The organism is Mangrovimicrobium sediminis (genome assembly GCF_004745945.1).
Classification (GTDB): Bacteria; Pseudomonadota; Gammaproteobacteria; order Pseudomonadales; family Halieaceae; genus Mangrovimicrobium; species Mangrovimicrobium sediminis.
In genome coordinates this window covers 1-45,556 of sequence record NZ_SRLE01000015.1, presented here as the reverse complement: position 1 = coordinate 45,556, position 45,556 = coordinate 1, and the positions used below count along the sequence as shown (strand labels likewise).

Below are 45,556 nucleotides of genomic sequence, written 5' to 3'. Positions count from 1 at the left end.
CGCGAAGAGGCGTTCACCCTGGAACTGCCGACCCGAACATCAGCGCCGGACTTCCCCATCTTTCCCCACCATGAAAAAATACTCATCCCAATAACACTACAACCGAGCGACACAGGTCGCCCTCGGGGGGGAAACCTTGAACCTGCCAAACACCGCAGTCGCCGAGTGGCGCAATTTCTGGCTCTTACCCGTAGCGGCAGGACTCGGCTACGCCACCGCCGTCATGTATGTATATACGATGGGCGCGTTCATCGAACCGATCCAGAAGGAGTTCGGCTGGTCGCGCGCGCAGATCTCTTCCGGAATCACCATCGCGGCCTTCATCAGCGCCATCTTCTGCGTGCCTGTGGGCATTCTGGTGGACCGGATAGGTCCGCGGCGTATCGGCCTCATCGGCGTGGTGCTGATGTGCGGCTGTGTCGCGCTGCTGGGCACGGCTACAGGCGATAAAGCCAACTGGCTGGTGCTGTGGTGCCTGCTCGCCGTGTCCACCCTGTGGGTGCAGGCGACGGTGTGGACCAGCGCCGTCAACAGCCGTTTCGAGCGTTCGCGGGGGTTGGCGCTGGCCATCACCTTGTCGGGCGCCTCCCTGAGCGCGGCGATATTCCCGGTACTCGCCACCTGGCTGATCGAAACACTCGGCTGGCGCCACGCCTTCATGGCTCTCGGCGGTGCCTGGTTGTGCCTGGTGTTACCCGTAATGCTGATCGGCTTTCGCGGTGCCCGCGATACCACTCCAACCGCACAGGCATCTGACTCCGTACCGCCCGTCGCGCTCTCCGGCCTGAGCCTGCAGCAGGGCCTGCGTTCCTCTGCACTGTACAAATTGATTATGGCCGGCGGATTCTTCTCTTTCACTGCCATCGGCATCGTTGTTCACTTCGTGCAGATTCTCAAGGATGCCGGCGCCGAACCGCTGGCTGCGGCAGGGGTCGCCTCCCTGGTTGGTATCTTCTCGATTATCGGGCGCATCGGTACCGGTTTTCTGCTTGATCGCTTCCACGGCTACATGGTGGGCGGTGTCGCTTTCCTCATCCCGATTCTCGCCTGCGCCCTGTTGCTGTTCGATGGCGGCAACCCGGTCAGCCAGGCTATCGCGGCGGCGATCTTCGGGCTTACCCTGGGCTCGGAGGTGGATGTCATCGCCTACCTGGCCGCGAAGTATTTCGGCCTGAAGAACTTCGGCGCGCTGTACGGCGCGATGGTGATGGCGCTGTCGCTCGGTGTGGCCTTTGGCCCACTGGGTGCGGGACTGACCTACGATATGTTCGACAGTTATGCGCCGTTCCTCGAACTCACCGCCGTGCTGATGGGGTTGAGTGCCGTGGCCCTGTTCAGCCTGCGCAGTACGCCCGATGCAGAGCACTATCATGAGCAGCACTGAGCGGGAGAAACTCTTGTTCACGGCGTGATCTTTTCGTGAAGTCTCCTGCCTAGACTGGCCTCGTCCAGTTAACAGCAAGGAGTAAGCATGAATATCAAGAACGTAGCCGGAAGCGCTCTGTGCGCACTGCTTCTCGGTGGTGGCGGCATCGCTGCCGCCCAGGCACCCGGGCAGGGTGTCGTGTATGAGGGCGTCAGTGCCCCTGGGGTAAACCTGGGTGAGACACGCGCTGGCGTTACCGCGAGCTATGGGGCCCCGAACTACTGCCAGAGTGTGGAAGTGTCCGGAGATCTGGCCTCCTGTGCCTACCCGGTGGAGGGGGGCGGCCAGGTGAGTGTGCGCTATCGCGGCGCCGACGGTGGAAACGCCTCGGCCAGCGACGGCGATGTCGCCCATAGTATCCGCTGGTACAGCGGCGTGCAGTGGATCACCAGCCAGGGTGTGGATGCCCAGCTTGCACTGGACTCGCCGCAGGACGTCATCGCGGCCTACCCCGATGCGCAGGTGACCAACAACGCGCTTACCGGGGACGTCTATCGGATTGCAGATGCCGCCCAGGGAATCGATATTGTGCGGGCCTTCGATGTCTACAGCGGTCGTACCACGGTGCACATGACAATCTTCTCTCCTGTTGTCGATGTGCCAGTCACCCTTGTCATTCCGGACATTGAACTCAGCGCCAGCGGCAGTGGTTATCGTGGTCGGGTAGTCGATGGGGCTGTCCAGGTACAGGATGCACTGGGACAGTCGGTAGCGGGTGCCTCGGTGCAGGCCTCCTGGAACTTCCCCGACGGCACCACACGTGAGGTCCTGGCTGTCACGCAGGATGATGGAGCAGCGCAATTCCAGCTGGACGGTGGGCTACGCCGTGGCCTGTACACGCTGGAAGTGTCGAGTGTTGAGCTCGATGGTGCTGCCCTGGATGCGAGTGCCAGCGAGTTGCTCGCTACCATCCGGGTCCGCTAGGCGCGTCGAATCCCGCAACTGACGTCAACCTGGTCCATAATGGGTGCTGCTGTCCCCCGGGAGCACCCATGAAGGTCCACTATCGCATCGCCCGTCTGTTTTTATTGCTGCTGCTGGCGTCCCCCGCGTCGTTGGCGGAATCCCCGCGCTGGGTGCTGATCGGCGATTCGATCATCGTCAGTTCCAAGCCGGAGAAGGACGTGCGCCAGAGCATGGCCTACTTCCTCGAGCGCTACCATGGCGTGAGCGTGAGTCTGCTCGCTGCAGGGGGGCAGACCATGGTGACAGGTGCCGCGCCCCTGCTGGGCGGCGCCGTCAACTACCTGCACGGTCCCTCGCAACAGGTCAGTGTGTTGGTCATCGCCCTGGGTACCAACGATTGGTGGCTCGATGCCGGTGTCGGCGTGCCGCCGGACGATTTCACCCAGGCCTATGCTGCGTTTTTGCAACAGGTCCCGCCGGAGATCGCAGTCTATTGTGTGACGCCGATCACCCGGCACGACGAGGCTGCCCGCAATGCCCAGGGCCTCGACCTCGACGCCTACCGCGATCTCGTGAGTGAGACCTGCAGCGCGGCAGGGGCGACTGTCCTGGCGGGCGAACTGGTCTTCGACACGGTTGGGGAGCCGGATTTTGTCGAGGATGGTGTACACCTCACGCCAGCGGGCACCTGGAAATACACGCAGTGGCTGTGGCGCCAGATCACGTACCTCGCGCCCTGATTATTGCCAGTGCCCGGATCTGGCAGCAGTGAGCGCGCTCACAGAATCGGCACAAATCTGCTTATTTCTACAGCAATTGGCTGAGGCCTGGCGCGAATACGGGTAAGCTCCTGTGGTGGGTTTCTCAAGGCAACGCGCGCAATGGAACAGCATCTGGACCAGTTCAGCGAGCTGAACTTCGAGCAGGGCTTCGAAGACAAGATTCGCTACCTGCACCGCATGATCCGCCAGCAGCATCCCAGTGTGTCGCGCCTGGCGATTGCCCTGCACGAACCCGATACCGATGTCCTCACCACTTTTGTGTACAGCGCCGAGCAACCGAGCCCGCTGAAGCATTACCAGGCGCGGCTGGCGGATTGTCCCTCGCTACTGGAGATAGTGCGCAGCAACCGACCGCGCGTGGTCAACGACATGGACCTGTTCGCCCAGGGGCAGAACGAGCACACGCAGTTGATGCAGGCCAGTGCCTATCGCGCGTCCTATACCTTGCCGCTGTTTGCCGAGGGGTGCTTCCTGGGCTTTATCTTCTTCAACTCGGAGGAGAAAGACGCCTTCCAGGAGTACATGCTGCGCGAACTGGATATGGCGGGTCACCTCATCGCCTTCATGCTTTACAGCGCGCGCAGCAAGATCGAGATACTGCTTGCCACCGTTCGCTCGGCACGCTCCATCACCTGTCACCGCGATGCCGAAACCGGGTTGCACCTGGAGCGCATGGCCCACTACTCGAAGCTGATCGCGCGCCAGCTCGCCGATGAGTACGAGTTCAGTGACGACTACATCGAACATATTTTCCTGTTCTCCCCCTTGCACGATATCGGCAAGCTGACGGTTCCCGATCGCATCCTGCTCAAGCCGGGCAAGCTGGACGAGGCGGAGTTCGAGCAGATGAAACAGCATGCGCAGAAGGGGCGGGAAATCCTCGACCGCCTGCTGGAAAACTATGGCCTGAACGGTATCGAGTACGTCGAGTTGCTGCGCAATATCGCCATGTATCACCACGAGGCAGTGGATGGCAGTGGCTACCCGGGAAACCTGGTCCACGAACAGATTCCCATCGAGGCGCGTATCGTCACCGTCGCCGACGTCTTCGACGCCCTCACCAGCGCCCGTCCCTACAAGCCCGCCTGGAGCAACGCCGAGGCCTTCGCCAAACTGCGCGAAATGTCCGGCAGCAAGCTCGACCCACGCTGCGTCCAGGCCCTGCTGGACAATACTCACGAGGTCGAACGCATACAGCAACGTTTCACCGAAAACAGCTTCGGCTAGCCATCCCAAAAGTGGGGTCAGATACGACTTTAATTGATGCCCAGGCCTCTGTCGGGCAATCGAGGTCGTAGCCGCATTATATAAAGTCGTATCTGACCCCACTTTTTGAGTCTCAGACCCATCATTTAAAGTCGTATCTGACCCCACTTTTTGGGGGGTTGGGGTGTGGGATGGCAATGGTGGGTTGAGATGTGGATACTAGGCGCCAGCGGACCGGGTCTCCCGGCCAAACTTGCCCGCAAACAGGAGAAATACAATGACATCGCGATTCCATGCGGCTGCTGCCGCTCTCGTCATCACCGGCTGCAGCCTGGGTAGTGCACTTGCCAGCGCAGATATCGCCGAGGTGGTGACCGGGGAGGGCGACCTCATGAGCTTTGAATACGCTGGCGACAAGTTGCGCATCAATCCGCCGGATGCGGACGGCAGCTACATGCTGATCCGCGACGCGCACATGTACGTGGTCACCGACAACGAAGGCGAATCCATGGTGTTCGACATGAACAGCGCCTTCAACATGTTTGGCGGCATGGCGGCCAGCGCAACTCCGTCGGAGGTGGAAGGGCGTATGGTCTCGCTCAAACCCACCGGCAAGACCGAAACCCTGGGCGGTATGTCCGGCGAGGTCTACCTTTTGACGTACATCGACGACGACGGCCGCGAGCGCAGCTCCGAGATGGTCCTGTCCAAGGATCCGCGCGCGCTGGGCTTTCGCGATGCGATCAGCGCCATGGCGCGCAACATCGTCAAGTCCATCGACCAGGAGAAATTCAAGCAGCAACTGGATGCCGGCAACGACATGCAGCGTGAACTGGAAAAACTGGACATGGGCGTGCTGCGCTACGGCGAGGACATGAAGGTGCGCAGCATCACCGAGACCGACGTCGCCGACGCGCGCTTCGTCCTGCCCGCGGAACCCACCGACCTCGGCGCCGCGCTCGGCAATATGTTCGGTGGCGGCCAATCAGGCGGCGGGCAGTCCGGCCAGTCAGGCGGTATCCTGGGCGGCCTGTTCGGTGGCGGCCAGGCAGAGCGTCAGGATGCCGAGGCGGAGCAGCCGGCCGGGGAGGAAGCCGACGCCCAGGGCGAAGAGGCTGGCGACAATGCCCTGGACAACGCCTTCAAGAAGATTTTCGGCAACTGAAGGCTCTCTCTCAGGTGAGGGCGTGCCCTATCGCCCACACCGCCGCATACCCTGCGCTATAGGCCAGTAGCAGCCGCGGCGTGTAGCGCAGGAAACTGGTGAAGTTAAGCGGGCCGATCTTGCTCATGGCGATGACGCCCGCCGCGGAACCGATAATCAGCAGCGAACCGCCGACGCCGGTGGCGTAGGTCAGGCACATCCAGTCGGCGGTATCCATCTCCACCCCGGACTGCAGAATCGCGGCGGTCAGCGGCACGTTGTCCACCAGCGCCGAGAGCAGTCCCACCACATAATTGGCGCCGGCTACCGGCAGCACCGTGTACAAACGGGGCAGCTGGTCCAGCACCGCCAGTTGCTTGAGCATACCCACCAGCAGCAGCACGCCGAGGAAAAACAGCAGGGTATCGAACTCGATCTCGCGTATGTATTCGAGCACGTCCTGGCGCGCCGGCTTGTTGCGGTTGAGATAGCGATGGGTGAGGAACATCACCGACAGCCCGAACAGGAAGGTGAGCACCGGCGGGATGGCAAAGAACATGCTGAACAGCAAGGTGGTGATGATGGTAGCCACGAATAGCGCCGCGATCACCTTGTCGGCGCCGGCGATCGGCCGGCGAAAATGCGGAATTTCGATCTCCGCGTTGCTGCCGGTGAGCAGCGTCGCCAACAGCAACAACAGGCCGCACAAGGCGGCGGGAATAAGCATGAACAGGTCGGCGATGGTGACCTTGCCGGCGAGGAAGATCATCAGTGTGGTGACATCGCCGGTGATCAGGGAGACACCGCCGGAGTTCACCGCGAACACGATCAGCGCGGAAAACTTCACCATGGCGCGCGGCTTCAGCTTCAGCGAGGAGAGCAGCGAGAGCATGATCAGCGAGGCGGTGATGTTGTCCGCCAGCGAAGAAAATGCGAGCGCCAGCAGGGCCATCATCAGCATCAACTTGCGCTGGCCGAGCCGCGCGGGCAGGGCGCGGTAGACCAACTGGGTGATCAGCCCCTGGTGGTTGAGGTAGGCGACAAAGGTCATCGCCGCCATCAGGAACAGCCACAGGGTGGCGATCTCCAGCAGGTTCTCGTTGAGGTGTTCCTGCACCAGCGCCGCGTCCTGGCCTGGCTGCGGCACGATGAAAGCGAGCAGCCAGACCAGGGTGCCCAGGAACAGGGTGGACTTGGCCTTGTTGATGTGGACCACGTCCTCGGCGACGATGAGGACGAAGGCGAGGACGATGATGCCGATGCTGAACCAGTACATGATGTGCGGACCTCCGGGGCGCCGGGCCTTCCCCGGGGCCGCGGCGGTGATGCAGTTCAGCCCGCGGTAGTGTCGGGAAACGCGGGCTCTTCCTCGACCAGCAGGACGACGGTGGCGTCGCGATCCATGAAGCACTGCTCGTCCGCGACCACCCGGTCGCGGATCGCAGGGTCGGCCATGTCCGCCTGCATGCGCGCGTAGTCCCGGGGGCTGGCGAAGGTGATCTCGGTGATCACGTCGTAGTCGAGTGCGCTGGCGAAGGCCTCGCCGCTGGCGCGGCGGTGGGTCTGGTCACGGCGGACGTAGTTGCGTCGGTAGCCTTTGAGGTAGGGGAACAATTGTAAGGCCAAAGGCGCATGGTGCGCCTCGTAATAATGCCGGAATTCCTCCGGACTGAGGTCGGCGCGGCGTCGGAAGAAGGCCAGCATCTTCACCTGGGGAAACGCCTCGCGGCGGGGAGGTCCCCGCCGCAGGTGCTGGCGCCGTCGATGATTATGCGCGCGGACCTCAGAAGCGCAGCGTCGCCTGCAGCACGATCTCCCGCGGCCGGTTGAAGAAGCCGACCTGCTGTTCGGGGTTACTGCTGCCGGACCAGCCGTTGGAATTGAGCATGTAGTACTCGTCGGTCAGGTTGCGGCCGATCACGGCGAACTCGTAGTGGCCGTGCTGCGGCCCGACGCGCAGCCCTGCGTTGAGCAGCCAGAAGTCGTCCTGGTGGCCGGCCGGGGCGTTGTCCGTGGCGGTCTCGAATTCATCGCTGTACGAGGCGTTGACCGAGACCGTGGTATCCCAGCCGCTGATCAGCGCCGGGCTGTAGTCGGCGCCGATGCTGTAGGTCCAGTCCGGCGCGCGCAGCAGCGCCTCGCCGGCGAGGTCCTGCTGGCCGCCGACGCAGCCCTGGGCCTCGGTCTGGCCGGGGTAGCACTGGGCGTTGGGGAAGCTGGAATACTCGGCCTTGTTGTAGCCGAAGTTGCCGCGCAGGGTGAGGTCGTCCAGCAGCAGCCACTCGAAGGAGCCCTGCACGCCCTCGATATCCGCCGAGGCCGCGTTGTTGATGGTGAAGCTGATGGTCTCCGAGTTATAGGACACCACCTGCAGGTCCTTGTAGTCGTAGCTGTAGGCGACCAGGTCCAGGCGCAGGCGGCGCTCCAGCAGCGAGGCCTTGTAGCCCACTTCGAACCCCTCGGCCTCTTCCGGTTCGAACTGCAGGTTCTCCGGTGTGGCGTTGATCGAGGGCAGGAAGGGGTTGGAAATACCGCCCGCCTTGTAGCCGGTCTTGTAGGCGGCATACAGGGTCTGGTCGTCATCCAGGTACCAGCTGAGGGTCGCCTCGGGCGAGACGTTGCTGTCGTCGTAGCTGGATTTCAGCACCTCGCCGCGCGGGTACAGGCCATAGGCCGGGTTGGCCACCAGGTTGACGATGCTGGCGTCCTTCTGGTCGTCGCTCCAGCGCGCGCCCACCGCCAGTTCCAGCGCGTCGCTGATGTCCCAGGTGAGCTGGCCGAAGGCGGAGGTGTAGTCGCCGTCGTTGTTGGCGTCCATCATCACCGCGGCGTAGGACTGTGACTCCACGTCGAAGGCGTGGAACAGGTCCGCGGAATTGAAGAACTCGCGGTCGAAGGTCTCGTAGTACACGCCGAGCATGAAGTTGATCGGCCCATCGAAGCTGCTGCTCAGGCGCAGCTCCTGGGTGAGCAGGTCGTATTCTTCCTTGCTCGCCGCCCAGATCGCGGCGTAGGGGCTCCAGTCGGAAACGCTCATCTGCTGCACGGTCTGGTCGTAGTAACCGGTGGTGGAGGTCAGGGTCAGGGCGTCGAACTGCAGGTTCAGGGTCAGCGCGGCGAAGTCGAACTGCGAGTCGAAGTAGGGGATGCCGCCGTTGCTGTAGGGGATGTTCACCGTGAATTCGGGGGCCACCGCCCCGTGCACGGTGCGCCGGTTTTTCTTGCAGTCCCCGCCCGGGATGGGCACTACGCCGGCGATGACCGGGGCGGTGGTCGAGCCGACGCAGAAGGGCTCGGAGCTGGCGTTGCCCGCGTTGCGCTCCTGTTGGTTGTGCAGGTAGGTGAAGCGGGCGTCGAAGCTGTCCGCCGGGGTCCACAGCAGGCCCAGGCGCAGGGCCGTGATGTCCTCCTCGGGCAGGGTGTCGCCGTGGGCGGCGCCGGGGTCGGTCACACCGGGTACCAGGAAGTCCGCGACGGGCTCAGCTTCGTTGTCGATCCAGCCGTCCATTTCGCTGGCGCGCACCGCCAGCCGGCCCTTCAGGCTGCCGGCGATCGGCCCGGAGATCGCGCCCTCGATAAATGTCTGGTCCGCCTCGAATTCGTAGCCGGCGGTAACATAGCCCTCGTACTCCTCGGTGGGCCGCGCGGAGCTCAGTGAGATCACGCCTGCCGGCGAGTTCTTGCCGAAGAACAACGCCTGCGGACCCTGCAGGACCTGGATCTGCTCCAGGTCGAATAATGAGGCGGAGATAACCTGGCCGCGGCTGATCGGCACACCGTCGACCTCGATGGCGACGCTCTGGTCCAGGCCGGCGTCGTTGGAGGCCGAACTCACACCGCGCACGGTAATCACCGCGCCGGTACCGGAGCCGCCCTGGGACAGCGACACCTGCGGTGCTATCTCGCCGAGTTTGGTCAGGTTGTCGGCGAGGTTGTCGCGCAGTGCCTGCTGACCGAGCACGGATACGGCCACCGGCACGCGCTGCAGGGATTCCTCGCGCTTGCGCGCGGTGACCACGACTTCCTCGAGTTGTCCGGCGCCCTGGGCGAAGCTGGCCGGAGAGGCGACGGCACAGGCCAGGGCGAGGGCGGAAACGGGCAGGGCGCAGGACGCCACTGCCGCTGCTTGCGGTCGTTTCATCTTATTATCCTCGTATTATTTTATGAACAACGCTGTTGAACGTTATCTGGCACGAGGAAGCCTAGTCCGCAGTTCTCAACCTTGCAAATCGTGTGGGGAAAGCGTGGCGCCGGGGCGATGTCAGGTGTAGTCGCGCAACTCGGTGATGCGCTCGAAGCTCGCGTCGCTCCCTTCCAGGGGAATGCCGAAGCTGTTGGTGGTCATGGCCATGACCGTGTAGCAGCCGACCAGGAAGACGATCTCCATCAGCTGCACGTCGTTGTAGTGGGCGGCGAGTTCCGCCCAGGTGGCTTCGCCGAGGTGGTGGCTGGCGATCAGCTCGTCCGCGGCGCGCATCAGCAGCAGATCGCGCTCCGACAGTCCGGCGCCGTCGCCGCGGATGGCGGCAATTTCCGCATCACTCATCTGCGCGTTGTGCGCAATCATCTCGTGGTGCTGCGCCTCGTAGACCTCATCGGAGAAGGCCAGTGTGCGCAGTACCAGCACCTCGCGGTCACGCGGGGTGAGTTCCGTCTGCCGGATCATCTTGTCGATGTAGGGCAGGAACACGCGGTAGGCGGCCGGGTGGTTGACGATGACCCGGGAAAAATTCAGGTGCGTCCACTCCCCCACGAGTTCGCGCTGCTCGTCGCTGAAGTCGGCGGGGTCAAGCGGGGGAATACGGATATCGGCTTTCGGCATAGGGTGCACCCGGGTTGCGGTCGGTGGTCGGTGCGCCAGTTCCCGGCGCACGGCTGGAAGACTGGAGTATAGGAATGCACGGGCAGGGGAACTCTACCAGAGGCGTCCTTCTATCTGCAGCGCTTGCCGGGGGCTCAGGTGCTGCCGATAGCGGTGCCGCCATAGCGGCTTTTCCACCAGCGGATAGTCAGCGGCACGGAAGTGTTGAGCAGGAAGGTTGCCAGCATCAGAGTGTAGAACGCCTGTGCCGACATGATGCTGTACTGCACATAGGCGATATCCATCACCAGGAAAGCCAGTTCGGCGCGGCCGAGCATGCCGAAGCCGATCATCAGGCTGGCCGGCCAGTCGAAACCGCCGGTGTAGCGCGCGGCGAGCGCCGCGGAGGCGATCTGCCCGACAAACAGTCCGGCGAACAACAGCAGGGCATAGGGCAGTACCTGCAGCGCCAGTTCGGCATCGAAGATCAGCTCGGTGCCCAGGCTGACGAAGAACACCGGCCCGATCCAGGTGAAGGCGACGTTGTCGACGATCTGCTTGGCGCGCTCGTGGAAATCCACCTGCCGGTGCGAGTGGAAGCTGAAGTACTCCCGGTTGATGATCAGCCCCGCCATGTAGGCGCCCACCGCCGGGTGAAAGCCGAACTCGTGGCCGAGCAGGCCCATGGCCACGGCGATCAACAGCAGCGCCAGTACCGTATATTCGCCCTCACCCATGGCCAGGATCCGGCGCAGGTTGAGGTGGCCGAGCAGCGGGATGCGCTTGGCGAAACCCTCGGAAGCCGGGAACAACCAGGCGCCGAAGAAGGTGACGATGATGAAAAACAGCGCCGCCTTGCCGGCGATGACGGCAATACTGGCAAGGGTGATGCTGGCCTCGCCCGTGGCCACCGGGATAAGAATGGCGACGAGGGCGAGGGAGCCGATATCGTCGAGCACCGCGGAGGTCATGATGCCGGTCGCCGCGGGCGTGCGGCTGAGCCCCTCGCTCTTCAGCGAGACCATGGTCAGCGATACCGCGGTGGCAGTCATCGCCAGTCCGCACAGCAGCGCCATGTTGTGATCGTCCCAGGCCCAGCGCGCCAGCCCGTAGGCGACGGCGAAGGGCACCACGGCACCGAACAGGGCGATGCCCCAACTGCGCTTGAGGCTGCGCAGGAAGTTGCGGTTGTCCTCTTCGAAGCCCAGCGCGAACATGATGACGATAATGCCGAGTTCGGCGAAGTCGACGATGAACACCGGCATGGCCTCGGGCAGCAGCCCGAGGTTGACCATGGCCGCGCCGCAGAACAGGTACCACAGTACCGGAGTGAGGCGGGTGCGGTGGGCCATGAACGACGCGATAAACACGTTGACCCAAATGATGGCGAGGATGCTCAGGTCGTGCATGGCCCTGCCTGGCGAGTAGGAGAGAGACCCAAGCTTGGCCAAAAACCGTTCGCTGCGGGATGATCTTTATCAAGCCCCGGTGTAATTGGCCCACTGGCCACCACGCTTGCATCGTAATGCAACAAGAGTGTTGAATAAGGCTTCACAATAAGCCACGGATAAAGGCCCATGACCACGCTGACCGAACCCGTGCCCGTGCCCGGGCACATCCCGCCGGAGGCCGTTTACGATTTCGACCTGCGCTTCGATCCCGGCCTGCTGGCCAACCCGCATGAGCGCGTGCGCGAACTGCTGCGCGAGGCGCCACCGGTATTCTGGACACCGCGCAACGGTGGCCGCTGGGTGGCGATAGGCCACCGCGAGATTTTCGATGCCTCGCGCGACCCGGAACATTTTTCCAGCAGCCCCATGCCGAAGGCGGAGATGGAGGCGCTGATGGCCTCGCTGCCCGCGGACATGCCGCGCATCCCGCAGGCGGTGCCGATCCTGATGGACCCCCCGGAACACACGCGCTATCGCGCGCCGCTGCAGGGCTCGTTTTCGCCGAAAGCGGTGCAGGCGCGCAAGGAGTCGATCCGCGAGTTGGCCAACGAGTTGATCGACGCGGTGGTCGCGGACGGTCACTGCGACTTCATCCCCGCCGTGGCCGAGCCGCTGCCGGTGCGGATCTTCCTGCGCATGATGGGGCTGCCGGAGGCGCGCCTGCCGGAGTTTCGCGATCTGGTACACGAGTTCCTCGCCGCTACCCTGAGTTCCGACATCGAGGCTGCGCTGATGGGCCGCAAGGTCGCCGACGCCATGCTCGACGTCATCCAGGCGCGTCGCGAGGACCCGCAGGACGACCTCATCAGCCTGCTCTGGGCGACCGAGATCGACGGCCGGCCAATGACCCTGGAATTGATGGAAGACTACGCCGTGCTGTTGTTCATCGCCGGTCTGGACACGGTCATCAACGGCATGGGCTTCGGCGTGCGCCACCTCGCTGCCAACCCCGAGTTGCAGGCGCAACTGCGCGCGGACCCCAGCCTGATACCGGATGCCACTGAGGAACTGCTGCGCCGCTACACGTTTACCATCCCGGTGCGGCGGGTGGCGCAGGCGGTCGAGCTCGGCGGCTGGCAGATGCTCCCGGGCGACTGGCTCGCGCTGTACCTGCCGGGGGCGGATCTCGACCCGCGGGAGTATGAGAGCCCCGAGGAATTCACCCTGAAGCGCCAGGGCAAGGCGCATATCGCCTTCGGCGCCGGGGTGCATCGCTGCCTGGGGTCGCATTTGGCGCGCGTTGAACTGCAGGTGTTGTACACGCAGATGCTCGAGCGCCTGCCGCCGTTCCGGCTCGACCCGCAGCGTCCGGCGAAGTTTCACTCGGGGAATATCATTGCCCTGGATTCGCTGCCGCTGCGTTGGGATTGAGTGGGTGCAGATAGGGGTCAGAGCCGTGGCTCTGACCCCGTGTACCCAGGTGGTTTGGGTGTAGCGCGCAGTGAGGGGTCAGAGTCTAGACTCTGACCCCGTATACCCCTGAACCCGTCCACCCCTGAGTCCGTTCTTCCAGGCACAAAAAAAAGGGGGCGCGATGACCCCCACCAGAGGAAGCGACACATCCCGGCATCTTATACTTTGCAATACAAAGTAGGCGCCCCGGGCGCACCCGTCAAGCCCGGCAGGGCAGGTTGGCCTGACGCCCGCCGGGATCTGCGCTACATTAGCCAGCTGTTGTAAAAAAATGATAAGGATAATAAGTGCGAGTGTTTCCAGGTTGGTGGCAGGTGCTTGCCGCCATGCTCCTGCAGGCGGCGAGTTCCGCCTCCGTATTTACCGCCTACAGCGTGATCGCGGTTCCCCTGCAACTCACCTTCCAGCCGAGCCAGACGCTGCTGATGATGGGCATCACCGTGGCGGCGCTGGCCTCGGGCATCCTCGGTCCGCCCCTGGGCGCGGCGATCGACCGCTTCTCCATGAAGTTGCTGATGCTCGCCGGCACCGTGCTGCTCGGCGGCGGCTTTGTGCTGCTTTCGCTGGCCGGTTCCATGACCCAGGTGATCCTGGTCTATCTCGGGCCACTGGCTGTTGGCTGCGTGGTCTGTGGCCCGCTGGCCGGCTCGGCGTTGCTGGCGCGCTGGTTCAGTCGCCGGCGCGGCCTGGCCATGAGCCTGGCCGCCAGTGGTGGCGCGCTGGGCGGATTGATCGTCCCGCCGCTGTTGCAGTACCTCATCGAGGCCTTCGAGTGGCGTACAGCACTGCAGATCTACGGCTGCGGCCTGTTCGTGCTCACCGCACCGCTGGTGCTGTTGCTGGTGGTCAACCAGCCGGCGGACCGCGGCCTGCATCCGGACGGCGAGGAGCCGCCACCGGCTCCCGCGCGTCCGGTCACCGCGGTCACCGGCAGTTCCACCCTCGAGTTCCTGCGCGACCGCAACTTCTGGTTGATCGCGCTGTGCCTCGGGCTGTTGCTCGGGGGCCCGATGGGACTGCTCAGCAACCTCGTGCCCTTCGTGCTGGAGCGCCAGCTGACCGCGGGCCAGGGCGCGCTGCTGCTGTCGATTTTTTCCGCCGCCAACTTCGCCGGCAAGCTGACCAGCGGTATCGTCGCGGATCGCGCGGACCATCGCCTGATGCTCGCGGTCATCATGCTGGTGGTCGGGCTGGGCTTCTTCGGCTTCCTGCAGGCGGGGAGCTTCGCCTTCCTGGCCCTGGCCAGCGTGGTACTCGGCGCCGGGCAGGGCGCCACCGTGCCGCTGTGGAGCATGATCCTGGCGCGTAACTACGGGGCGGAAAAAATGGGCCGCTCCATGGGTCTGATGAGCTTCATGATCATGCCTTTCACGCTGGTCGCGCCGGGGCTCTACGGTTGGGCCTTCGACGCCAGCGGTAGCTATGACCCGGCGCTGATGGGAGCCATCGCGCTGCTCGGCCTGGCGCTGGGACTGGTGTTCCTGATCCGCCCGCAGGCGGCGGCCAGTACGGCATGAGCGACGCCCCCGAAAAACAGCAGCCCGCAACGCCCGGCACCGCGGAGGCGGGCCACTCGCCGGCCTACGCGCGCTACGTGCTGGGCGTGCTGTTTGTCGTCTACGTGATCAACTTCATCGACCGCCAGGTCATGTCGGTATTCATCGGCCCGATCCAGGCCGAGTTCGGCGTCTCGGACACCGCCATGGGCCTGCTCGTGGGGTTCGCCTTCGCGGTGCTGTACACCTTCGCCGGCATTCCCATCGCGCGCTGGGCGGACCGCGGCAACCGGCGCACCATCATCACCATCGGTCTGGCCCTGTGGAGCGCGATGACCGTCGCCTCGGGCCTGGCACGCAATTTCACCCAGTTGTTCCTGGCGCGGGTGATGGTGGGGGTGGGCGAGGCGGCCGGCACACCGCCGGCGCACTCGTTGATCGCCGACTACTTCCCCCTCAACCGGCGCGCCACGGCGCTGGCCATCTACTCGGCAGGCGTGTTTGTCGGCGCGGCGCTGGCCTACCTCGGCGGCGGCTACCTGCGCGAATACTTCGACTGGCGCACGGCGTTCATCGTTTTGGGCGTACCCGGTCTGGTGTTTGCCCTGGTGGTGCGGTTCACCGTGCGCGAACCGCGCCGCGGGCAGTCCGAGGGCCTGGCCATCGCAGCCGAGGCGGACAGCGAGAGGCCCAGTTTTGGCGCCACCCTGCGCTTCCTGCTGCACTCGCGCTCCTGGGTGGGGCTGATCGTCGGCTCCTCTTTCCTGTCGATCAGCGGCTACGGCATCCTCATGTGGGGCTTCGAGTTCCTCGGCCGGGTGCACGGCCTGTCGCCGGTGGCAACGGGCCAGTGGATGGCGCTGATCGTCGGGGTCGGCGGCAGCCTCGGTACCTACCTCGGCGGGCGCATCACCGACCGCTTTATCGAGGCCTCCCCGGCGCGGGCCATGCGCGTGCCGGCCCTGTGTACGCTGGCCGCCTTTCCCTGCGGGCTGGTCTACCTGCTAGGCGGGCCGGTGTGGCTGGCACTGCTCGGGTTTTTCCCGTTCTACGTGCTGCAGAACATCTATATTCCCATGATGTACAGCGTCAACCAGAGCCTCGCGCGGCTGGACATGCGCGCCACCGCCTCCGCGGTACTGCTGTTCATCATCAACATCATCGGCGCCGGCGCCGGCCCGTTTATCGTCGGCGCGCTCAGCGACTTCTACGCCGGGGCCCACGGGGCGGCGTCGATCCGCTACGCTTTGGTCACCGTACTCATCTCCATACCCGCGGGCTACGTTTGCTTCGAGTACGCCGCGCGCCACTTTCGCGCCGACCTGCAGCGGGTGCGCGGCTGCTAGTGCCGGGGCCGGCTACTTGCGATTGAGTATCAACCGCGCCGATAATGGTCGGCCCTCACGATAAAAGACAGCACATGCAGGAGATTGCAATGAGTGGTTCATCGCAGAACAGCAAGGTTACCGCCCTGTCGTCGGCGTCCGGTAGCGGGCCCGACTGGCCGGAGCGCTGGAAAACGCTGGAACACGGCATTCGCGTCGGGCGCTATGTCGACGAGGACTTCGCCCAGCTCGAGTATGACAAGCTGTGGAGCAAGGTCTGGCAGGCCGCGGCGCGAGTCGACGAGATTCCCGCGGTCAACGATTTCACCACCTACGAGATCGGCGACCAGTCGGTGTTCCTGGTGCGCAGCGATGCCGACACGATCAAGGCCTACCATAACGTGTGCCCGCACCGCGGCACCGCGCTCACCGAGGGCGCCGGTACCTTCGACCACGGCAATATCATCTGCCCCTTCCACGGCTGGCGCTGGGACACCGAGGGCGCGAACCACTACATCCTCGCCCGCGAGGAGTTCAAGAACGGCGAGCTGTGCGCCGCCGATGTCGCCCTGAAAGAGCTGCAGTGCGAGGTCTACGCCGGTTTCGTATTCATCAACTTCGACAGCGACCCGCAGCCCTTCGACGAGTTCATCGCGCCGGTGCGCGAGCTCTGCGACGACCTCAACATCGGGGAGATGCGCCACTACTGGTGGAAGTCCATCCCCGTGGACTCCAACTGGAAGGTCGCCCAGGAGGCGTTCTTCGAGGGTTACCACGTGCCCGCCACCCACCCGCAGCTGGAGACCGCCGCGGCGGATTTCATCTACGGCGAGAAAATCGAGGGCGAGTTCGAGGAGTACAACCACCACAACGTCGCCTACGATACCTTCGACAACGGCCACGGCCGCTTCTACGCCGGCAAGGCGAGCAATTACCAGGGTAACGTCAAGCGCTTCGCCATCAACAAGGACCCGGTAGACGCGATGGCGGACCGCCTGCAGCTGCTGGTGGACGGCATGGACGCGCAGGTGCTGCAGGCGGATGTCGACCTGCTGCGCACGCTCAAGGGCAACATCCCCGAGGACTCCAACCTGGGCGCCGAATACGTGCGCGTGCTCTACGCCGACGCGGCGGAAAAGGAGCGCCCCATGCCCAAGCTGACGCCGGAGATCCTCAGCATGTGGGGCGGCATGATCTTCATCTTCCCCAACCTGCTGATCCTGCCGCAGGCGGGTAACGCCATGATCTACCGCGTGCGCCCGCACCCGGAGGACGTCAACCGCAGCACCTTCGAGATCTACTCCACGCGCACCCTGCCGGCCGCCGCGCCGCGCGAGCGGGCGGTGGTCGAGGTGGTCGACAACCCGGACGACCCGGACCAGGTCTACCTGATTCCGCGTCAGGACCTGGGCAACCTCAAGCGCATCCAGAAGGGGCTGCACTCGCGCTCTATCCGCCAGGTGTGGCTGGCCAGCTACAACGAGAAGATCATTCTCGGCATGCACCAGGAGATGGACACCTACCTGCAGGCAGAGTAGGTACCGTCCACGGCGGCGCGACGCTTCGCAGCGTCGAGCGCACGATAAAAAAAGGGGAGCCAGTGGCTCCCCTTTTTGCTGTGCCCGCAGCCGGTCAGAAATCGAACGCCACGTCGATGCCGTAAGTACGCGGCTCGCCGTAGGTGTTGATGTCGAAGCCGAAGGAGCTGTAGATGTTCACGCCGAAGTTGTAGTAACCCTCGTCGGTGAGGTTCTTGCCCCACAGCGCCACGCGCAGGTTCTTGTCGCCGAACACCGGGATTTCTTCCAGCGCCACGCGCGCGTTCCACAGTTGCAGGTCACCCGATGAATTGCGCTCGGGTACCGGCACCAGGAAGGTCATCTCGTCGCGGTAGCTCCAGTCCAGGCGCGCTTTCACCAGGCCCATGGAGGTCGGGTATTCGTAGGCGATATTGGCGCTGGCGGTGTTGTCCGGCGAGTAGGGGAAGTTGGCGGCGTCGGACAGGTCCACACCGTCGCTCTCGTACTCGACGTACTCCTTGTTGGTGTAGCCGTAGTTGAAGCCCGCGCGCCAGTGTTCGCTCAGCTGGGCGAGCAGTTCCAGCTCCGCGCCGTAGATCTCCACCACGCCGGCGTTGCGCTGCACGCTGACCAGGGTCTCCGGGTTGAACTGGTTGACGCGCTTGTCGTCGTAGTCGCTGAAGAATACCGAGGCGTTGACCTGGAAGCGGTTGTTGAAGGTGGACTTCATGCCGAGTTCATAGGCGAGCAGGGTCTCCTCCTTGAAGCCGGTGGTGAAGTCGCGCGGGTCGATGTCGCGGGCGTTGAAGCCGCCGGACTGGAAGCCGGTGCTGATCTTCGCGTAGGTCAGGATATCGGGGGTGAAGTTGTAACCCACCGAGGCCAGCCAGGAGACGTTGTCGAATTTTTCCGCCGCGTCGGGGTAGAGCGAATCCGCCAGGGCGGGATCGTTCTTGACGTCGCTCAGGTAGAGCACGGGACCAAACCCGGTGTTGGCCACCAGTGCCTTGCTCATCTCGCGGTCTTCCTCGGTATAGCGTGCGCCGACGGTGAAGTTGAGCTCATCCGAGAAGTTCCAGGTCGCCTGGCCGTAGATCGCCCAGGCCTCGTTGCTGTAGTCGGCCACGTTGGCCGAGGACGATCCCGCTGCAGTTGTCTCGTTGAACAGGTCGCCTTCCTCGTCCATGTAGAACAGGCCGGTGGAGTAGTCCAGCTTTTCCATAGCCGTGCCGATCAGGCGGAATTCCTGGGAGAAGCTCTCGTACTCCTGGTTGTCGCGGGTGATGATCGCCGGCGGGATCGGCGGGTCGGGGAAGGTGGCGCCGAGGGCGGCGCCGTCCGAGTCCGCCTCGCCGTAGTTGTCGAGTTCGCGCAGGCCGGTGAGGGAGACCAGGCTCATGTCGTCGTTGATCTCCCAGTTCAGGGTCAGGGCGTGGCCCTCCGCCGTGGTCTTGGCGATCATGATGTGCTCGACGGCAATGTCGTCGGGGCGGTCGCTCTCGTCGGGTACCAGCCACGGCGCAAGGTTCTGGCCGAAGAAGGTGTCCGGATTGACGTTGGTGGTCCACGGCGATTCCGGCGTCTCGTCGATCTTGGTGCGGTCGTAGGCGTACAGCACCGACAGCGAGTCGGTGGGCAGCCACTGCACCTGTGCCGAGAAGATGTCGCGGTCGACGGTGCCCAGTTCGTCCTGGCGCGAGGTGGCCGGCCGGCCACCCTGGCGCTGTGCCGGGCCGTCGTATTCGTTGTCCTGCAGGCCATCGCGGTTCAGGGTGCCGCCGCTGAACTTCACGTTCAACTCGCCCATGCCGCTGTCGGCATCTATCACCGGGATGTTGAGCCGGCCGCGCAGGTCCTGGCGGCCGTAATTGCCCAGCGTGGCGGTGACGCTGCCTTCGAATTCGTTGGTCGGCTTGCGGGTGATGTAGTTGACCGCACCGCCCATGGTGTTGCGGCCGTACAGCGTGCCCTGCGGGCCGCGCAGTACCTCGATGCGCTCGAGGTCGAGCACGTCGAGCAGCGAGCCGACGTTCTTGGCGATCAGCACGCCGTCGAGGTAGACGCTCACCGCCGGGTCGAAGGTGATCAGGGTCTCGGAGTTACCGACACCGCGAATGTTGTAGGAGATACCGGTGCGGCCGCCGACGTAGGGCTGGGCGTTCAGGTTGGGCACGAAGCCGCCGAGGTCCAGGCCGTTGCTGATGCCGAGGTCGCGGATCGCTTCGGTGGACAGCGCGCTGATGGAGATCTGCGTGTCCTGCAGGGTCGCCTCGCGGTGTTCCGCGGTGACGATGATCTCCTCCAGCGCGCCGGCGCCCTGGGCCATGGCCTGCTGGGTGCAGAGCGCGACCGAGAGCGCCAGCAGGGAGCGCGAGAAGTGGCGTGCGGTGGTTGTCGTGGGTGTGGTCATTATTATCATCTCCCGCGGTGGGTTCAGGTAGTGAGGTAGGGGGGTGTACACGGCCTTGCCAACTGCGCCATTGCGGACGCGCAGCACCGGCGAGGGTGGGGTTGGTTCAGGATATTGATCGGCCACGGCGCAGTGGCCCGGCGTTCCCGCCCGGTGGGTTGCGCGGGTGAGTCAGTGGGTGTCCCGAGGTGCCGTGCAACCGGTGATTGCGCGGACTGCAATCCTGAAAATATCGCTAAAAGTACGGACATTATTGGTTTTATTCGTCATGTCGACGTATGTGAGGCAGTTTATGCCGAAATTAAAAATGTTTAAAGTCCATACATTATTTCAAGATATTGAACGGGGTGGTTCCGTATTGGGCTGGCGCAGGGAACGCTGGTGGCGCCGTCGAAACTCAATTACCCTATAGCCAGACCCGCGGCGGAGAATAATCATGCATAAATACCTGGCGATCCTGTCCCTCGCCCTGCTGGCCGGCTGTGCCAGCCAGGGAATGGTTTTCCACTCCCCCTACGACCTCGACCGCGACGGTGTCATGGACGCCCGCTGCCCGGGGCTCGAGTACGACACCTCCGGCAACACCCTGTACGGCTGGCGCTCGCACGGCTCCGCCGAATGTGAGGAGCGCGTGCCGGCCAGCGCCGAGAGCTGAGTGCCGCTATAGCTTGCCCGGGCGCGGCGATTCAGGCCGCGCCCTCCAGGTATTTCGAGATATCCACCTCATCCACCTGCGCCGGCTGCAGGTAGGTGCTGGCGTACTGCCGGTAGACCCCGCTGCGCAGGAACAACTCGAAACAGTCCCGGTCGATGTGCCGGTCTTCCACCATGCGGTGCAGGATGTCGATGGCCACGCTCACCGGCTTGGCCTTCTTGTACGGCCGGTCCGCGGCGGTGAGCGCCTCGAACACATCCGCCACCGCGAGAATCCGCTCGGGAATGCTCAGTTGCTCGCCGGACAGTTTGCGCGGGTAGCCGCTGCCACGCATGGTCTCGTGGTGTGTCGAGGCATAGCGCGGCACGTTCTTCAGGCCCTCGGGGAAGGGCAGGCTCTCCAGCATCTTGATCGTGCTGATCATGTGCTCGTTGATCTTGAAGCGGTCCTCGGCGGTCAGTGTGCCGCGTGAAATGGACAGGTTGTACAGCTCGCCCAGGTTGTACAGGTGCTCGGGGATATCCATGTCGATGCCGTACTCGGGCGGGTACTGCGCCGGCCGTTCGCGTTCGATGATGTGCTCCGGGCGGTCGGCGAGCAGGGGCTCGGTGACGGGTAGTGCGGGTTCATCGCCGCGCAGTCGCAACTCCTCCACCGGCGACAGGCCGAGGCGGTCGCTGAAACGCCGCTGCCAGGTGCGCGCGGCGATGGCCAGCAGGCGCTCGCGCGCCGCGTCGTCGAGGAATTCGCCGCCCACGTTGCACTCGGCGACGAAGCGGAACTCCTCCTGCAGCGCCTGTTGCGTGGCCTGCAGTTCCACCAGCAGTTGCGCCTGCTGTTCCGGGTGCTGGTGCAGGCGTTCCCAGTAGCTGATCTCGGCATCGCGCGCCAGCACCTCGAAGCGCATGCGCACCTCGTGGATGCGGTTGTAGATGGTCTCCAGCTTGCTGCCCTTGTCGACGATGTGCTCGGGGGTGGTGATCTTGCCGCAGTCGTGCAGCCAGGCGGCGATACGGTACTCGCGCCAGGCATCCTCGCCCTCCAGCCGAAAGCTGTCGAAGGGTGGTGCCTGGCTGTCGCTGGCGGCGTGGGCCAGCATCAGCGCCAGCTCCGGCACCCGCTCGCAATGGCCGCCGGTGTAGGCGGACTTGTCGTCGATGGCCTGGGCGATCAGGCGGATGAAGGCGTCCATGAGTTCGCGCTGTGACGCCTCGTACTCGCGAATCGAGGTCACCATGCGCACCATCGACTCGGACAACTCGTCCAGTTCCTTCACATGCGAGCGCACCCGCTGCACCTGCTCGAACTCGCGGCGGCGTATCTTGTCGTTCTCGTCGGCCAGCTGGCGCACCGGGCGCACGATGGGGTTGGCGAAAAACCACGACAGCGGCAGCAGCACCAGCAGGAAGCCGGCGGTGGCCAGGATGCCGATTTTCACCTTGTGCATGTACGGCGCCATCACCGCCCGGGTCGGCGTGAGGATGCCGACAAACGTGGAGGTGGCGTCGTCATGGTCGGTCTTGGTCGCGTAGACCAGGTATTCCTCGCCGTCGATCACCGTGGGCACCAGCGAGCCCCAGCGCGACGGATCCCGGGCGATGGCCACCAGCTGGTCGCTGGGCACCACCTCGGACCTCGCGCTGCGCTGGCGCGCCTCGAAATCCAGCCAGCGCTCGGCCAGTGCCTGCTGCTGGGCGGGCCCGATGGCGGCAATTGCCCGGTCCAGCAGCTTGCGCAGGCGCTCCAGTCGCGGCGGTACCAGCACGTGCAATTGCTGCGGCGGATCGTCGAAGCCCAGCGCCAGGTCGGTGTGTATGTCCACCCCGTCGATGAAATAGTGCTCGACGATGTAGCGCAGGATGATCTCGTTATCCAGCGCCGCATAGGCCTTGCCATTCAGCACTTTCTCGATCGCCTCGCGGGTGGAGCGGGTCTCGACGATGGTGATGCCGGGGTAGGTCTCGCGAATCATCGGGATCACCGACCAGCCCGCGGGTATCGCCAGCCGCGCGCCGGACAGCTGCGCCAGTTCGCCCAGCGTCCCCGGGCCCGGGCGCGTGAGCACGGCGAAGGGCAGGGTGGTGTAGGCGCGTCCCGGCAGGCCGAGGGCGGCGTTCTGTTCAGTCAGTATCACGGACTGCAGCAGGTCGATATTGCCCTGCTCGAACTGCCCCACCAGTTCCTGCCAGTTGTAGCCGTTGACGAAGCGCAGCTGCAGGCCGAGCAGGCGTGCGATCAGGCGCATCACATCCACCGAGTAGCCGCGCGGCTCGCCGCCCTGGGTGTAGTCGAAGGGCGGCCAGTCGAGTTCGTTGGACACCGTCAGTGGCCCGAGCGATTCCAGGTAGGCGCGGTCCTCGCGGCTGAGGCTGAGTTCCGGCAGGGGGATGTAGGACGTCGCCGAGGCGTCGCGTTCGCTGGAGGCGATGACCACACCTTCGTCGGTGTACAGGTACAGCGTGCTGTCCCTGGAGGCCTGGCGCTCGTTGAGGAAGCCGGACATGGTGCGCAGGGTCATGTCCACGCCGACCACGGCGTCGCCGCCGACCAGGCGCCTGGCGATGGTGCGGCCGGGCTCGCCGGACTGCTCGAAGAGGTAGGGTGCGGTGGCTTCGGTTTTCCCGGAGTCAATCGCCTGGCGGTACCAGGGCCGCTGGGTGACGTCGAAGTCGGTGGCCTCGTCGCGACTGGCGCGCTCTTTTAGTTGCGCGTCCAGGTACTGGTAGGCACGGCGGCGACCATTCCCGGTGTCGCTCACCCGGATTACGACCCAGCGGTCCTCGGGCAGCGCCAGCAGGCGCGAGCGGATGGCATCGCCGGCGTCGAGGTTGATCACTTCATGGAAGCTGCCGTCCGCGCGTCCCACGTAGATGCCGTAGAGCAGCGGGTTGTTGCGCAACACCTGGATGAAGGTATCCAGGGTGGCATCCTGCGCGGCGGGGTCGGCGAGGTCGCGGCTGCGGGCGAGCAGTTCCAGCAGGTTCACATTGACCTGGCGGATGCCGGCGGTCTCGGTGGCGATGCTCTCCACTGTCGCCGCGTACAGTTCCCCGGCCGCCTCGCGGCCCAGGGCCTGGCTGTAGTGGTATTGCAGGCCGATGGCGATCGCCGCGGTGAGGAGCGTCGCCAGCAGGAAGACAGTGACGACGGTGAGGCGGATTGTGGTGCGCGGGCGGGTAATGTTCAAGGGCCGGTTCTGGTTGTCGTGGGCGTATCCAGACTAAAGCACAGAACGCGGGAGTTTCCCATGTGGATGCGGGGAGGAAAAACGAGCAGGCGGGAAGAGAGGGCAGGGGCGTGACTCTGGCTCGGGGCCGCGGGTCAGCGCTCGGTGAACAAAAAAAGCCGCGGTGGATGCCGCGGCTTTGTTTTGGTCTGGCTGGATCAGCCGTTGACGAAGGGGTCGTTGGGATCCGGCGGCGGGGTCGGCGTACAGGGCAGGCCCAGCGTTACCGTCGAACCCTCGGTGACGTCGATGGAGATGGACACCTCACCGGCTTCGTCACCCTCACCGGACACGGCGAAGGAGATGCCAAACGCACCTGGCGAGGCCGTGTTCGGGGCTTCCCGGGTGCTCAGGACGGTCACGTCACAATCGCCGTCGGCGGAGATTGACACCTCGGAGCCACCGGGGGGCGGGTTGTTGAACTGGTCCGCGATGTAGGCGATATAGCTGCGGCCCGACTCAGTGCTGAACCTGCGCGAGCCGCTCTCGTACACGGCGATTTCCCAGGTGGCGTCGTCAGCGAGGATGATGATCTGGTCGGCGAAAACCCGGATCAGCTCACGGCTGCACCAGACGCCATCGCCCTCTCGCGGACACAGCAGGCCGTTGTACTGCGCCACCTGGCCCTCATCGGGGTAACCGTTGAAGGGGTCGTCGCCATTGGCATCGAAGCGTGAGTTGCTGTTGAAGTCGGAGAAGATCTCCTCCGAGCCAGCGCGGCACGTCAGGGTGTCCGGGTTGGCCAGGCAGGCCTCGGTCGCAGGGTCGAAGAGCCCGTTCTCGTTGTGGTCGAGGAAGGGTTCCGTCTTGTTGTCAAACAGGTCTTCATCGGCTTCAGCCTGGTCAAACACGCCGTTGCCGTTGCGGTCGATGAACGACTCCTCGCCCAGTGCAGTGACCAGAACGGTGGAGCGGCCGCCGCGAATGCTACCGAGGTCGTCCGGGCACGGGCCGCTGCTGCCGTTGTGACTGGGGCAGGAGTAGCCGGGATCATGCGTTCTCACGACCAGCGGCTGGTTTTCCAGCAGGGTGGGGAGGCGCGGTTGCTGACTCACCCACTGCACGCTGCAGGCGCCGTCCACCGTGGTACAGGACGGCTCGATAGCGCCGTATTCGGTGGTGAACAGGGCAGCGGTGCCGTCGGGGACCGGGTTGTTGAACTTGTCCGCCATGCGTACGTTGACGCTGCGGGTTACGCCGTCCTCGCGCATGCCAGTTGCCACCACGAAGGTGTCGCTGATCGAGAGCGAGATGGAGTTCTGGTCCGGCAGGCCGGTGCTGACGGTCAGTTCGTCGGAGACCGCCGAGACCTCCGCGCTGCCGTTAACCGGCGGTGCGGTAGCCAGTACGCGCACGACAGTGGCCACGTCGCCGGAGGAAACCACGGTGCTGACCAGGCCATCGGCGTCGCTGATCGCGCTGGTGGGGCTCAGGCTCAGTCCGCCGACCTCAGTGGTCAGGCTGAACAGCACCTCGGCGCCGCTGAGCGGGTTGCCGTCGGCGTCGGTGGCAGTAAAGGTGACCGTGGACTGCTCGACGCGATCGGGGCCGCCACCGGTGCCCTTGAGGACGATGTAGTCCGGTTCCGCGCTGATGTAGGTCAGGCTGTTGGCGGTCGGCGGTGCAATCTCCAGGTCGACAATTGCCTTGGCGCCGACGCCGATCAGGGTGGCAGTGACCGTGTCACTATCGGAGCAGCCATCGGCCGGGGTGTAGGTGAACGAGATCTGGCCGGTGAAGCTCTCGATCGGGCTCACCGGCTCGATGCTGGCAGTGCCCGCGCTCAGGCAGGCGCTCTCGATGCGAACTTTTTCGGCGCTGGTGACGAGGTCGCCGTTATCGTCGACGATGGCCAGTGACAGTACCGCCTGGCCTTCGGAGGAGATGGTGCCCTCGGGCAGTACGCCGATGGTCCCGACGACGAATACGCCGTCCGCCAGGTAACCCAGTTGCAGGCCGGTGGCGCCGACCTGGAAGCTGATGGTCGCAGTAACGTCATCGCCGTTCTCGTCGGTCACGGACACGGACAGTGTGCCGGCGCCCTTGGTTTGGCCGGCCTCTACCACGAAGCTTGCCATCCCGGCGCTGTCGGACAACCGGGTGACGGTTTCCTCGCTGCCGTTGACCAGCATGTCGAGGTTGCCGCTGACGCTGACAGTCGTGCCGGCAATCGGGTTCCCGGTAGCCTTGTTCTTGGTCACAGTGACCACCAGGGTGCCGGGAGAAGCGGTGCTGATCAGGTTGGTAGGGTTGCCGTCGGGGCCCAGCAGGCTGAGCGCGAGGAAGTAAGTATCGGTGTTGCTGCCGTTATCGCCTATGAAGCCGCCGTCGCCGCCGCCTCCGCCACCGCCGCAGGCGACCAGGGCCAGCGCGGTCAGAATGAAAATAGCCAGGCGGCTGGCCAATGTCCCGAATGGTTTTGTCATCGTGATCCCCTATAGCTCACTCTCTAGCGAGTCTTTATATTGTGACCAAGCAGCAAGTCGTTTCCGGTCCGCAGCCAGGTGACCCAACACCCGGCCGATTTCCGCTTACAGCTTAACACGGGGTTTGTCGAAAACCCTATAAAAACATGATGATAGGTAAGTTTTGTGACTATTTACACAAAGTCTTGCCCACCCGTATCCTGCATGATGATATCCAGCTGCAATCGGATTTAAAGCAAAAGCTCGCAAAATGTCATGAAAGTTGAGGAATCGTCTCCAGCCTCCGCCCTGAGCGTGTCGATCGTCGTTTATCACAGCGACCTCGAGCGCCTGCGGCAGACACTGGCGAGTCTGGCGGCGGCCTGTACCGGGCTGGGCGGGGTGCGCGTGTGCGTGGTGGACAACGCCTCGGGCCGCGACTACGCAGAGCAACTGGCAGGCCTGCTGGATGCCCTGGAAGTGGGTGAAGCCCTGCAGGTGGCGCTCATCACAGCCCCGCGCAACCTCGGCTATGGCGGCGGGCACAACCGCGCCCTCGCCGGCGGCGTCGGCGCTTACCACCTGGTGCTCAACCCGGACGTGGAGATCGCGCAGGACGCCCTGCGGGTCGGCATCGACTACCTCGCCGCACACCCGCAGACCGCGCTGCTCAGTCCGCGGGCGGAGGGCGCGGACGGGCAGCGCGAGTTCCTGTGCAAGCGCTACCCCTCGCTGCTGGTGCTCGCCCTGCGCGCGTTCGCCCCGGGGCTCGGCGAACGGCTGTTTCCAGCGCGCATGGCGGACTATGAAATGCGCGAGTTGGAACACGCGGCGGCGCCCGCGCCGGTAGTGCTGGCCAGCGGTTGTTTCATGCTCGCGCGCGGCTCCCAGTTGCTGCGCACCGGTGGCTTCGACGAGCGCTTCTTCATGTACTTCGAGGACTTCGACCTCTCCCTGCGCATGGCGCAACTCGGTGCGGTGGTCTTCCACCCCGGGATGCGCATCGTCCACCACGGTGGTTACGCCGCGCGCAAGGGCTTCTCCCACCTGCGCATGTTCGGTACCTCCGCGCTGCGTTTCTTCGCCAGCCACGGCTGGCGCTGGATATAGGCGGCGGGGCAAACCTGCTACACTGGCCGCCGTTTGATTGAGCGGCACCCGGGCGCGATGGACGATCGATACCGCATGCACTACCTGCAGGCCATGGGCATAGACGCCTATACGGCCCGCTATGCCCTGCCCGGCGCTGCGCCCTCGCGGCTGGTACCGGTGCCGGCGGTGCCCGAATGGACCGCCCCGGCCGAGCCGGAAGCGGAAACACCCGTCGCTCCGCCCGCGATGCCGACGCCGGACATGCCGGTGCTGGAGACCCGCGCACCGCGTCGCCGCGAGACGGATGCGCCGGCGCAGACTGCCCCGACCAGGCCGGCCGCTCCGGCGGAGGTGGTGCGCTTCAGCCTGGCCGCGGTGTTCTGCGGCGGACTGGCCTGGGTCGAGTTGCTGCCCGGACGGCCACTGGCGCGGGAGCAGGTGAAACTCATCCACGCCATGGCGCGCGCCGTCGGCGATGCGGCGCAGACACCGCTCACCGCCCAGTTCGACTGGCCCATGCACACCAACCAGCAGTTTGATCTCGGCGTCGATGCCGCCCGCGACAGTGTCGCCGCCTTCCTCGCGCGCCAGCTGCAGGAGCAGCAGTGCCGCGCCCTGGTGCTGCTCGGCGAGGAGTGCCTGCCCTATATCGGCGGCCTCGGCGACGTGCTCGTGGTGAAAACCCGCAGCACCGTACAGATGTTCGAGGAGCCGGCCTGCAAGCGCCAGGTGTGGCGCGACCTGCGAGTGCTCGCGAAGGGTGCGTGATGTTGCGGCGGCGCCCACATTGCGCCCGGCCACGGTGGCGGACCTCGCGGTTATCGCCAGCCTCGACGCGGCCAGTTCCCCCGACCCCTTCGGCCTGTCTCACCTGGATCGCTATTGCACCGGCACGGCTGGTTGTGCTGCGCTGCTGGCCATTCGCGAGAGCGAGCCTTTGGCCTTCGCCCTTTACTCCCTGGTGCTCGACGAGGGCAGCATCGACAATATCGCGGTGCTGCCGCAACTGCGCGGCCGGGGCTTCGGCGGATACCTGCTGGATGCGGTATTGCAGGCCATGCGCGAGCGCGGGGCGCAGCGTTGCGTACTGGACGTGCGCGCCTCCAATACCGCGGCGCGCGCCCTGTATGCCAGTCGCGGCTTCGGCGAGGACGGCCTGCGCCGCGGCTACTACACGAGAGACGGCTCCTCTGAGGACGCCGTATTGATGTCGAGGAGATTGTGAGCGTGTCGATCAACGTACTGGAAACCGAGTGGTGGACCCTGCAATTGCCCCCGGAATGGTGGGCCGAGGCGGAGGACGAGAGCATCCTCATCGGTGACCGCGACGATGTCGGCTGTATCGAGGTCTCCACCCTGCACAAGGAACTGGGCGATTTCGACGCGGCGGAAGTCGCGCATATCGCCGCTGAGGAGTCCGACCTGGACCTCGCCTGGGAGAAAGTGCATCTGGGCGATTTCGTCGGCGTGAGCGCCGCCTTCCTCGAGGATGAGGCCGCCATCCGCGAATGGTATGTGGCGCGCGGCGGCATGCTGCTCTACATCACCTACAGTTGTGAAGCGGAGCAGCAGGGGCTGGACGATGCCGCGGTGGATGAAATCCTGGCGACCCTGGCGGTCCTGCAAGGGAGCCCGTCCCGCGCAAAATAGCCTCTCGGGAGACAATCCCCGGGGGAATAGCCTGTCAGGAAATAGTCCCGGTCACGCGTACCCGCTTCGAGCCTTTCACCGGTTTTTCGCGCAGCGCGGCGCGGCGCGCGTCGATGCGCGCATCGATGATGTTCTTCACCGCGATGATCAGTCCGGTAAAAATAAAGGCCCCCGGCGGCAGGATCGCCAGCAGGAAATTCTGGTAGTCGTCCACCACCACGATCTTCCAGTTCGCCGCCACCGGGCCGAACAGCAGGTCCATGTTGGCGAACAGCGCGCCGCTGCCGGCCAGCTCGCGCAGCGCCCCCAGAAACACCAGCACCAGCGCAAAACCCAGTCCCATGATCAGGCCGTCATACATGGCCGGCAGCAGGCTGTGCTTGCAGGCGAAGCCGTCGGCGCGGCCGAGGATCACGCAGTTGGTGGTGATCAGTGGCAGGAAGATGCCGAGAATCTGGTACAGCTCGTAGGTGTAGGCCTGCATCAGTAGTTCGATACAGGTCACCGCCGAGGCGATGATCATGACGAAGGCGGGCAGGCGCACCGCGTCGGAGACGATGTTGCGGATCAGCGACACCGAGGTGTTGGAGATCACCAGCACCAGGGTGGTGGCCAGGCCAAGGCCGATGGCGTTGACCACGGAACTGGTCACTGCCAACAGCGGGCACAGGCCGAGCAGTTGCACGATGGCCGGGTTGTTCTTCCACAGGCCGTTGAGCGAAAGCTCGCGGTAGCTGACGTCTGCCATGGTTATGCGTCTCCTGCCGCCGCGGCGGGCGACTTGCCGAACAACTCGGCGCGGTGGGCCTGCGCGTACTCGAGCACGCGGCGCACGGCGCCGACCACCGCGCGCGGGGTGATGGTCGCGCCGGTGAAAGAGTCGAACACACCCTTGTCCTTTTTCACCTTCCAAGCGTCCGCCGGCGGGTTGCCGAGCGAGCGGCCGTCGAAGGACAGCACCCAGTCGCTCTTGCCAAGGTCGACGCGGTCGCCCAGGCCGGGGGTTTCCTTGTGCGAGAGCACGCGTACGCCGGCCACGCTACCGTCCGCGTTGACACCGACAATCAGGTCGATATCGCCGCTGTAGCCGTCGCGTGCGGTGACCGGGATGATGACCGCGACCGCCTCGCGTCCCTGTCGCGCCACGTAGACCACCTTGTCCTCGTGCAGGCCCAGCCCCTGCGCATCACGCGGCAGGGGCAGGGTGTCGTCGAGCATGGCGTTGTCGTGGCGCGCCGCGGGGACGATCTGCAGCAGGGCCTTTTCCTCCGCCGCGCGGCGCGCCTCGGCGATGCGCTCGCGGGTCAGCAGGTAGCTGCCCGCGAGCAGCGCCGCGGTGACCAGGGCGAACAGCGCGAGCAGCAGCGAATTGCGGGTGATGGACTGGCCGAGCCTCATTTGCCGTCCCCCGTGCCGGCGTGACCATAGGTACGCGGCTGCGTGTACTGGTCGATGAACGGCGCGGCGAAATTCATGATGAGGACAGCGAAGGCCACCGCATCCGGGTAGTTGCCGAACACGCGGATCAGGTAGACCAGCAGGCCGACCAGCGCGCCGTAGACCAGGCGCCCGCGCACCGAGACCGCCGAGGTGACCGGGTCGGTAACGATGAAAAACGCGCCGAACATGGTTGCGCCGGAGAGCAGGTGGAACAGCGGCGAGCCACCGCTGGCCGAGCTGCCGCCGTCGTAGAACAGTGCCGCCATCAGCGCGATCACCGCGAGCATGGCCACGGGTGCGTGCCAGGTGAAGATGCGCCGGTACAGCAGCCACAGGCCGCCGGCCAGGAAGGCGAGGTTGGCCCACTCCCAGCCAAGGCCCGCCCAGCGCCCGAACTGCGGGCTCTGTGCCCACAGGTCGCGGACCAGCAGGGCGTCGTTTTGCTTGAGTACGTCCAGTGGCGTGGCCATGGTGATTGCGTCGAAGCTGCCCGGCGTGAAACAGGCGCGCAGGGCCTCGAGCAGCCCCGGTACCTCGCCGGCGCCGCGCGGCGGCGCCCAGCTGGTCATCTGCACCGGGAAGGAAATCAGCAGCACCACGTAGCCGACCATCGCCGGGTTGAACGGGTTGTAGCCGAGTCCGCCGTACAGGTGTTTGGCCATGAGGATGGCCGCGGCAATGCCCACGGCAATCAGCCACCAGGGCGAGTAGGGTGGCAGCGCGATACCCAACAGCACGGCGGTGACCAGTGCGCTGCAATCTCCCAGGTAAAAGCCCGGCGGGCGGCCGCGCAGCTTCAGGGCCAGGGCTTCGAAGCTCACTGCGAGCAGCGCGGCGAAGGCGATATTGACCAGCGTGCCGAAACCGAAGAAGGCGGTGAGCACCAGCACGCCGGGCACTGTGGCCAGCAGTACCTGCTGCATCACGGCGCTGGTCGATAGCGGCCCGTGGGCGTGCGGGGAGGTGACGCGCATCAGGGCCATGTCAGCTTTCCTCCGCCGCCAGTTCGGCGCGGGCGGCGGCGACTTTTTCCTGCAGCCGCTCCACGCTGGAGGCCAGCGCCTCGACGATTTTCTCTTCCTCGCCGGCGGCGCGGCTCTCGGCGAGGCGCGCCTCCGACTTGGCCAGCCGCGCCTCCAGTTTTTCCAGGTTGTCGCGGGCTTTTTCCAGCGGGCTCTTGTTGGCCTGTGCCGCGCGCGCGGCCATCGCCTTCTGGATAGCGGCCTGGGCGGCGTCTCCTGCGGGTGCCGGCTCCGCGGGCGTCTGCTGCGCCTGGTAATCCTGCAGTGCCTGCTCCGCCGCGGCCAGCTTGGCGCGGGTTTTCTCCACGCCGGTCTCCAGGGCGGCGATGTGGTCGGCGCCCTCGCTGCGCGCCTGGGCCAATTTGGCCTCGGCTTTTTCCAGTCGCTCGCGGGTGGTCACCACGGTTTTTTCCAGTTTCTGCAGCGGATTTTCCTCGCTGGCGGCACCGGCCGCCTGGGCTGCCTTGCGCGCCTGGGCGCGTTCGATGGCCGCCTGTACCGGGTCCGCCTCGCCGCTGCCGGCATCCGCGGCGCGGCGCGCTTTTTCTTCGGCGGCCTGTTTGCGGGCGGCGCGGCGCGCTTCCTTCTCCGCCTCCTCGCGCTCCAGCCGTTCCTGCCGCGCCTCGAAACGCTGGCGCGAGTGTTCGGCCTTCTGCGCGTCGCGGCGCATCTGCAGTACTTCGGCCTTGGCCGCGCGGTAGTACTGCACCAGCGGGATATTGCTGGGGCAGACGTAGGAGCAGGCGCCGCACTCGATGCAGTCGAACAGGTTGTGCGCCTCGGCTTTTTCAAATTCGCGGCCGCGGGCGAACCAGTACAACTGCTGCGGCAGCAGGCTCGCCGGGCAGGCCTCGGCACACAGGCCGCAGCGGATGCAGGCCTGGGCGGGTGGCGGCGCGGGCAGTTCCTGCGCGCTGGGCGCGAGAATGCAGTTGGTGGTTTTGACGATGGGCACGCCCGGGTCGGGCACAGTAAAGCCCATCATCGGCCCGCCCATGACCAGGCGCGGGTTATCCGCGGCGCGGTAGCCGGCCAGCGCCAGCAGGTGGGACATGGGGGTGCCGAGCAGCACCTCGAAATTCTGCGGTTCGTCCACCGCAGCGCCGGTGACCGTGGTGATGCGTGAGATCAGCGGCCGGCCGTGCTCTACCGCGTCTGCCACTGCCGCGGCGGTGCCCACGTTCTGGCACACCACACCGACATCCATGGGCAGGCCGCCGGAGGGCACCTGCTTGCCGGTGAGCAGTTCGATCAGTTGTTTTTCCCCGCCCGAGGGGTACTTGGTGGGAAACACCGCGATCTCGATGCCGGTGCCTTCGGCGGCGGCGCACATCGCGGCGATGGCCTCGGGCTTGTTGTCCTCGATGCCGATGACCGTTTCAGCGGGGGCGACCAGGTGCGCGAGAATCTGCGCTCCGCGCACGATCTGCGCGGCGCGTTCGCGCATCAGGATGTCGTCGGCGGTGATGTAGGGCTCGCACTCGGTGCCGTTGATGATCAGCGTTTCCACCTGCGTGCCGGGTTTCAGGCCGAGTTTGACCGCGGCGGGGAAGCCGGCGCCGCCCATGCCGGCGATACCCGCGGCGCGGATGCGGGCGAGAAGCTCCGGGCGCTCCAGGGTCTCGAAGCTGCACGGCGGGGGCAGTTCGCACCAGGCGTCCTCGCCGTCGCTGGCGATCACCAGGCAGGGCGCCGGCAGTCCCGAGGGGTGGGCGATGGGGCGCGGCTCGATGGCCGTTACCGTGCCCGATGTAGGCGCGTGCAGGGCGGCGCTCACCAGGCCGGTGGCCTCGGCGACCAACTGGCCCTTGAGCACGCGTTCGCCGACCGCCACCAGCGGCGTGGCCGGTGCGCCGATATGCTGGGACAGCGGCAGGGTCAGCTCGGCAGGGATTCCCGCATCGCGGATCGGCGTGTGCAGCGACTGGTGCTTGTTTTCCACCGGGTGAATACCGCCGTGGAAGTCGTGGATCTTCCTCATGCGGCTTCCCCGGCGTCGGTGGCGATGATGTCGGCGCCGCGGTTGCTGGTGTCGGGCAGTTCCCAGTGCCAGGTCTGCAGGGTCTGCGCCTGGGGGATCATGTCGATGCAGTCCACCGGGCAGGGCTCCACGCACAGGTCGCAGCCGGTGCACTCGCTGGCGATCACCGTGTGCATGTGCTTGGCCGCGCCGAGGATCGCGTCCACCGGGCAGGCCTGGATGCACTTGGTGCAGCCGATGCATTCGTCCTCGCGGATGAACGCGACCTGCGGGACTTTCTCCTCGCCATGCTCGTCGTCCAGCGGGACAACCTCGCGGTCGAGCAACTGTGCCAGCGCCTCGATACCGGCCTGGCCGCCGGGGGGGCATTTGTTGATGTCCTCGCCGGCGGCGATCGCCTCGGCGTAGGGGCGGCAGCCTGGGTGGCCGCACTGGCCGCACTGGGTCTGCGGCAGGATTGCGTTGATCTGCTCGACGATGGGGTTGCCCTCGGTGCGAAAGCGCACCGCCGCGTAGCCGAGCAGGGCGCCGAACACCGCGCCCAGCCCGACCAGGGCCAGCAGCGCCGCGAGCAGCGGGTGTTGTACGAGCAGTTCGATCACGCTGTCCCGCCCTATACCAGTCCGGCGAAGCCCATGAAGGCCAGGGCCATCATACCCGCGGTGATCATGCCGATGGCCGCGCCCTGGAACGGTACCGGCACGTCCGCCACCGCCAGCCGCTCGCGCATGGCGGCGAACAGCACCAGCACCAGGGAGAAACCCACCGCGGCGCCGAAGCCGTAGAACAGCGACTGCAGGAAGTTGTGTTCCTTGTTGATGTTGAGCAGCGCCACGCCGAGTACCGCGCAGTTGGTGGTGATCAGCGGCAGGTACACGCCCAGTACCTGGTAGAGCAGCGGGCTGGACTTGCGCACCACCATCTCGGTGAACTGAACCACCACGGCGATAACCAGGATGAAGGAGATGGTCTTCAGGTACTCCAGGCCCAGCGGCAGCAGCAGGAAGTGGTAGGTGAGGTTGCTGCAGGCGGAGGCGAGGGTAAGCACGAACGTCGTGGCCATGGACATGCCCATGGCGGTTTCCAGTTTGTTGGACACACCCATGAACGGGCACAGTCCGAGGAACTGTACCAGTACGAAGTTGTTCACCAGGATCGCCCCGATCAACAGTATGGAGTAGTCAGCCAGCATGGGTGAGTGTCCGAATCCTCTGGGTGGCGGTGTTCGTGCCGCCACAGCCCTGGGTTCGTAGAAAGCCCTGAACCCGCATTTTAGCGCTTACCGCCGCGCATCGCAGCCGCGGCGGCGCGCTTATTTGACCTGCATGCCCGGCTCGGCGCCGGCGTCCGGCTGCAGCAGGAAGATTTCCTCGCCGCCGGGGCCCGCCGCCAGCACCATGCCCTCGGACAGGCCGAAGCGCATCTTGCGCGGTGCCAGGTTGGCGACCACCACGGTGAGCCGGCCGACCAGCTGTTCCGGCTGGTAGGCCGCCTTGATGCCGGCGAACACCTGGCGCTGGCCGCGCTCGCCGAGGTCGAGTGTCAGTTGCAGCAGCTTGTCCGCGCCCTCGACATGCTCCGCGGCGACGATGCGTGCCACGCGCAGGTCGATTTTAGCGAAGTCGTCAAACTGGATCTCCGCGGGCAGCTCGTCTGTTTTCGCCGGCTTGCCCTTGGTGGACTTCTTGTCGACGGCTTGTTGCGCGGGCTTTTCCTCGGCCGGCGCAGCACCTGCGCCGCTCTCGAGCATGGCGGCCACCAGCTTGGGGTCGACCCGGGTCATCAGCGGTTCGAAGGTCGCCAGTTCGTGGTCCAGCAGCGGCCCGCGCAGTGCATGCCAGTCCAGCGACACGCGCAGGAAGGTCTCGGACTTGGCGGCCATGGCCGGCAGCACCGGCTTGAGATAGGTCATCAGCACGCGGAACAGGTTGATGCCGACGCTGCACACGGCGTGCACCTCCGCCTCGCGCCCTTCCTCCTTGGCCAGGACCCAGGGCTTGCGCTGGTCGATGTACTGGTTGGCGCGGTCCGCCAGGCTGACAATCTCGCGCACCGCCTTGTTGTACTCGCGGGCCTCGAACAGTGCGGCGATGCCCTCGCCGGCACTGACGAAGTCCGCCAGCAGTTCCGGTTCCGCGCAGTCGCCCGCCAGCCGGTTGTCGAAACCCTTGCGCAGGAAGCCGGCGCAGCGACTGGCAATATTGACCACCTTGCCGACCACGTCGGAGTTCACCCGCTGCACGAAATCCTCGGGGTTGAGGTCCATGTCGTCGACGCTGGCGCCGAGCTTGGCGGCGAAGTAATAGCGCAGGTATTCCGGGTCCAGGCCGTGGTCCAGATAGGTGTGGGCGTTGATGAAGGTGCCGCGGCTCTTGGACATCTTGGCGCCGTTCACCGTGAGGAAGCCGTGGGCGAACACGCCGGTGGGGGTGCGCAGGCCGGCGGAGTCGAGCATGGCCGGCCAGAACAGGCCGTGGAAATTGATGATGTCCTTGCCGATGAAGTGGTACATCTCGGTGTCGCTGCCCGGGCGCAGGTACTCGTCGAACTCGTGGCCGGTGCGCTTGCAGTAGTTCTGGAAGCTGGCGATGTAGCCGATGGGGGCGTCCAGCCAGACATAGAAATATTTACCGGGCTCGTCGGGAATCTCGAAGCCGAAGTAAGGGGCATCGCGGCTGATGTCCCACTCCTGCAGGCCGGCGTCCAGCCATTCGCGCAGCTTGTTGGCGACCTGCGGTTGCAGGGTGTCCGCCGCCAGCCAGCCGCGCAGCATGTCCTCGAAATCCGGCAGCTTGAAGAAAAAGTGGGTGGAGGCCTTGTCCACCGGGGTGGCGCCGGAGATGGCTGACTTGGGGTCGATCAGCTCCGCGGGGGTGTAGGTGGCGCCGCAGGCCTCGCAGTTGTCGCCGTACTGGTCCGGCGTCTTGCAGCGCGGGCAGGTACCCTTGATGAAGCGGTCGGCCAGGAACAGGTTTTTTTCCGGGTCGTAGGCCTGGGTGATCTCGCGGCTGGCGATGTGGCCGTTGGCCTTGAGGCGACGGTAGATCTCCTCGCTCCAGTAGCGGTTTTCCTCGGAGTGGGTGCTGTAATAGTTGGCGAAACCGATGAGGAAGGCGGCGCTGTCGCGCTCGTGCTCGGCGCGGATGCGCTCGATGTGTTCTTCGGGGGTGATGCCCTGCTTCTCCGCCGCCAGCATGATCGCCGTGCCGTGGGCGTCGTCGGCGCACACATACAGGCAGTCGTTGCCGCGCGACTGCTGGAAGCGCACCCAGATATCGGTCTGGATCTGCTCCAGCATGTGCCCCAGGTGCAACGGCGCGTTGGCGTAGGGCAGGGCGCTGGTGACCAGGATCTTGCGGGGGGCAGGGGTTGCCATGGAAATCGGGTCCGTGTGCTGGAAAAAAGGGGCGCTACTATAGCTGTTTTGCCCCCTGATTTCACGCGCACGGGGCGCCGGCCCTGCTGTGCAGCGGTCCGCGGCGGGCGCCGGCGGCGGGGGTGGTTGTGGCCGCGCAGGAATCTTATACTAGCGCCCTTTTCCGCCTGTGGTCCCAGCGCCTTAGCACCTATGAACGAGATCAAGCACATCATCGCCGTCGCCTCCGGCAAGGGCGGCGTGGGCAAATCTACCGTCGCCGCCAACCTCGCCCTGGCCCTGCGTGCTCTGGGTGCCGAGGTCGGCCTGCTGGATGCGGACATCTACGGCCCCAGCCAGCAGCTCATGCTCGGAGTCGGCGAGGACGTGCGCCCGGAGCAGCAGGGCGGCCAGTTCCTGCTGCCGGTGAAGGCGCAGGGCCTGAAGACCATGTCCATGGGCTACCTGGTCACCGAGCGCACGCCCATGGTGTGGCGCGGCCCGATGGCCGGCGGCGCCCTGGCGCAGATGCTCGAGCAGACCCTGTGGGGGCCGCTGGATTACCTGGTCATCGACATGCCCCCGGGTACCGGCGACGTGCAGCTGACCCTGGCGCAGAAGGCGCAGGTGGCCGGCGCGGTGATCGTCACCACGCCCCAGGACATCGCCCTGCTCGACGCCCAGAAGGGTATCGAGATGTTCCACAAGGTGGACGTGCCGGTGCTCGGCGTGGTGGAGAACATGGCCATGCACGTGTGCAGCAGCTGCGGCCACCAGGAGTACATCTTCGGCCAGGCCGGCGCGGAGCGCATCGCGCAGGAATACGGCGTACCGCTGCTCGGCAGACTGCCCCTGGAGCGCGGGATTCGCGAGCAGGGCGACGCCGGTACGCCCACCGTGGTCGCGGCGCCGGAGTCGGCCGCGGCCCAGGCCTTCATGGCTATCGCGCGCGCGGTGCGCGAGCGCCTGGCCGGCGACGACAAGGGCGCGGTGCGCCAGTTTCCCGATATCAAGATTACCGACGACTGAACGACGGAAGGACCAGCGTGAGCATCAAGTCAGACAAGTGGATTCGCCGCATGGCGCAGGAACACGGCATGATCGAGCCGTTCGAGGCCGGCCAGGTACGCGCCGACGCCAGCGGCCAGCGCCTGATCTCCTACGGCACCTCGAGCTACGGCTACGACGTGCGCTGCTCGAACGAGTTCAAGGTGTTCACCAACATCAACTCGGCGACGGTGGACCCGAAGGGCTTCGACGAGGGCAGCTTCGTCGACGTGACCAGCGACGTCTGTGTCATTCCGCCCAACTCCTTCGCCCTGGCGCGCACCGTGGAGTATTTCCGTATTCCGCGCAACGTGCTGACCATCTGCCTGGGCAAATCCACCTACGCGCGCTGCGGCATCATCGTCAACGTCACGCCGCTGGAGCCGGAGTGGGAGGGGCATGTGACCCTGGAATTTTCCAATACCACCACGCTGCCGGCGAAGATCTACGCCAATGAGGGTGTGGCGCAGATGCTGTTCTTCGAGTCCGATGAGGTCTGCGAGGTGAGCTACAAGGACCGCGGCGGCAAGTACCAGGGCCAGACCGGGGTCACGCTGCCCCGGGCCTGATCCCTCAACGCCCGGTGGCGGCCTGGCCGGCGTCCTGCGCCGGGTCTCCCAGGCTGGCGCTGGTCAGGATCATCTCCACCGGGTTGCCGTCCTCGATGTGCACGGTGCGCACCATCAGGTAGTCCAGTTCCGGCGCCAGCCACATGTCCGACTTGCGTTCCGGGTTGTCGTGCTCGCGGCGAAAGTGCAGGGTGCGCAGCGCGCCCAGCGGCGTATCCAGGGTTTCCTCGGCCACGAACTCCAGCACGTAGGACTTGATCTTGCGCGCGTCGGCGACGCGTACGGGGATGTCGCCGCGCGGGTCATCGCGGTTCAACAGCAGCAGGCGGACCTGCTCGAGCTGGCTCATGCGATCCAGGGTGCCCTCGGTGTAGGGCAGCTCGTACCACTTGCCCTTGTACAGGCTGCGCAGGGTGTCCGCGCCCTGCGTGAAATGCACTTCGCGACGACGGTTGATCAGCCCTGACCCCTGGTAGACATAAGAGCGCGGCACCACCTCGGTCCCGTCAACACGGAACACGCTGACCTCGTGAAAGCCCACCACCATGATCTTGCCCCCGTTGGTCAGGGTGTAGCTGCCATCGGCATTGCTTTCCAGCTGGCGCTGCAGGGTCAACTCCATGCCATGGGCCATGGTCTTGTATTCGGCGGAATAGGGCTGCAATGGTGTCGCGGCCGGGTTTGCCCAGAGCAGGCCGGGGACCAGCGCGACGCCAAGCAGTAGCGCTTGCAGCGCCCTAGTGCACGGCCTGGTCATAGTCGATGCCGGTGGCCGGAATACGCTCGCCATCCAGTAACGCCCCCTTCTCATCAAGTCGCAAACGTCCCTGCAGCAGCCAGCGCGCGGCGATCGGGTAGATCACGTGCTCGCGTTCCAGCACCCGCGCCGCGAGTTGCTCCGCGCTATCGCCGGGTTCGATCGGTACGCGGGCTTGCAGGATGGGCGGGCCGCCGTCCAGTTCCGGTGTGACGAAGTGCACGGTCACCCCGGCTTCGCTGTCCCCGGCGTCCAGGGCGCGCTGGTGGGTATGCAGCCCGGGGTACTTGGGCAGCAGGGAGGGGTGGATGTTCAACAGTTTGCCGGCGAAGGGGGTGATAAATGCCGGCGTGAGAATACGCATGAAGCCGGCGAGGATGACCGCGTCCGGGGTGAATGGCTGCAGGGTCTCGACCAGCGCCCGGTCGAAGGATTCGCGATCGGGGAACTCGCGGTGATCGACACAGCGCGTGGCGATGCCGGCATCGGCGGCACTGCGCAGGCCGGCGGCGTCCGGGCGGTTGCTGAGCACGACTGCAATTTCCGCATCCAGCTCTCCCGCCTCGCAGGCGCGGATGAACGACAGCATGTTGGAGCCGCGGCCGGAGATCAGGATCGCCAGCCGGGGGCGGGCCGCGACGCTCACGATTGCAATGCGACCTCGCCGTCACCGGCGGCGATCGCGCCCAGTTGCCAGGCTTTCAAGCCCGACTCGGCGAGCAGTTCAATCGCGCGCTGCGCCTGTTCCGGTGCGAGACACACGACCATGCCGACGCCGCAGTTGAAGGTGCGGTACATCTCGCGGGTCTCGACATTGCCCTGGGCCTGCAGCCACTGGAACACCTCGGGCCAGTCCCAGCTGCCGGTGTCGATCTGTGCGCTGGCGCCGGCGGGCAGCACCCGCGGCAGGTTCTCGAGCAGGCCGCCGCCGGTAATGTGGCACAGGGCCTTGACCTCGAGCTCCGAGATCAGTTGCAGCAGGGGTTTTACGTAAATTTCCGTGGGCGCGAGCAGCGCTTCGCCCAGGGTGCCGCCGGCGAAGGGCTGGGAAAGGTCGGCGCCGCTGACCTCGATGATCTTGCGCACCAGCGAGTAGCCGTTGGAGTGCGGCCCGCTGCTGGCGATGCCCAGAAGAACGTCGCCGGTGGCCACCTTGCTGCCGTCGATAATGGCGGATTTTTCCACCACGCCGACACAGAAGCCGGCGAGGTCGTAGTCCTCGCCCTCGTACATGCCCGGCATTTCCGCGGTCTCGCCGCCGACCAGCGCGCAGCCGGCCAGCTCGCAGCCGTGGCCGATGCCCTCGACCACTGCGGCGGCGGTATCCACGTTCAGCGCGCCGGTGGCGTAGTAGTCGAGGAAGAACAGCGGCTCGGCGCCGGCCACCACCAGGTCGTTGACACACATGGCCACCAGGTCGATGCCGATGGTGTCGTGCTTGCCCAGGTCCATGGCCAGGCGCAGCTTGGTGCCCACGCCATCGGTGCCGGAGACCAGGATCGGTTCGCGGTAGCCCGGTGGGATCGCGCACAGCGCGCCGAAGCCGCCCAGGCCGCCGAGCACTTCGGGGCGTGCGGTGCGCCGCGAGACACCCTTGATGCGCTCGACCAGTGCATTGCCGGCGTCGATGTCGACACCCGCGTCGCGATAGCTCAGGGATTCGGGTTTGGCTGGATCGGTCATCGGCATGGTTCCGCGCTGGTGCTGGTTGAGGGGCGCCATTTTATCTTGGCTGGCCGGGGTGCGCACCCGTGAATAATGCCCGCGTGCCCCCATCGCAAAGTGACTGCTACAATGTGGCCCTTCTCGGTGGGGGGACCCCTTGTGGCCAGGCTATTCCCGATTCTACTCGCGCTGGTGCTGTCGCTGGCGCTGCCGGTGCGCGCCGATGTCGTGCCGGGACTGTACGCCGCAAGCGTCGCGGTGAGCGACCAGGGCGAGGCGGCGCTGGCCGCCGGCGCGCGCGAAGCGCTGTCCGAGGTGATCGTCAAGGTCTCGGGTAGTCCGGCGGCCCTGGACGACCCGACGGTGCGCGAGGCGCTGGCGGGTGCGCGCAAACAGGTGCAGAAATTTTCGTTTCGCCGCGACGACAACGCCGACACCGGACTCAGCGCCCGCTTCGAATTCGACAGCGGTTACGTATCGCGCCTGCTGGCCGCAGCGGGGCTGCCCCTGTGGACCGCCAACCGGCCGCGGGTCCTGGTCTGGGCGGCGGTGGAGTCGGCGGGGGAGCGGCGCTTCGTCAACCCCGCGGACACCCCGGAACTCGCCGCCGAACTGCTGGACGCGTTCCAGCGCCGCGGAGTGCCGGCGCAGTTCCCGCTGTTCGATCTCGGCGACGCCACTGCCCTGGGGCTCGAGGACATCTGGGCGCAGGACATGGACGCCGTGCTCGCCGCCTCCGCCCGCTACGCTCTTGCGGACGTACTGGTCGGCCGCGCCGTCGAAGTGTCCAACGGCAAGTGGCTGGGTGACTGGAACTACCTGAGCGGTCTCGAGCGCCGCGACCGCAGCCTGGATGCGCCCACCCCGCCCGACTTCTTCGCCGGCGGTGTCGGCCTGGTTGCCGAGGATATGGCCGCGCGCTACGCGGTGGCACCGACCGGCGAGAACGACGGCCAGGTGCGGCTGGTGGTCCTCGGCGTGCAGGATTTTGCCGACTACGCCGCGATCAGGAACTGGCTGCAGGGCCTGGAGCTGATCAGCGACGCCAGCGTCGCCAGCATCGATGGCGAGCGTACAGAGTTCACCCTCACCGCCCTGGCCGACGCCGACCGCCTGGCGCAGATCATCGAACTCAACAGGCGCCTGCAACCGCTGGACCCGACCGGCCAGCGACTGGAGTACCAATGGCTGAAATAATCCCCGGGCAGGGCGGCGCGCCCGAGCCGCCGCCGGACATCACCCGCTGGCCGCTGGCGCTGGTGGTGCTGGCGCTGCTGATTCTCGGCCTGTACCTGCTGCAGCCGATCCTCATGCCCTTTGTGCTCGGCGGCCTGCTCGCCTACCTCGGGGACCCGCTGGTGGATCGCCTGGAGCGGGCGCGCATCAACCGCGGGCTCGGGGTTGTGCTGGTATTCCTGCTGTTCGTTCTGATCATCGTACTCGGTTTCCTGGTCGCGTTGCCGCTGCTGTTGCAGCAGCTGGACTCCCTGGTCTCGCGGGTGCCGGCGATTTACGAGTGGCTGACCACCTCGGTGCTGCCCTGGTTGCAGAACCGGCTGCAGATCCCGGTAAACCGGCTGCCCGAGGTCGACTGGTCGGACCAGATCGCCACCCACTGGCAGTCCGTGGGCAAGCTCACCGCGGGCGTGCTCAAGCAGGTGACAGGGTCGGGCATGGGCCTGGTGCTCGGCCTGGCCAACCTGGCGCTGGTCCCGGTGGTCGCCTTCTACCTGATGCGCGACTGGGACCTGATGATGAACCGCGCTCTGCACATGCTGCCGCGGGCCTGGCAGGAGCGCACCGCGGGCATCACCGCCGAGGCCGACGAGGTGGTCGGTGCCTTCCTGCGCGGACAGTTCCTGGTCATGTGCGCGCTCAGCGTTATCTATAGCGTCGGCCTGTGGATGGTGGGCGTGCAGTTCGCCCTGCTGCTCGGCCTGCTCGCCGGTCTCGCCAGTATCGTGCCCTACCTGGGTTTTGTGGTCGGCATTGTCGCCTCGTGTATCGCCGCCTACGTGCAGTTCCAGGAGTGGGGCGCGCTGATCTGGGTGGGCCTGGTGTTCGGCGTGGGCCAGGCGGCGGAGAGCATGGTGCTCACGCCGATCCTGGTTGGCGATCGCATCGGCCTGCACCCGGTGGCGGTCATTTTCGCGCTGATGGCCGGCGGCCAGATCGCCGGCTTTGTCGGCGTGTTGCTGGCGCTGCCGGTGGCCGCGGTCGTCATGGTCTTTGTGCGCCACGCAGTGCAGCACTACCAGTCTACCGACCTGTATGGCGGCGATTAGCGTGGGCGCCACCGGCGGGCAATTGCCGCTGCCGATACAACTGCGCGACGATGCCACGCTGGACAATTTCCTCCCCGCACCAGCGACCGAAGCGCTGCTGCCCGTGCTGCGCGGGCAGTGTTCCGCCGCCGGCGAAGCCGTCGTTTTCCTGCACGGCGCGGAAGGGTCCGGCAAGAGCCACCTGCTGCAGGCCGGCTGTCACCTCGCCGGTGGCGGCGCCGTCTACCTGCCGCTGGCCGAACTCGCGGAGTATCCTCCCGCGGATGTTCTCGCCGGAGCCGGGGAGTTGCGCCTGGCGGCGCTGGACGACCTGCAGGCGGTGCTCGGGCAGCGCGACTGGGAGCTGGCGCTGTTCGCCTTCTTCAACCACGCCCGCGAGTCCGGCTGCCGCCTGTTGCTCGCCGCCAACGGCTCGCCGCGCGCCCTGGACTGTGGCCTCGAGGACCTGCGCTCGCGCCTGGGCTGGGGTGGTGTCTTCCACCTGCCGACGCCCGACGACCTGCAAAAACAGGTGATTTTGCAGTTTCGCGCCCGCCGGCGCGGCCTGCAATTGACCGACGAGGGCGCCGCGTATATTGTCGCTCGCGCGCCGCGGGCGCTGGCGCCGTTGCTGGCCCTGCTCGACCAACTGGACCGCCAGTCACTTGCACAGCAGCGCGCGCTGACAATACCTTTCATCAGGCAGGCGCTGGACTGGTAAAATTACCCGTGCCCACAGGTAAAATTACCTTTCCCGGAGGGTCGCGCGCGCCTGTCGGCGACAGGATATTGTGCTACTTTTTATAGAGAACATTGTTCCGCAAGGAGATAGAACACCATGAAGAAGTTCCTTACCGCTGCCGGTCTGGCCTGTGGGCTCGCCATGACGACCCTCGCCCAGCCCGCTGCCGCCGAAGTTCCCCTCACCCTGAACGCCGGGGTGGGATACTGGCACTTCGACAGCGCCCGCAACCTCGACGACAACCCGACGCCGTTTGCCGGCCTCGAGTGGGCGTTCAACGACCTGCTGGCGATCGAAGCGCTGGCCACCTACAACGACACCGGTTTCAGCGACGAGCGCCCCGGTGACGTCGACGTGGCAGCCTACCAGATCGGCCTGCTGTTCTACGCCGGCAGCTACATCGGTGCACCCAAGCAGGTGCGTCCGTATGTCACCTTCGGTATGGGCAAACTTGATTTCGACTCCGACCCCTACGACTCCCGCGAATCCACCCTGCACCTCGGTGCCGGTGCCCGCTGGATGGTCACTCCGCGCGTCGGCATGCGCTTTGAAGCTCGCGGCATGAACAGCCTCGACACCCACGACACCGACCTGCTGATGAGCGTCGGCCTGAACTGGTACTTCGGCAAGGTCGAAGACGATATGGCCGCCTCCGCCATGTCCGGTGGCGCTGTCGCCTCCGGCGACGAAGACGGCGACGGTGTTCTGGACGTCGACGACCGCTGCCCGGGCACCCCGGCCGGCACCCGCGTAGGCTCCGACGGCTGCCCGCTGCCGGTGACCCGCGTCGCCTCCATCAAGATGACGGTGAACTTCGCCTTCGACTCCTCTGTAGTCCAGGAGAAGTACTTCAACGACATCAGCGAACTGGCTGCCTTCCTCAAGCGCTTTGAGGACGTGTACGTCGACATCGAAGGCCACACCGACAGCGTTGGCCCGGACGACTACAACATGGCCCTGTCCCAGCGCCGCGCCGGCGCCGTTGTCGACGTACTGGTCAACCAGTACGGCATCGACCGTCGTCGCCTGGAGCCGAAAGGCTACGGCGAAACCCAGCCGGTTGCCGACAACGCCAGCGCGGAAGGCCGCGCCGAGAACCGTCGCGTGATGGCCACTCTCGAGGTCGAATACGAAGACTGATCTCGGTCTGAAGTGCGAAAGGCGGGGTTTCTACCCCGCCTTTTTTTTTGCCCTGCACATGCTGGTTTGTTTGGGGCGTGGCCGGAGGCGTCAGCCCTTTCAGGGTTCGAAAAGCTCACTCACCCTGGAAGGGCTGACGCCTCCGGCCGATCACCATGGAACTTGCTGCGAGATTGCTATGCGGCCAGTTCACCACAGACGGCCCGGCAGCGCGACTGTTGGCCGCTCCAGTCCGGCGCCGCTCCGCGGTGCCCTCAGTCGGTCAGGAGCCTTAAAGCGCTCCGCTGTCTCCTGACTCTCCCTCGGCGCCAGACGTGATTTCCGCGGCCAACACCCCCGCTGCCAGGCCTCGCATTGGGTGATCCACAAGGTCTGGAATTGCGAGCTGCAAGTGCCGGGAGACGGGCGGGTGGGGCGCTCGCAAAAGACGCGCCGATGGAGTGGAGGGAGACAGCGAAGCGCTTTAAGGCTCCCGACCGACTGAGGGCACCCCGGAGGGGCGCGATCTTCAGAGCGCTCCGCCCGCGGGTCTCCCGGCAACCCTCCCATCCCCCTGAATCGGCAGACGATCACCGTGGGAGTTGCACCGGCAACAGGCAGTCGTGAGCGTGGCGTGCCCCCACTCGCTCCAAAAGCACAGTCGCGGTGGGGGCACGCCACGCTCAC

The 45,556-nt window shown here is 65.6% G+C and carries 38 protein-coding genes; 20 read left to right on the top strand and 18 right to left on the bottom strand.

The window, feature by feature from the left end:
• Nucleotides 1-136 precede the first annotated feature (136 nt).
• From E4634_RS19520 to E4634_RS19500, 5 genes are all read left to right on the top strand, one after another.
• Nucleotides 137-1,384 carry an MFS transporter gene (locus E4634_RS19520; protein WP_206046957.1) on the top strand — a complete coding sequence of 416 codons (1,248 nt, stop codon included), beginning with the start codon at nt 137-139 and terminating at the stop codon, nt 1,382-1,384.
• Nucleotides 1,385-1,663: 279 nt separating this feature from the next.
• Nucleotides 1,664-2,350: a hypothetical protein gene (locus E4634_RS19515; RefSeq protein ID WP_135446359.1), complete on the top strand. Its 687-nt coding sequence runs from the start codon at nt 1,664-1,666 to the stop codon at nt 2,348-2,350.
• Nucleotides 2,351-2,418: 68 nt separating this feature from the next.
• Entirely contained in the window at nt 2,419-3,072 is a 654-nt protein-coding gene (locus tag E4634_RS19510) for an SGNH/GDSL hydrolase family protein (protein ID WP_135446358.1), read from the top strand.
• Nucleotides 3,073-3,213: 141 nt separating this feature from the next.
• On the top strand, nt 3,214-4,341 hold the full coding sequence (locus tag E4634_RS19505; RefSeq protein WP_135446357.1) for an HD domain-containing phosphohydrolase: 1,128 nt from the start codon (nt 3,214-3,216) through the stop codon (nt 4,339-4,341).
• Between the two features lie 256 nt (nt 4,342-4,597).
• Nucleotides 4,598-5,485: a hypothetical protein gene (locus E4634_RS19500; RefSeq protein ID WP_135446356.1), complete on the top strand. Its 888-nt coding sequence runs from the start codon at nt 4,598-4,600 to the stop codon at nt 5,483-5,485.
• A gap of 10 nt (nt 5,486-5,495) precedes the next feature.
• Here E4634_RS19500 and nhaD read toward each other — a convergent pair whose 3' ends face one another.
• The 5 genes from nhaD to E4634_RS19475 form a co-directional block, all read right to left on the bottom strand.
• A complete protein-coding gene (nhaD, locus tag E4634_RS19495) occupies nt 5,496-6,740 on the bottom strand; it encodes a sodium:proton antiporter NhaD (protein ID WP_135446355.1) in 1,245 nt (414 codons plus the stop codon).
• 56 nt (nt 6,741-6,796) lie between these two features.
• Nucleotides 6,797-7,168 (bottom strand): EthD domain-containing protein, encoded by a 372-nt coding sequence (locus E4634_RS19490; protein ID WP_240725255.1) that lies wholly within the window; start codon nt 7,166-7,168, stop codon nt 6,797-6,799.
• 79 nt (nt 7,169-7,247) lie between these two features.
• Nucleotides 7,248-9,605: a TonB-dependent receptor gene (locus tag E4634_RS19485; protein ID WP_135446353.1), complete on the bottom strand. Its 2,358-nt coding sequence runs from the start codon at nt 9,603-9,605 to the stop codon at nt 7,248-7,250.
• A 120-nt stretch (nt 9,606-9,725) separates the two neighbouring features.
• On the bottom strand, nt 9,726-10,286 hold the full coding sequence (locus E4634_RS19480) for a carboxymuconolactone decarboxylase family protein (RefSeq protein WP_135446352.1): 561 nt from the start codon (nt 10,284-10,286) through the stop codon (nt 9,726-9,728).
• Between the two features lie 134 nt (nt 10,287-10,420).
• Complete coding sequence (locus E4634_RS19475) at nt 10,421-11,674, bottom strand: cation:proton antiporter (protein WP_135446351.1); 1,254 nt, start codon at nt 11,672-11,674, stop codon at nt 10,421-10,423.
• A gap of 168 nt (nt 11,675-11,842) precedes the next feature.
• On the opposite strand from E4634_RS19475, the gene E4634_RS19470 reads away from it, so the two are divergent.
• From E4634_RS19470 to E4634_RS19455, 4 genes are all read left to right on the top strand, one after another.
• On the top strand, nt 11,843-13,087 hold the full coding sequence (locus tag E4634_RS19470; protein WP_135446350.1) for a cytochrome P450: 1,245 nt from the start codon (nt 11,843-11,845) through the stop codon (nt 13,085-13,087).
• Nucleotides 13,088-13,416: 329 nt separating this feature from the next.
• The gene (locus E4634_RS19465) at nt 13,417-14,646 is read left to right on the top strand and encodes an MFS transporter (RefSeq protein ID WP_135446349.1); all 1,230 of its coding nucleotides are present in this window, start codon (nt 13,417-13,419) and stop codon (nt 14,644-14,646) included.
• On the top strand, nt 14,643-15,971 hold the full coding sequence (locus E4634_RS19460) for a spinster family MFS transporter (protein WP_135446348.1): 1,329 nt from the start codon (nt 14,643-14,645) through the stop codon (nt 15,969-15,971). The genes E4634_RS19465 and E4634_RS19460 overlap by 4 nt, the downstream gene beginning before the upstream one ends.
• Before the next feature lie 89 nt (nt 15,972-16,060).
• Nucleotides 16,061-17,488 carry an aromatic ring-hydroxylating oxygenase subunit alpha gene (locus E4634_RS19455; RefSeq protein WP_167854995.1) on the top strand — a complete coding sequence of 476 codons (1,428 nt, stop codon included), beginning with the start codon at nt 16,061-16,063 and terminating at the stop codon, nt 17,486-17,488.
• Nucleotides 17,489-17,582: 94 nt separating this feature from the next.
• Here E4634_RS19455 and E4634_RS19450 read toward each other — a convergent pair whose 3' ends face one another.
• Nucleotides 17,583-19,880, bottom strand: coding sequence for a TonB-dependent receptor (locus E4634_RS19450; protein WP_167854994.1), 2,298 nt, complete (start codon nt 19,878-19,880; stop codon nt 17,583-17,585).
• Between the two features lie 436 nt (nt 19,881-20,316).
• Between E4634_RS19450 and E4634_RS19445 the strand changes: the two genes are divergently transcribed.
• The gene (locus E4634_RS19445) at nt 20,317-20,535 is read left to right on the top strand and encodes a hypothetical protein (protein ID WP_135446345.1); all 219 of its coding nucleotides are present in this window, start codon (nt 20,317-20,319) and stop codon (nt 20,533-20,535) included.
• A 31-nt stretch (nt 20,536-20,566) separates the two neighbouring features.
• Here the strand turns inward: E4634_RS19445 and E4634_RS19440 are convergent, their stop codons facing one another.
• Nucleotides 20,567-23,722 (bottom strand): HD domain-containing phosphohydrolase, encoded by a 3,156-nt coding sequence (locus E4634_RS19440; protein ID WP_135446344.1) that lies wholly within the window; start codon nt 23,720-23,722, stop codon nt 20,567-20,569.
• Nucleotides 23,723-23,919: 197 nt separating this feature from the next.
• Nucleotides 23,920-26,187, bottom strand: coding sequence for an Ig-like domain-containing protein (locus tag E4634_RS19435; protein ID WP_135446343.1), 2,268 nt, complete (start codon nt 26,185-26,187; stop codon nt 23,920-23,922).
• A gap of 255 nt (nt 26,188-26,442) precedes the next feature.
• On the opposite strand from E4634_RS19435, the gene E4634_RS19430 reads away from it, so the two are divergent.
• Genes E4634_RS19430 through E4634_RS19415 form a run of 4 tightly spaced genes read left to right on the top strand, consistent with a single transcriptional unit; the run spans nt 26,443 to nt 28,908 of the window.
• Nucleotides 26,443-27,276 carry a glycosyltransferase family 2 protein gene (locus E4634_RS19430; RefSeq protein WP_135446342.1) on the top strand — a complete coding sequence of 278 codons (834 nt, stop codon included), beginning with the start codon at nt 26,443-26,445 and terminating at the stop codon, nt 27,274-27,276.
• A gap of 57 nt (nt 27,277-27,333) precedes the next feature.
• On the top strand, nt 27,334-28,026 hold the full coding sequence (locus E4634_RS19425) for a hypothetical protein (RefSeq protein WP_135446341.1): 693 nt from the start codon (nt 27,334-27,336) through the stop codon (nt 28,024-28,026).
• Entirely contained in the window at nt 28,019-28,483 is a 465-nt protein-coding gene (gene rimI, locus E4634_RS19420; RefSeq protein ID WP_135446340.1) for a ribosomal protein S18-alanine N-acetyltransferase, read from the top strand. The genes E4634_RS19425 and rimI overlap by 8 nt, the downstream gene beginning before the upstream one ends.
• 2 nt (nt 28,484-28,485) lie before the next feature.
• Nucleotides 28,486-28,908 carry a hypothetical protein gene (locus E4634_RS19415; RefSeq protein ID WP_240725253.1) on the top strand — a complete coding sequence of 141 codons (423 nt, stop codon included), beginning with the start codon at nt 28,486-28,488 and terminating at the stop codon, nt 28,906-28,908.
• 34 nt (nt 28,909-28,942) lie between these two features.
• Here E4634_RS19415 and E4634_RS19410 read toward each other — a convergent pair whose 3' ends face one another.
• From E4634_RS19410 to metG, 7 genes are all read right to left on the bottom strand, one after another.
• Nucleotides 28,943-29,656 (bottom strand): electron transport complex subunit E, encoded by a 714-nt coding sequence (locus E4634_RS19410; RefSeq protein ID WP_135446339.1) that lies wholly within the window; start codon nt 29,654-29,656, stop codon nt 28,943-28,945.
• Between the two features lie 2 nt (nt 29,657-29,658).
• Nucleotides 29,659-30,306, bottom strand: coding sequence for an electron transport complex subunit RsxG (rsxG, locus tag E4634_RS19405; protein ID WP_135446338.1), 648 nt, complete (start codon nt 30,304-30,306; stop codon nt 29,659-29,661).
• Nucleotides 30,303-31,331 (bottom strand): electron transport complex subunit RsxD, encoded by a 1,029-nt coding sequence (gene rsxD, locus E4634_RS19400; protein ID WP_135446337.1) that lies wholly within the window; start codon nt 31,329-31,331, stop codon nt 30,303-30,305. Before rsxD ends, rsxG begins: the two co-directional genes overlap by 4 nt.
• 1 nt (nt 31,332) lies before the next feature.
• Nucleotides 31,333-33,351, bottom strand: coding sequence for an electron transport complex subunit RsxC (gene rsxC, locus E4634_RS19395; protein WP_135446336.1), 2,019 nt, complete (start codon nt 33,349-33,351; stop codon nt 31,333-31,335).
• The gene (gene rsxB / locus E4634_RS19390; RefSeq protein ID WP_135446335.1) at nt 33,348-33,953 is read right to left on the bottom strand and encodes an electron transport complex subunit RsxB; all 606 of its coding nucleotides are present in this window, start codon (nt 33,951-33,953) and stop codon (nt 33,348-33,350) included. The genes rsxC and rsxB overlap by 4 nt, the downstream gene beginning before the upstream one ends.
• A gap of 11 nt (nt 33,954-33,964) precedes the next feature.
• On the bottom strand, nt 33,965-34,543 hold the full coding sequence (gene rsxA / locus E4634_RS19385; RefSeq protein WP_135446334.1) for an electron transport complex subunit RsxA: 579 nt from the start codon (nt 34,541-34,543) through the stop codon (nt 33,965-33,967).
• A gap of 120 nt (nt 34,544-34,663) precedes the next feature.
• Nucleotides 34,664-36,727, bottom strand: a complete 2,064-nt coding sequence (gene metG / locus E4634_RS19380; RefSeq protein WP_135446333.1) for a methionine--tRNA ligase — start codon at nt 36,725-36,727, stop codon at nt 34,664-34,666.
• 192 nt (nt 36,728-36,919) lie between these two features.
• On the opposite strand from metG, the gene apbC reads away from it, so the two are divergent.
• Together apbC and dcd are read left to right on the top strand one after the other, a co-directional pair.
• Nucleotides 36,920-37,735, top strand: a complete 816-nt coding sequence (gene apbC, locus E4634_RS19375; protein WP_135446332.1) for an iron-sulfur cluster carrier protein ApbC — start codon at nt 36,920-36,922, stop codon at nt 37,733-37,735.
• A gap of 17 nt (nt 37,736-37,752) precedes the next feature.
• Nucleotides 37,753-38,322, top strand: coding sequence for a dCTP deaminase (gene dcd, locus E4634_RS19370; RefSeq protein WP_135446331.1), 570 nt, complete (start codon nt 37,753-37,755; stop codon nt 38,320-38,322).
• A 4-nt stretch (nt 38,323-38,326) separates the two neighbouring features.
• Here dcd and E4634_RS19365 read toward each other — a convergent pair whose 3' ends face one another.
• From E4634_RS19365 to purM, 3 genes are read right to left on the bottom strand one after another with little or no spacing between them, the layout of a single operon-like run.
• Nucleotides 38,327-39,079, bottom strand: coding sequence for a DUF3108 domain-containing protein (locus E4634_RS19365; protein WP_135446330.1), 753 nt, complete (start codon nt 39,077-39,079; stop codon nt 38,327-38,329).
• Nucleotides 39,060-39,725 carry a phosphoribosylglycinamide formyltransferase gene (gene purN, locus E4634_RS19360; protein WP_135446329.1) on the bottom strand — a complete coding sequence of 222 codons (666 nt, stop codon included), beginning with the start codon at nt 39,723-39,725 and terminating at the stop codon, nt 39,060-39,062. Before purN ends, E4634_RS19365 begins: the two co-directional genes overlap by 20 nt.
• A complete protein-coding gene (gene purM, locus E4634_RS19355) occupies nt 39,722-40,762 on the bottom strand; it encodes a phosphoribosylformylglycinamidine cyclo-ligase (protein ID WP_135446328.1) in 1,041 nt (346 codons plus the stop codon). The genes purN and purM overlap by 4 nt, the downstream gene beginning before the upstream one ends.
• Nucleotides 40,763-40,903: 141 nt before the next feature.
• Here purM and E4634_RS19350 point away from each other — a divergent pair, with 141 nt between their 5' ends.
• The 4 genes from E4634_RS19350 (at nt 40,904) to E4634_RS19335 (ending at nt 44,890) form a co-directional block, all read left to right on the top strand.
• Entirely contained in the window at nt 40,904-41,941 is a 1,038-nt protein-coding gene (locus E4634_RS19350; protein WP_167854993.1) for a DUF2066 domain-containing protein, read from the top strand.
• Complete coding sequence (locus E4634_RS19345) at nt 41,929-43,029, top strand: AI-2E family transporter (protein ID WP_135446326.1); 1,101 nt, start codon at nt 41,929-41,931, stop codon at nt 43,027-43,029. Before E4634_RS19350 ends, E4634_RS19345 begins: the two co-directional genes overlap by 13 nt.
• Nucleotides 43,016-43,729 carry a DnaA regulatory inactivator Hda gene (gene hda / locus E4634_RS19340; RefSeq protein ID WP_135446325.1) on the top strand — a complete coding sequence of 238 codons (714 nt, stop codon included), beginning with the start codon at nt 43,016-43,018 and terminating at the stop codon, nt 43,727-43,729. The genes E4634_RS19345 and hda overlap by 14 nt, the downstream gene beginning before the upstream one ends.
• A 117-nt stretch (nt 43,730-43,846) precedes the next feature.
• Nucleotides 43,847-44,890, top strand: a complete 1,044-nt coding sequence (locus E4634_RS19335; RefSeq protein ID WP_135446324.1) for an OmpA family protein — start codon at nt 43,847-43,849, stop codon at nt 44,888-44,890.
• The last annotated feature ends 666 nt before the right edge of the window (nt 44,891-45,556 follow it).

Excerpts from the sequence above, each read along its gene's own strand:
- E4634_RS19510 (WP_135446358.1), top strand. The coding sequence starts at position 2,419 with ATGAAGGTCCACTATCGCATCGCCCGTCTGTTTTTATTGCTGCTGCTG.
- E4634_RS19505 (WP_135446357.1), top strand. The coding sequence starts at position 3,214 with ATGGAACAGCATCTGGACCAGTTCAGCGAGCTGAACTTCGAGCAGGGC.
- E4634_RS19500 (WP_135446356.1), top strand. The coding sequence starts at position 4,598 with ATGACATCGCGATTCCATGCGGCTGCTGCCGCTCTCGTCATCACCGGC.
- nhaD (WP_135446355.1), bottom strand. The coding sequence starts at position 6,740 with ATGTACTGGTTCAGCATCGGCATCATCGTCCTCGCCTTCGTCCTCATC.
- E4634_RS19490 (WP_240725255.1), bottom strand. The coding sequence starts at position 7,168 with ATGCTGGCCTTCTTCCGACGCCGCGCCGACCTCAGTCCGGAGGAATTC.
- E4634_RS19485 (WP_135446353.1), bottom strand. The coding sequence starts at position 9,605 with ATGAAACGACCGCAAGCAGCGGCAGTGGCGTCCTGCGCCCTGCCCGTT.
- E4634_RS19480 (WP_135446352.1), bottom strand. The coding sequence starts at position 10,286 with ATGCCGAAAGCCGATATCCGTATTCCCCCGCTTGACCCCGCCGACTTC.
- E4634_RS19475 (WP_135446351.1), bottom strand. The coding sequence starts at position 11,674 with ATGCACGACCTGAGCATCCTCGCCATCATTTGGGTCAACGTGTTTATC.
- E4634_RS19470 (WP_135446350.1), top strand. The coding sequence starts at position 11,843 with ATGACCACGCTGACCGAACCCGTGCCCGTGCCCGGGCACATCCCGCCG.
- E4634_RS19460 (WP_135446348.1), top strand. The coding sequence starts at position 14,643 with ATGAGCGACGCCCCCGAAAAACAGCAGCCCGCAACGCCCGGCACCGCG.
- E4634_RS19455 (WP_167854995.1), top strand. The coding sequence starts at position 16,061 with ATGAGTGGTTCATCGCAGAACAGCAAGGTTACCGCCCTGTCGTCGGCG.
- E4634_RS19450 (WP_167854994.1), bottom strand. The coding sequence starts at position 19,880 with ATGACCACACCCACGACAACCACCGCACGCCACTTCTCGCGCTCCCTG.
- E4634_RS19445 (WP_135446345.1), top strand. The coding sequence starts at position 20,317 with ATGCATAAATACCTGGCGATCCTGTCCCTCGCCCTGCTGGCCGGCTGT.
- E4634_RS19435 (WP_135446343.1), bottom strand. The coding sequence starts at position 26,187 with ATGACAAAACCATTCGGGACATTGGCCAGCCGCCTGGCTATTTTCATT.
- E4634_RS19430 (WP_135446342.1), top strand. The coding sequence starts at position 26,443 with ATGAAAGTTGAGGAATCGTCTCCAGCCTCCGCCCTGAGCGTGTCGATC.
- E4634_RS19425 (WP_135446341.1), top strand. The coding sequence starts at position 27,334 with ATGGACGATCGATACCGCATGCACTACCTGCAGGCCATGGGCATAGAC.
- E4634_RS19410 (WP_135446339.1), bottom strand. The coding sequence starts at position 29,656 with ATGGCAGACGTCAGCTACCGCGAGCTTTCGCTCAACGGCCTGTGGAAG.
- rsxG (WP_135446338.1), bottom strand. The coding sequence starts at position 30,306 with ATGAGGCTCGGCCAGTCCATCACCCGCAATTCGCTGCTGCTCGCGCTG.
- rsxD (WP_135446337.1), bottom strand. The coding sequence starts at position 31,331 with ATGGCCCTGATGCGCGTCACCTCCCCGCACGCCCACGGGCCGCTATCG.
- rsxC (WP_135446336.1), bottom strand. The coding sequence starts at position 33,351 with ATGAGGAAGATCCACGACTTCCACGGCGGTATTCACCCGGTGGAAAAC.
- rsxA (WP_135446334.1), bottom strand. The coding sequence starts at position 34,543 with ATGCTGGCTGACTACTCCATACTGTTGATCGGGGCGATCCTGGTGAAC.
- metG (WP_135446333.1), bottom strand. The coding sequence starts at position 36,727 with ATGGCAACCCCTGCCCCCCGCAAGATCCTGGTCACCAGCGCCCTGCCC.
- apbC (WP_135446332.1), top strand. The coding sequence starts at position 36,920 with ATGAACGAGATCAAGCACATCATCGCCGTCGCCTCCGGCAAGGGCGGC.
- E4634_RS19365 (WP_135446330.1), bottom strand. The coding sequence starts at position 39,079 with ATGACCAGGCCGTGCACTAGGGCGCTGCAAGCGCTACTGCTTGGCGTC.
- purM (WP_135446328.1), bottom strand. The coding sequence starts at position 40,762 with ATGACCGATCCAGCCAAACCCGAATCCCTGAGCTATCGCGACGCGGGT.
- E4634_RS19345 (WP_135446326.1), top strand. The coding sequence starts at position 41,929 with ATGGCTGAAATAATCCCCGGGCAGGGCGGCGCGCCCGAGCCGCCGCCG.
- hda (WP_135446325.1), top strand. The coding sequence starts at position 43,016 with ATGGCGGCGATTAGCGTGGGCGCCACCGGCGGGCAATTGCCGCTGCCG.
- E4634_RS19335 (WP_135446324.1), top strand. The coding sequence starts at position 43,847 with ATGAAGAAGTTCCTTACCGCTGCCGGTCTGGCCTGTGGGCTCGCCATG.